This is a genomic window from Dactylosporangium aurantiacum (genome assembly GCF_000716715.1).
GTDB lineage: Bacteria > Actinomycetota > Actinomycetes > Mycobacteriales > Micromonosporaceae > Dactylosporangium > Dactylosporangium aurantiacum.
The window spans coordinates 1-57,671 of sequence record NZ_JNYJ01000042.1 but is presented as its reverse complement, the minus strand read 5'-3'; the positions used below and the strand labels follow the sequence as shown (position 1 = coordinate 57,671).

The following is a 57,671-nucleotide window of genomic DNA, read 5'->3' as shown; positions in this document are numbered from 1 at the left end:
AGGCGGGGACCTACCGGCTGCGCCGCGGCGACGAGCGGCGCGCGTTCACCCACACGTCGGGTCCGCAGTCGTGGAAGCAGGTGCTGCATCCGCCCCGCCAGGCGCTGTGGTCGGCCGACAGGACCGAGGACGGCTTCCGGGTCACCGACGAGGCACCGCAGCCGCGCCGGCTGGCGCTGTTCGGCGTGCGGCCGTGTGACCTGCGCGCGATCGGCGTCCTCGACCACGTGCTGGGCGACGGTGGTCGCTATGCGGCCCGGCGGGCCGACATCATGATCGTGGCGGTCAACTGCACCGAGCCCGGCGGCGCCTGCTTCTGCGTGTCGGCCGGCGGCGGTCCACGGGCCGGGGCCGGCCACGACATCGTGCTGACCGAACGCCCGGACGGCACGTACCTGGCCGCCGGCGCGACGGCCGGCGGCGAGGCGGTCCTCGCGCGGGTGCCGTCGACGCCGGCGGCCGACGCGGACGTGGCGTCCGAGGCGGCGGCGGTGGCGTCCGCGGCGGCGCGGATGGGGCGGACGCTGCCCGAGGCGGACCTGCGCACGCTGCTCGCCGGCCATCGCGAGGACCCGCAGTGGGACGACGTGGCACAGCGCTGCCTGGCCTGCGGCAACTGCACGATGGTGTGCCCGACGTGCTTCTGCACGTCGGTCACCGACACCACCGACCTGACCGGCGAGCACGCCGAGCGTTGGCAGTCCTGGGAGTCCTGCTTCGACCTGGACTTCAGCTACCTGCACGGCGGGCCGGTGCGCGACTCGCGCCGCGGCCGCTACCGGCAATGGCTCACCCACAAGTTCGGCACCTGGCACGACCAGTTCGGCGAGTCCGGGTGCGTCGGCTGCGGCCGGTGCATCGCCTGGTGCCCGGTCGGCATCGACGTCACCGCGGAGCTGCACGCCCTCGACGCCCACCCAGCCACGACCGGGGACTCCCCATGACCGCGATGTACGACCTCCTCGCCGCGCACGCGTTCCTGGCCGGCCTGCCGCCGCCCGACCTCGAACGCCTGTCCCGCTGGGCGTGCCGCGTGCCGTTCGGTGCCGGTGCGCGCGTCTTCGAGGAGAACGGCCCGGCCGACCGGTTCTGGCTCATCCAGGAGGGCTCGGTCAACCTCGACATCCGGGTGCCCGGGCGCGGCGACCTCATCGTCGAGACGCTCGGCCCGGGTGCCGTCCTCGGCTGGTCCTGGCGCTTCCCGCCGTACCGCTGGCGGTTCGGCGCGGTGGCCGTCGAGCCGGTGCTCAGCATCGCGGTCGACGGCCCGGCGACCCGCGCGTTGTGCGACGCCGACCCGGCGTTCGGCTACGAGCTGACCAAGCGCCTCATGGCCGTCGTGGTCGACCGGATGCAGGCCACCAGGATGCGCCTGCTCGACCTGTACTCGGTGCCGACATGACGACGATGACGCCGGCCCGCTACCGGGTCGTCGACCGGTCGTGGGACACCGCCGACACGGTCACCGTCGCGCTGGAGCCGGTCGACGAGCCGCTGCCGGTGTTCCGGCCCGGCCAGTTCGCCATGCTGTACGCGTTCGGCGTCGGGGAGGTGCCGATCTCCGTGTCCGGGCGGTACGGCGCGGGTGGTCTCCTGCACACCATCAGGGCGGTCGGCGCCACGACCCGGGCCCTGTGCCACGCCGAGCCGGGACACGTGCTCGGCGTCCGCGGACCGTTCGGCCACGGCTGGGACCTGCCGGCGCCCGCCGGCGCCGACCTGGTCGTCGTCGCCGGCGGCCTCGGTCTGGCACCGCTGCGGCCCGTCGTGCGGCACGCCGTCGCCTGCCGCGACCGCTACCGCGGCGTGGCGGTGCTCATCGGCGGGCGGACACCGCAGGACCTGCTGTATCCCGGCGAGTACGAGTCCTGGCGGAGCGCCGGGGTCGACGTGTTCGTCACCGTCGACCGCGCCGCCGCCGGCTGGACCGGGCACGTGGGCGTGGTGACCGCGTTGTTCGACCACCTCCGCGGCCGCCCCGCCGAGACGAGCGCCTACGTGTGCGGCCCCGAGATCATGATGCGGTTCGCCGCGCGTGGCCTCACCGACCGGGGCGTGCCGGCCGACCGCGTGTGGCTGTCCCTGGAGCGCAACATGCACTGCGGTCTCGGCCACTGCGGGCACTGCCAGCTCGGCCCGCTGCTGCTGTGCCGCGACGGCCCCGTCGCCCGTTTCGACGCCGCCGGGCCGCTGCTGATGACGAAGGAGTTGTGATGGGCAAGCCGAGGCTCGCGGTCTGGAAGTTCGCGTCGTGCGACGGCTGCCAGCTCACCCTGCTGGACTGCGAGGACGAGCTGCTGCCGCTCGCCGAGCACGTCGAGATCGCCCACTTCCTGGAGGCGTCCAGCGCCGTGCGGGAGGGCCCCTACGACGTCTCGCTCGTCGAGGGATCGGTCACCACCGAGACCGACATCGAGCGCATCCACCGCATCCGGGAGCAGTCCGGCATGCTGGTGACCATCGGCGCGTGCGCCAACGCCGGCGGCGTCCAGGCGCTGCGCAACTTCGCCGACGTCGAGGAGTTCCGGTCGGTGGTCTACGCCAGACCGGAGTACGTGGCGACCCTGGCACAGTCCACGCCCATCTCCGCGCACGTCCGCGTCGACCTGGAGCTGCCCGGCTGCCCGATCGACCGGCGCCAGCTCATCGGCGTGCTGAGCGCCGTGCTCGCCGGCCGGCGTCCCGGCCTGCCCGTGCACAGCGTCTGCCAGGAGTGCAAGCTGCGCGGCACGACCTGCGTGACCGTGGCGCAGGGGATCCCGTGTCTCGGCCCGGTCACCCGCGCCGGCTGCGGCGCGCTGTGCCCCGCGTACGGCCGCGGCTGCTACGGCTGCTTCGGACCGATGGCCGGGCCGAACACCGCCGCGATGACCGCGTCGCTGCGCGCCCTCGGCATGTCCCCGGCGGACGCGGCACGGGTGTTCCGCACCTTCCACGCCGCCAAGCCGGAGTTCCAGGCCGCCGCCGAGGAGGGGGAGCGCCGATGACCCACCGCAACGACCGGTCGTTGCGCGTCGGTGCGCTCGCCCGGGTCGAGGGCGAAGGCGCCATGTACGTCCGGGTCGACGGCACCACGGTGACGGACGTGCGGCTGCAGATCTACGAACCGCCCAGGTTCTTCGAGGCGTTCCTGCGCGGTCGCGGCCACACCGAGCCACCCGACATCACCGCCCGCATCTGCGGGATCTGCCCGGTGGCGTACCAGATGAGCGCCTGCCTGGCCATCGAGGACGCCTGCGGCGTGCGGGTCAGCGAACCGATCGCCGAGCTGCGCCGGCTGCTCTACTGCGGCGAATGGGTGGCCAGCCACGCCCTGCACGTGTACCTGCTGCACGCACCGGACTTCCTCGGCTACCCCGGCGTGGTGGAGATGGCCCGCGACCACCGCGACGCCGTCGAACGCGGGCTCGCTCTGAAGAAGGCCGGCAACGCCATCCTCGACCTGGTCGGCGGGCGGGCGATCCACCCGATCAACGTGCGCGTCGGCGGCTTCCACCACGCGCCGTCGGTCGAGGAGCTGCGCGCGCTGGCCCGCGACACGCTGCGGCCGGCGCTCGAGCACGCGCTGGCCACGGTCGAGTGGGTCGCCGGCTTCCCGTTCCCGGATTTCACCGTCGACCATGAGCTGCTCGCCCTGGTCGACCCGCGGCGGTACCCCATCGACCGCGGCCGGCCGGGGACCTCGACCGGGCGGTCGTTCCCGGTGCGCGCGTTCGAGCAGCACGTCGTCGAAGCGCAGGTGCCGCACTCGACCGCGCTGCACGCCCGGCTGGCCGGCGCGGGCAAGTACCTCACCGGCCCGCTCGCCCGGTACGCGCTCAACCACGCGGTGCTGTCGCCGCTCGCCCGCGAGGCGGCCGCCGCCGCGGGACTCGGACCGCGCTGTGACAATCCGTTCCGCAGCATCGTCGTGCGGGCGGTGGAGATCGTGTACGCGCTCGACGAGGCGTTGCGGCTCGTGGCGGCGTACCAGCCGCCGGCACCGGCCTCGGTGGCCGTCCCGGCGCGGCCGGCCACCGGGTACGGCGCGACGGAGGCGCCACGCGGCGTGCTGTTCCACCGCTACGACATCGACGGCGACGGGACCATCCGCAGCGCGCGGATCGTGCCACCGACCGCGCAGAACCAGCCGAGCATCGAGGACGACCTGCGCCGCTTCGTGCAGGACCGGTTGGAGCTCGACGACGAGCAGCTCACCGCCCAGTGCGAGCGGGCGATCCGCAACTACGACCCGTGCATCTCGTGCGCCACGCACTTCCTGGACCTCACCGTGGAGCGCACGTGATCCCACCGGTGGTGGTGATCGGCGTCGGCAACCCGTACCGGCGTGACGACGGCGTCGGCCCGGCCGTGGTCCAGCGGCTGCGGCGTGCCGGCCTTCCAGGCACGACCGTGGCCGAGAGCGACGGCGAGTCCTGCGCGCTGATCATGCTGTGGGAGCGGCGGCGCCTCGCCATCCTCGTCGAGGCCGTGCGGGTGCGACCGGCGCATCCGGGCCGGCTGCACCGGCTGGTCGTGCCGTGCCTGGTCCCCGAACGGGCCAGGACCGCCAGCTCACACACCACGGACATGGGCGAGGCGATGGCGTTGGCCCGCGAGCTGGACCGTCTGCCGGACCGGATGATCGTGTTCGGGGTCGAGGCGGCGGACACCGGCCTCGGCACCGGTCTGACACCGGCGGTGGCGGCGACCGTCGACCGCGTGGTCGCCGAGATCGCCGCCGAAGTGCGTGCCCACCTGGCACCGGACCGGCGGCGAGGCGCACCGGCGGACGATGCCGACCCGGAGCGGCGGTGATCGGCCGGGACGGGCACGGTGCCGGGGGAAGCGTGAACGCCACGGGCACCGGTGACACCTAGATCAGGAGGAAGGCGGCCGCGCCGGCGAGGCTGGTGGCGACGGCGACGCCGGCGAGTCGCAGTGGTGCCGGCACGGCGGGGGCGGTGACGAGGAGGTGGAGCGCCACGGCCGTGGCGGGCAGCGCGGCGCCGGCACAGAGCAGGGCCCAGCGCTTCGTGCCCGGCGGCGTGATGGGTGCGAGCTTGGCCAGGCCGGCGCCCGCGGTGAGGCAGGCAAGGCTGGTGCGGCCGTGGGCGAGCGCGGTGCGTTCGGCGTGGAGGCCGGGGTCGGTGGTGGTCATCCGGCCGTGCGGCTGACGAGCAGGACCGCCGTGATGACGGTCGCCGCGGCGACCATGGTGCCGAGGGCGGCGCCGGCGAGCGGGCGGCGGCTGCGCAGGGCGGCTTCGTTGCGGATCCAGCGGAGGTAGGCGGCCACCGGCAGGGCGGCGCCGAGGCCGATCAACGCGGCCGACGTGGGGCGGGAAACGGCCGCGGGAATGCCGCCGCCCAGGGTGTGGACGGCGACGCCGGCGACGATGAACGCCAGCGCGGTGCGCAGCCAGGCGAGCAGGGTGCGTTCGTTGGCGAGGGTGAACCGCACGTCCGGCTCGGTGCCTTGCCGGTACAGGCGGCGTGGCCAGCGCCGGTCGGGTGGGGTCACGGGTCTCAGCGTCGCACTGGTTACTAATTCCCGTCAACGGAGCCTCGAAAGAAAATCGGACACGAAAACTCTTCCCTTCGTGGCGTCCGCCTTGCTACGTTGCTCGCCACGCCGGCCAGATCGGCGGTCAGCGAAGGGAAGTACCAGGTCAATGAGTCCTTTACAGGGTCTTGTCTCGCGCCGCCTCGTGCTGGGCGGCGGCGTCGGAGCGGCGGCGTTGGTGGCCGCCGGTTGCGAGTCGGCGGTGGACCGCTCACCCGTGTCGGCGACCGGTGTCCCGAAGCGGGGCGGCACGCTGCAGCTCGCCGCCAGCGCCGACGCCCAGCCGGGCGCGGTGATGGCCAACCGGGCCGGGAACTGGATGTGGCGGCGGCTGGTCTTCGAACCCCTCGCGGAGTTCGACGCGCAGCGTCAGCCGCAGCCGGTGCTGGCGAAGTCCTGGACCTTCAACGCCGAACGCACCGGCGTCGTGCTGGAGCTCCGCGACGACGTGAAGTTCCACAGCGGCCGGCCGATGACCGCCGAGGACGTGGTGTTCTCGCTGGAGCAGGTCAAAGACGCGAAGAACGCCTCACAGCTGCGGGCGGTGGCGCTGAAGCTGACGAAGGTGGAGGCGACCGGCCCGCACCAGGTGACGATCACCCTGGCCCGGCCGACGGACAGCCTCTTCGACCTGTTCCACCTCACGATGGTCGTCGACAAGGAGACGTTCGCCAAGATCGGCGACGGCAGCCAGGTGGTCGGGACCGGCCCGTTCGTGTGGAAGCAGTGGAAGCCCGGCGCGTCGATCACCCTGGAACGCAACCCGGCCTATCGTGACGCCGACCGGCCCTACCTGGACAAGGTCGAGATCGCGGTGATCACGGACCCGACCGCGTTGCAGACCGCGCTGCGCGGTGGCCGCAGCCACCTGGTCAACGGCCTGTCCACGGCCGACATCAAGGCGCTGCGGGAGGACAGGAACTTCGCGCTGGAGAACGCCGGTGGCGTGTTCTACCCGCTCGGACTGAACGTGACCGCGGCGCCGTTCGACAAGAAGGAGGTCCGCCAGGCGGTCGGCTGGGCCCTGGACCGGGAACGGATCAAGGCGCAGGTGTTCGGCGGTGACGCCACCGTCACCGACCTGTGGTGGACGCCGGAGGAGACCGGGTACCCGAAGGACCTCGCGACCAGGTACAGCCTCGACGTCGCCAAGGCCAAGGCGCTCGTGGAGCAGGCCGGGGCGAAGGGCGCGAGGGTCCCGATCGCGTTCGCGAACCTGCCGACGATGAAGAACCTCTTCGAGATCGTGCGGTTCAACCTGGAGCAGATCGGACTGGCGCCGGAGGCGGTCGCGCTCGACACTGCCGAGTTCGACGCCCGGCAGGTCAAGGGCACGCTCGGGCCGGCGTTCCTGCTGCTGCACGGCATGGTCGGCTTCTCCGCGGCGACGATCGTGGACGCGATGCCGTCGCTGCGGGCCGGGAACCCGTCACAGTTCACCGCCGCGCAGTACGACCAGCTGCGTGCCACCCTGCAGGAGGCCGGCGACGGGGCGAAAGGCACCGCGCTGGCCGGGCTGTCGACGTACCTGCTCGACGAGTCGTTCAGCCACGTGACCATGGTCGCGCCGCAGTACCACGTGCGCAGCGCCACGCTGCAGGGCGTGCGGACCGTGGCGCTGGGCAGTGTCGTGGCCACCGACGCCTTCCTGGCGGCCTGAGACCATGCTGGTGTTCCTGGCGCGCCGGGCCCCGGCGGTCCTCGGTGTGCTGCTGGTCAGCTCGGTGCTGGCGTTCGCGCTGCCCCGGCTGGCGCCCGGCGACCCGGCCGTCGCGGTCGCCGGCGCGGACGCCTCACCGGAGCAGGTCGCCGAGGTCCGGGCGCTGCTCGGGCTGGACCGGCCGGCGGTGGAGCAGTACTTCCACTGGCTCGGCGGCGTGCTCACCGGCGATCTGGGCACCTCGTACCTGACCGGCCGTCCGGTCGCCGAGATGATCGGCGACCGGATCGGCAGCACCGTCGAGCTGGCGATCGTCGCCGGGATCATCATGGCGGTGCTCGGCATCGTCCTGGGTACCCTCGGCGGCGGCCCGCGCTCGCCGTGGGCGCGGGGGACCCTCGACGCGGTCAACAGCGTGCTGCTGGCCGCACCACCGTTCCTCACCGGCCTGCTGCTCGCGCTGCTGCTGGGCGTCACATTCAGGGTCCTGCCGGTCAGCGGCGAGGTGGCCCTGCTCGACGACCCGGACATCGCGCTGCAGTACCTCGCACTGCCGGCACTCGCGCTCGCGCTGCCGCAGGCGGCGGCGATCGCCCGGTTGCTGGAGACGGCGATGCGGCAGGCGCGCAGCGACGACTACGTCGACCTCGCGGTGGCCAAGGGCGCCCGCCCGGTCCGGGTCACGCTGCGGCACGTGCTGCGCAACAGCATCGGCACCGCCGTGGTCGCGATCGGCATCCGGCTCGGGGAGCTCCTCGCCGGTGCGATCGTCGTCGAGGCGATCTTCGCCCGCAACGGCCTGGGCACCCTCGTGGTGTCCAGCGTCCGCGACCGTGACTACCTCGTTGTGCAGGTGCTGGTGCTCGCCGCCGTCGGCGTCGCCGCGGTCATCCAGTTGCTGACCGAGGTCCTGCTCGCCACCCTCGACCCGCGTATCCGGTTGGGAGTGTCATGAGCCGCTACCTTCGGGCGTTGCGCCGCCCGCGGGGCATCACCGGCGGTGTCGTGCTCGCCGGGCTGGCCCTGCTGGCGCTGCTCGTGCCGGTGATGGCACCCGGCGGGTACGACGCCCAGGGCGCCGACGCGTTCGCCGCGCCCGAGCTGAGCAGGCCGTTCGGCACCGATGAGCTGGGCCGGGACATCTTCGTCCGCACCCTGTACGGGCTGCGGGTCGACCTGTCGCTGGTCTTCGTGGCCGTCCCGCTCAGCGCGGTGCTCGGCACGCTGCTGGGGCTGTCCGGCGCGGTCGCGCCCTGGTTGGGCGCACTCACGCAGCGCGCGCTCGATGTGATCCTGGGCTTCCCGAGCCTGGTCCTCGGCATCTGCGTCGCCCTGGTCCTGCGGCCCGGCTGGTGGGCGCTCGTCGTCGCGATCGTCGTCTACGGCCTGCCGGCGTTCGGCCGGCTCGCCCGGGCCTCGCTGCTGGCGCAGCAGCAGCGCGAGTACGTCCTGGCGGCCCGGGTGATGCGGGTGCCGGGCCGGACGATCATGCTGCGGCACATCCTGCCCAACGCCGTCGACCCGGTCATCGTGCAGACCGCGATCGGGATGGTCGCCGCGGTGTTTCTGGAGTCCTCACTGAGCATCGTCGGGTTGGGCATCCAACCGCCGGAGCCGTCGCTGGGCGCGCTGCTCAACGTCGGCATGCGGCACATGAGTGAGCAGCCGGTGTACGTGCTCGGCCCGGCGCTCGTCCTGCTCCTTCTCGCGCTCGGGCTGAGCCTGCTCGCCGACGCGCTCAACGCGGCGGTGAACCGGACATGACCGAAGCAGCTCTGCTCGATGTGCGCGGCCTGCACACCCGGTTCGACACCCCGGCCGGGGTCGTCGAGGCGGTGCGGGACGTGACCTTCACCGTGCCCGCCGGTGGCATCGTCGGCCTGGTCGGCGAGTCCGGCTCCGGCAAGTCGGTCACCGCCCGGTCGATCCTGCGGCTGCTGCGCCCACCCGGCCGGGTCACCGCCGGCGAGGTCCGCTTCGCCGGCCGGGACCTGCTCACGCTGTCCGAGCGGGCGATGCGGGCGGTGCGCGGCCGGGACATCGCGATGGTGTTCCAGGACCCGCAGTCGGCGCTGAACCCGGTGCAGCGGGTCGGCGAGCAGGTCGCCGAGGCGCTGCGGGTGCACGGCACCGGCCGGCGCGCCGCCATGGCCCGCGCGGCCGAGCTGTTCGACCTCGTCGGCATCCCGGACGCCCGCCGGCGGCTGCGCGACTACCCGCACGAGTTCTCCGGTGGCATGCGGCAACGGGTCGTGATCGCCACCGCCCTGGCCAACAACCCGCGGCTGCTCATCGCCGACGAGCCGACCACCGCGCTCGACGTGACGATCCAGGCGCAGATCCTGCGGCTGCTGGGCCGGTTGCGCGACGAGCTCGGCATCGCCGTCCTCATGATCACCCACGATCTGGGGGTCGTCGCGGAGCTGTGCACCGAGGCGGTCGTCATGTACGCGGGCCGGGTCGTCGAGCGCGGCAGCGTGGCGGACCTGTTCACCGACGCGGCGCACCCGTACACGGCCGCGCTGCTGCGGGCCGTGCCACGCCTCGACGGCGAGCGCGGCGGGCGCCTGCCGGCCATCGGCGGGACACCCCCGGACCCGGCCGACCTGCCGAGCGGCTGCTCGTTCCGGACCCGCTGCCCCGTGGCCGTGCCGCGGTGCGCCGACGAACGGCCTCCGCTGCTGGACGACGGGCACGGGCACGTCAGCGCGTGCTGGCGGACCGGCGAGTCCGGCCTGGCACCCGCTGGGCCGGCGCCGGTCGCCGGTGATCCGGCCGCCGGCCGCGCCGGTGCCGGCGCGCCGCTGCTGCAACTGCACGACCTGCGCGTCGATGTCACCGGCGGGCGGCGCCCGGCGCCGTGGCGGCCGCCGCGGCCGGTGTACGCGGTCGACGGCATCTCGCTGCGGGTGGCGGCGGGGGAGACGCTCGGGCTGGTCGGCGAGTCCGGCTGCGGCAAGTCGACCCTGTCCCGTGCGGTGGTCGGGCTGCACCGCCCGGCCGGCGGCCGGATCGTCGCCGACGGGCCGGTGCAGTACGTGTTCCAGGACCCGTACGCGTCACTGAACCCGCGGCGCACCATCCGGCAGTCCCTCGGCGAGGCGTTGCAGGCCGGTGGACTCGCCGGCACCGCCGCCGACACCCGGGCGGTCGAGCTGATCGAGACCGTCGGGCTCAGCGCGGCCCACCTGGACCGCTATCCGCACGCGTTCTCCGGCGGGCAACGCCAGCGCATCGGCATCGCCCGCGCCCTGGCCACCAACCCCCGGGTGCTCATCCTCGACGAACCCGTCTCCGCCCTCGACGTGTCGATCCAGGCGCAGATCGTCAACCTCCTGGCGGACCTGCGCGACCAGCTCGGCCTGGGGTACCTGTTCATCGCCCACGACCTGGCCGTGGTCCGGCACCTCAGCGACCGGGTCGCGGTCATGTACCTGGGCCGGATCGTCGAGACCGGGCCGGCCGACGCCGTCTACGGCACGCCGCGGCACCCGTACACCGCCGCGCTGCTGGCCTCGTCCCCGGAACCGGTGCTCGGCGCCGCCCGACGGCACCGCATCGTCGTCGGCGGCGACCTGCCCGGCCCGGCGAACCCGCCGTCCGGCTGCCGGTTCCGCACCCGCTGCCCGATCGGGCCCCTGCACCGGCCGGAACGTACGATCTGCAGCGAACGTGACCCCACGCTCGACGGCACCGACGGACACCAGGTGGCATGTCATTTCCCGGGCGAGCTGACGGTGGGCCGGGCATGAGAGCCATGTACGTGTTCGACCGCCGGCTGCGGCCCGGTCCGGCGCGTGCCGCACTGCTGCACCGTGCGGCCGGGGCCGGCATCGACACGCTGATCACGAAGGCGGCGGCCGTCGACGACGACCTGGCCGGCGACTGCGCCGCGGCGGGCCTGACCGTGCTCGGCAGCGTGGCCTGCTTCTCCGACCACGCCGAGCCGCCCGGCCACCGCCGCGACGACCTGCGGCCCGTCGACGCCGGCGGGCGCGTGTGGCAGCCGATGGAGTGGTACACCGGCCTCGTGCCGACCGACACCAACTACACCGCGGCGCTGATCGACCGCTGCGCCGCGCTCGCCGGACGGCCCGTCGACGGTCTGATCCTGGACTTCATCCGGTGGCCGCTGCACTGGGAACTCGAGCTGCGCACCGGTGCGGTGCCGCGCGCCGCGTCGTTCGACCCGGCCACGCTGGCCCGGTTCACCGCATGGTCCGGCATCGCGCTGCCCGGTGCGCCGCACGCCGCGGCCGCCCTGCTCCGCGGGCGGCTGCGGGAGCAGTGGACGGCGTTTCGCTGCGCGGTCGTCACCGACGTCATCCGCCGGGTCGCGCAGCGCGTCCGCCCGCACCGGTGGCTGGGCGCGTTCGTGGTGCCGGCCGCCGGTGACGCCGCCCGCCGTGACCTGCTCGGCCAAGCCGTCGCCGACTGGCGGCCGTGGCTGGACGCCGTGCTGCCGATGACCTACCACGCCATCCTCGGCCAGCCGCCGAGCATGGTGGCCGACCGCGGCGCGGACATCGCGGCGGCGTTCCGCGGACCGGCCATCCCGATGGTCCAGGTCACCTCCGACCCGCACGTGGCCCGCGGCTACGACTGGGGTCCGCCGGTCGCACCGGGGGACCTCACGGCAGCGCTGGACCACGCGGACACCGTCGGTGACGGCTGGTGCCTGTTTCCCGGCGACGGCATGGACGAGCCGCGGTGGCGGCTCGTCGAGCACCACCTCGCACACCACCACACTGGGGAGGCTTCACCATGAGCGGCGACGTGTTGGTCCGGCTGCGGACCATGATGTCGAACCTGCCACGCGCCGAGCAGGCGATCGCCCGCCGCGTGCTCGACGACCCGGGCGCGACCGCCGAGATGACCATCTCCGAGCTGGCGCAGCTCTGCGGCACCTCGGAGACGACCGTCACCCGGTTCTGCCGCTCGATCGGCCTGCGCGGCTACGCGCAGCTGCGGCTGCACCTGGCCGCCGAGGCCGAACGGCTGCGCGCCGACGACCGCGCCGACACCGCGCTCGGCGGCGACATCGGCCGCGACGACTCCCTCACCGAGCTGATCAAGAAGGTGGGGTTCGCCGACGCCCGCGCGGTGGAGGACACCGTGGCGCACCTGGACGTCTCGGTGCTCGACGCGCTCGTCACCGCGATCCTGAGCGCCACCCGGATCGACGTCTACGGTGTCGGGTCGACCGCCACGGTCGCCCAGGACGCCGCCTACAAGCTGCACCGCGCCGGCCGGCCGGCGGCCGCCTGGTCCGACGTGCATGCCGCGCTGATGAGCGCCTCCACCCTCACCACCGGCGACGTCGCCCTGGCGATCAGCCACTCCGGCCGTACCAGGGAGATCCTCGACGCCCTGGCCGAGGCGAAACGACGCGGCGCGACCACCGCGGTCATCACCAGCAACCCGCAGTCCCCGGCGGCCGAACTGGCCGGCCTCGTGCTCACCACCGCGGCGCGGGAGACCACGTTCCGCAGCGGCGGCACCGCCTCGCGCACCGCGCAGCTGACCGTCGTCGACTGCATCTACGTCGCACTGTCGCACCGCCGCTACGACGAGTCCCTCGAGGCGATGGAGCGCGCCCACGACGCCGTCCGCGGCCACGTCCTGCCCTTCGACCGGCAGGGCCGGTGAGCACCGTCGTGCGGGTCGGCTCACCCACCGAGGCCGCCAATCCCGCCACCACCGACATCGACCTGCTCGACACCCTCGGCATCCTGCGCCGGATCAACGCCGAGGACGCCAAGGTCCCGGCCGCCGTCGAGGCCGCCCTGCCCGAGCTGGCCCGCGCCGTCGATCTCGCCGTCGACCGGCTCCGCGCCGGCGGTCGCGTGCACTATGCCGGTGCCGGCTCCTCCGGCCGCTTCGGCGTGCTCGACGCCGCCGAGGTGCCACCCACCTACGGCTTCCCGACCGGCCGGTTCGTCGCGCACCTCGCCGGCGGCGCCGTCGCCATGACCGACGCCGTCGAGGAGGTCGAGGACGACGTGACCACGGGACGGGTCGACCTCGCCGACGTCACCGGCGCCGACCTCGTCGTCGGGCTCACCGCGAGCGGCCGCACCCCGTACGTGGCGGGCGCCTTCACCGCCGCCCGGCTGGCCGGCGCCGCCACCGTCCTGGTGACCGCGAACCCGGCCGCGGCGCTCGCCGTGCACAGCGACGTCTGCGTCTGCCTCGACACCGGCCCGGAAGTCGTCACCGGCTCGACCCGGATGAAGGCCGGCACCGCCCAGAAGGTCGTCCTGCACACCTTCTCCACCGCAGTCATGATCCGGCTCGGGCGCACCTACTCCAACCTCATGGTCGACGTCGTGGCGACCAACGCCAAGCTCCGCGGCCGCGTCCTGAACACCCTCGCGCAGGCCACCGGCGCCGCCGACGGGCACTGCCGCGCCGCCCTCACCGCCGCGGACGGCGACCTCAAGGTCGCCCTCACCGCGCTGCTGGCCGGCGTCGACACCGCCACCGCCCGGGCCGCGCTCACGACGGCGGACGGCGTCGTCCGGCACGCCCTGGCTCACCTCACCGGGCCGTGAACACCCCGACCGGCCCGGTGGTGCTCGGCGTGGACGTCGGCGGCTCCGGGCTCCGTGCCCGGATCAGCCGCCTCACCGGCGGATCACCCCGCGTCCTGGCCGCGGCGGCCCGACGGCAACCCATGACCGTCGACGGTGAGCACCTCGCGCGGGTGCTCACCGACGTCATCGGTGACGTGACCACCGGCGCGGGCGGGCCGGTGCCGCACGCCGCGGCGGTCGGCTGCACCGGTGCGGCGCTGCTCGGCCAGGACCTGCGCACGGCCGTGACGCGCGCCGTCGCCCGCGCCAGCGGCGCGGCCCAGGTCGTGCTCTGCTCCGACCTGCTCACCGGCTACCTCGGCGCGGTCGGGTTCACGCCCGGGGCGGTCCTGGCGGCCGGGACCGGCGCGGTCGCGCTCGGCACCGACCTGCACGGCCGGTGGCGACGCGTCGACGGCTGGGGGCACCTGCTCGGCGACGCCGGCGGCGGCTCCTGGATCGGCCGGGAAGGCATGCAGGCCGCCTACCGGGCCGTCGACGGCCGCCCCGGCGGCTCCGCGCCGCTGCTCGCCGCCCTGCGCGCCGCGCACGGCGAGCCCAGCGCGCTGGTCGCCGACCTCACCACCCGCGCCGACCGTGCCGGGGTGTTCGCCGCGTTCGCCCCCACCGTCATCGACGCCGCGGCCGACGACCCCGTCGCCGCCGACATCGTGCACCGCGCCGCCGGACACCTCGCCGGCACCCTCCTCGCCGCCCTGCCGCCCGGCACCACCCCCACCGGGGCGGTCACCGGCAACCTGCTACGCCCCGACAGCCCTCTCACCACCGCGTTCACCGACACCATCCGCACCCGCTGCCCGGCCATGACGCTCCACGAACCCGCCGGCACCCCCCTCGACGGCGCGATCACCCTGGCCGCCGCCGTCCTCAACGGGCCGCTGCCCGCCGGCCTGGCCGACGCCGCGGCCCTCACCACCCTGCGCCGACCCCATCCCAGTCAGGAGCGTGACCCATGCAAGCGCCACCCTCCATCCACCGCCGACGCCACGGACTGACGGCGGCATTCGCCGCCGCGGCGACGATCGCGGCCCTGCTGACCACCGCCGGCCCGGCCCACGCCGCCAACCCCGAACCCGCCGTCGTGCCCAGCCTGCGGCAGTGGACCGGCGGCACCGGCAACCTCACCCTCACCGCCGCCAGCCGCATCGTCGTCGCCACCGCCAGCGCCGCACAGTCAACCAGCGGCGTCACCTCGGAACTGCTGTCCACCCGCACGGTGACCCAGGTCGCCGGCCGGATCGGCACCGACCTCGCCGCCGTCACCGGACTCAACCCGGCCGTGGTCACCGCCGCCGCGCCCGCCGCCGGCGACATCTTCCTGCGCCTGGCCGCCGACCCCGGACTGGGCACCGAAGGCTACGCCCTGACCGTCGGCACCACCGTCGAGATCAGCGCGCCCACCTCCACCGGCCTGCTCAACGGCGGCCGGACCCTCGCCCAGCTCCTACGCCTGGACGCCGCCCACCGCAGCGTCCCGACCGGCACCGCCCGGGACTGGCCCACCCTCGCCTACCGCGCCGAGCACTTCGACGTCAGCCGCCGGTTCATGTCCGTCGCCGCGATCCAGGACGAGATCCGCCGCGCCGCCTGGAACAAGCTCAACGTCATCCAGCTGATGTTCAACCAGGCCAACGCGTTCCGGCTGTACAGCCCCACCTACGCCGCGATGGCCCCGACCGACCCGGCCCAGCGCTACAGCCAGACCGACATCGCTGCGATCGAAGCCGTCGCCGCCGAACACCACGTCACGATCGTGCCGGAGATCCAGAACCCGACGAAGGTCCAGCCGATCGCCACGTTCGGCGGCGTCGACCGCTCCCTGAGCGCCCAGTGCGGCGACAGCTCCACCCTCGACTTCACCGACCCGGCCGTCACCGCCTGGATGCAACAGCTCGTCGGGCACTTCCAGACCTGGTTCGCCAGCCCGTACGTCCACCTCGGCAACGACGAGGTCCCCACCGGCCTGGCCACCTGCCCGTACATCCAGAGCAAGTACACCACCGCCGCACCGACCATGGCCGACCTGCAGGAGCAGTACATCGCCGCGCTGGAGCAGACCGTCGAAGGCGCCGGCAAGAAGGCCATGATCTGGGTCAACAACACCGACATCCAACCCAGCACCGACGTGCTCATCATGAACTTCGGCGCCACCTCCGTCTCCGCCACCATGCGCTCGCTCGGCTACCAGGTCGTCGACTCCGCCTACAAGACCGGCGCCTACGACCGGTTCTACATCGCACCCGGCGACTACGAGACGAAGGTCGTCCCCCGCGGCGACATGTACGCCTGGACCCCGGTCACGCACGCCAACAACAAGGGCCAGGTGCTCGCGTACTGGGGCGACGACCACTTCTTCAGCGACACCGACTTCGTGCTGGACCTCTTCGACGGCCGCCGCGCGGAGCTCGCCGAACGGACCTGGGACACCGACCCCACCACGGCGACCTTCGCGCAGTTCACCGCCGCCCTCGCCGCGGTCGGCGACGCGCCCGGCGCGGCACCACGCCCGGCACCCGCCGCGTCCACCGACGGCCAGCCGGTCCACCGCTGGACGTTCGACAGCACCTACACCCCGACCGCCGCCACCCACTACCCGGGCGGCTGGAAGATGAGCACCGCCGACAGCGCCGGCACCCTGCACGCCAACGGCTGGCTCTACCCGCCCACGTTCCCCGTGGCCGGCCGCACCGGCAACGCGGTGAAGTTCACCGCCGGCACCAGCCAGACGTTCAACCTCGGCGGCCGCGCCGTCCAGGCGCCCTGGACGTTCTCCGTGTGGATCAACCGCACCGCCAACGCCACCAACACCGTGCTGCTGCGCGACATGGAGTACGCCATCAAGGTCGAGGAGTACGGCAGCACCAACCAGATCGGCATCACCAGGTACGGCACCGGCAACTACCCGTTCACCTACGCCCTGCCGCTCAACCAGTGGACGATGCTGACCCTGGTCGGTACCACCACCGGCACCAGCCTCTACGCCAACGGCGTCTTCCAGCAGACCCTGCCCCAGGTGATCCCGCTGCCGCTCGGCGGATTCGGCGGCAAACGACCCTTCACCGGGCTGCTCGACGACGCCGTCGCCTACCGGCAGGCCCTGTCCGCCGGCGACATCGCCACGCTGTACGCCACCGCGACCGGCGGCACCGACCTCGCCCTCGGCCGGCCGGTCGCCGCCTCCAGCACGTACCGCGCCGGCGTCGAACCCGGCAACGCCGTCGATGGCAACCCCACCACCCGCTGGTCCAGCGCTCGTAGCGACCCGCAGTGGATCCAGGTCGACCTGGGCAGCACCCGCACCGTCAACCGGGTCCGGATCAACTGGGAAGCCGCCTACGGCGCCGCGTACCAGATCCAGGTCTCCGACGACGCCGCCACCTGGACCACCATCCACAGCACCACCACCGGCGACGGTGGCGTCGACGACCTCACCGGGCTCGCCGGCTCCGGCCGTTACGTGCGCGTCTACGGCACCCAACGCGGCACCACGTACGGGTACTCCATCTGGGACCTCAACATCTACGGGACCTGACCACCATGACGACGGTGCCGCGCCGGCCGCCGACCACAGCGGCCGGCGCGGCACCGCCGTCAGCCACCGACTCCCGCCCGGCCCTCGCGACAGCGCACGCGGGCCCGCCACAGCTCGTCGGCGCCCCATACCAGCACCGGGAACGGCAGGAGCAGCGCCAACTGGCCGACCGGCGGCGGTGCGGTGCCGAAGATGCCCTGCAGCGGCGGCAACCAGACGACCGCGGCGGCGAACGCCAGCTCGAACGCGACGCCCCACAGCAGCAGACGGTTGCTCGACACGCCGACCTGGCGCAGCGACGCGGTCTGGGTGCGGGCGGCGAACGCCGTGCCGATCTGACACGCGACGATGCCGAGGAACGTCATGGTCGTGGCCTGCCGCCAGACGTGGTGCAGGGCGGTGCCGGGGCCGGTCGGGTCGCCGGGGTGCCAGCCGCCGGCGTGCAGGGTCAGCAGGAAGCCGGTCATGACGAGCACCGCGGAGACGCCGCCCAGCAGGCCCCAGGCGCGCACCAGCAGGCGGGCCTGGATGACGTTCTCCTCGCGCGGCCGGGGCGGCCGTCGCATCAGGCCCGGCTCGGCGGGCTCTCGCCCGAGGGCCAGGGCGGGCAGGGTCTCGGTGCCGAGGTCGACGGCGAGGATCTGCAGGACGGTGAGCGGCAGTGGCACGGCGCCGCCGGACAGCGCGAAGACCAGGAAGGGGACGACTTCGGGGGTGGCGTGGGCGAAGATGTACAGGATGAACTTGCGGACGTTGTCGTAGACGCGCCGGCCCGCCTGCACCGCGGCGACGATCGTGGCGAAGTTGTCGTCGGTCAGCACCATCGTCGCGGCCTCGCGGGCGACGTCGGTGCCGGAGCGCCCCATGGCGACGCCGATGTCGGCGCGGCGCAGGGCCGGGGCGTCGTTGACCCCGTCGCCGGTCATGGCGACGATGTGCCCGTCGGCGCGCAGCGCATCGGCGATGCGCAGCTTCGCCTCCGGGGAGGTGCGCGCGAAGACCAGCTCCCGGTGCCCGGCGAGCAGCCGGTCGAGCTCGGCCTCGCTCATGGCGTCCAGCTCGGCGCCGGTGACGACGGTGGCGCCGTGCGTGGCGATGCCGACCCGCCGGGCGATCTCGGCGGCGGTGAGGCCATGGTCGCCGGTGACCACGATCAACCGGATGCCGGCCGTGTGGCACCTGGCGACGGCGTCGGCGACCTCGGGCCGGGGCGGGTCGAACATCGCGGCGACGCCGAGCAGGGTCAGCCGCTGTTCGGCGTCCTCGCGCCGCTCCGGCAGCGGCCCGGCCGGTAGCCGGCGCTCGGCCACCGCCAGCAGCCGCAGGCCGTGGCCGGCGAGCTGGGTGACCGCCGCGGTGATCCGCTCGCGGTCGGCCGCGCGGATCGGGTGGTCACCGCCCGCGTCGGCGATCGCCGTGCACAGCGGCAGGATCGCCTCCGGGGCGCCCTTGGCGTGCAGCCACAGCGCTCCGCCGTCGTCGTCGACCGTCGACATGCGGCGCAACGCCGGGTCGAAGTGGAACTGGCGGCGCTGGCGGCGTTGCCGTTCCGCGCTGTCGGCGGGTACCCCGAGGATCGTGGCGGCCCGCACGAGAGCGACCTCGGTGGGGTCCCCGGACGCCTCGTCGGGCCGCCCGGACCGGATCGTGGCGTTGTTGCAGGCGGCCGCGGCGCGGGCGAGGCGCAGCTCGACCGGCCACGCCTGCGGTGGTGGCCGCCGTTCCAGGTCCAGCAGCCGCGACGGGGTCCAGATCCGGGTCACCCGCATCTGGTTCATGGTCAGGGTGCCGGTCTTGTCAGTACAGATGACTGTCGTCGAGCCGAGGGTCTCCACCGCACTGAGGCGTTTCACCACGGCGCCGCAGCGGGCCAGCTCCCGCACGCCCATGCCGAGGGCCAGGGTGATGGTGGGCAGGAGTCCTTCGGGGACGTTGGCGACCAGCAGGCCGATGGCGAAGGTGAAGGCCGCGGCGAGGCCGAGCCCGGCCGCGAAGGTGCCGAGCGGGAGAAACGCCAGGCCCGCCGCCACGGCGACCAGGGCGATCAGCCACGCCACCCGCTTCACCTGCGCCTCGAGCGGACTCACGTCCCGGCCGACGCGCTGGGACAGTGCGGCGATGCGCCCGAGCTCGGTGCGCATCCCGGTGGCGAAGACGAGCGCGCGGGCCTCACCGGCGGTGCAGGTGGTGCCGCTGAACACGAGGTCCCGTGCCTCGAGGACCGAGCCCCGGGTGTCGGTCTGATCGGCGCTGCGGTACGCCGGCATCGACTCACCGGTCAGCGTGGACAGGTCGACCTCGACGCCGCCGGACACCAGGCGGGCGTCCGCGCAGACCCGCTCGCCCTCCCGCACGACGAGCAGGTCGCCTGGCACGAGGTCGCGGGCGGCGACGCTGGTCAGGGCGCCGTCGCGGACGACGTCGGCGCGCTGGGGGAGGTAGGCGGCGAGCGCTTCGACGGCCCGTTCGGCCTGCTGCTCCTGGATGAACGCGAACACCGCGTTGACCAGCACCACGACCACGATGGCGACGGCGAGCGCGACCGTGCCGGCGACGACGGCCAGCCCGGCGGCGAGCCACAGGAGCAGCGCGAGCGGGTGGACGAGCTGGCGGACCAGCTCCTTCCACCACTGCCGGCCGCGGCGGCGGGTGAGCTCGTTGGTCCCGTAGGCGACGAGCCGGCGGCCCGCCTCCCGCGCGGCCAGGCCGTCCGGGCCGCAGCGCAGGTCGCGCATCAGGCGGTCGAGGGGTTCGCGTGGATCCCTGGCGACCGGCACGGCCGCGGGCTCGCCGGTCGTCGTCATCGTCGGCGCTCCACCGTCTCCCGTCGGTGCGGTCACGGTCGGCGGGCCCGGCGTTACTGCCGGACCTCGTGGGCGGTCGGTTGCCCGCCGAGGACCTGCCGGCGGCGCACGTACTCGTCCTCGTCGATCTCGCCGCGGGCGAACCGTTCGTCGAGGATCTGCTGCGGCAGCGGGCGGCCGTCGCCCGGGCCGGGACGTGCCGCGTCGCCCGGCGGGGTGCGCCGGTCGAAGTGGCGCACCAGCATCACGACACCGGCGATCACCAGCGCCCAGAACAGCAGGTTCACCACGGTCATGAACGCCATGGGCCACATGCCCATGCCGTTGCCCCAGTACATCATCACTGCCTCCGTTCCAGGTCACGAAGCGCTCCCGGGACACTGCAATCGTCCCGCGGCGCGCCGCCGGCCGGCACGGCACAACGTCACCCGGGCCAGGGCCGGAAGACTCCCGTACGGCACCGGGGCGTCAGGCCGGGCTCACGGGCTGCCGTACCCGCCGCCGCCGGGGGTCTCGACGACCAGCACGTCGTCCGGGTGGACGGCGACCGAGCCGCAGCCGGCGAGGTGGACCACGGTGCCGTCGGCGCGTTCCAACCGGTTGGCGCCGAGCGCGCCGGGCGAGCCGCCGGCGAGGCCGTACGGCGGCACCCGCCGGTGCCCGGACAGGGTCGAGACGGTCATCGGCTCGCGGAACCGGATGCGGCGGACGGTGCCGTCGCCGCCGTGCCAGCGGCCGCTGCCGCCGCTGCCGGGCCGGATGGCGAACCCTTCCAGGAGCACCGGGAAGCGCCATTCGAGGACCTCGGGGTCGGTCAGCCGGGAGTTGGTCATGTGGGTCTGCACCGCCGGCGCCCCGTCGAAGCCGTCACCTGCGCCGGAGCCGGAGGCGACGGTCTCGTAGTACTGATGCCGGTCGTTGCCGAAGCTGACGTTGTTCATCGTGCCGGACCCTTCGGCCTGGACGCCGAGCGCGGCGTAGAGCGCGCCGACGAGCGCCTGTGACGTCTCCACGTTGCCGGCGACCACGGCCGCGGGGTAGGTGGGGGCGAGCATCGAACCGGGCGGCACCACGATGCGCAGCGGGCGCAGGCAGCCGTCGTTGAGCGGGATGTCGTCGGTGACCAGCGTCCGGAAGACGTACAGCACCGCCGCGGTGACGACCGCCGACGGCGCGTTGAAGTTCGTCGCCAGCTGCGGTGACGTGCCGCTGAAGTCGACCGTCGCGCGGCGGCCGGCGCGGTCGACCGTGACCCGCACCGCGATCGTGGCCCCGGAGTCCATCTCGTAGCGGTACCCGCCGTCGTGCAGGGCGTCGATGACCCGCCGTACCGCCTCCTCGGCGTTGTCCTGGACGTGGCGCATGTACGCCTGCACCACGTCGAGGCCGAACTGGTCGATCATCCGGCGCACCTCGTCGACACCCCTGGCGTTCGCGGCGATCTGGGCGCGCAGGTCCGCGAGGTTGGTCGCCGGGTTGCGCGACGGGTACGGCGCCGCGGTCAGCAGGCCCAGCGTCTCCCGCTCGCGGAACCGGCCGTCGCGCACCAGCGGCCAGTTGTCGAACAGCACACCCTCCTCGTGGACGTCGCGGCTGCCGGCCGGCATCGAGCCGGGCGTGAGCCCGCCGATCTCCGCGTGGTGGCCCCGGGACGCCACGTAGAACAGCACCTCGTCCCGGCCGGTGGCGAAGACCGGGGTGACGACGGTGACGTCGGGCAGGTGGGTGCCGCCGTGGTACGGGTCGTTGATCGCGTACACGTCGCCGGGGCGCAGGTGGCAGCGGCGGACGACCTCCTTGACGCTGGCGCTCATCGAGCCGAGGTGGACGGGGATGTGCGGCGCGTTGGCGATGAGGTTGCCGTCCGGGTCGAACAGCGCGCACGAGAAGTCCAGCCGCTCCCGGATGTTCACCGACTGCGCGGTCGACTCCAGCCGGGCGCCCATCTGCTCGGCGATCGACATGAACAGGTTGTTGAAGATCTCCAGCAGCACCGGGTCGACGCGGGTGCCCGCCCCGGCCGCCGGCGTGACCGGCCGCTGCCGCTCCAGGACCAGGTGGCCCAGCGGTGTCACCGACGCCCGCCAGCCGTCGTCGACCACGGTGGTCGCGTCCGCCTCGGCCACGATGGCCGGGCCGGCGACGGCGTCACCGGGGCGGAGGCGTTGCCGTTCGAGCAGCGGCACCTCCCGCCACGCGCCGCCGGTGTACAGGCGTGCCGTGGTCGCCGGCCGGCCCGCGGCGTCGGGTACCCCGAGGCGGGAGAGGTCCGGTGGCTCGGTCAGCCCGACGGCCTCGACCGAGACCGCCTCGGCGATCAGCGGGCGGTCCATGAGGAACGCGTACATGCGCCGGTACGCCGTCCGGAACGACGCGACCATGGTGTCCAGGTCGGCGAGCTCGACCGGCAGCGCGGTGTCGGTGCCGTCGAAGCGCAGGTGCACCCGCCGGTGCACCCGGATCCGGTCGGCCGGCACGTCCTGGTGGAGCAGCTGCGTGCGGGTCGCGTCCTCCAGCGCGGCCGCGACGTCGTCGAGCCGGTGCGTCGTCGCGGGCTCCAGCCGCTCCTCCACCGACTGCTCCCGCATGGCGGTGGTGTCGGCGAGCCCGATGCCGAGCGCGGACAGCACCCCGGCCATCGGCGGGACGAGGACGGTGCGGATTCCCAGCGACTCGGCCACCGCGCACGCGTGCTGCCCGCCGGCGCCGCCGAAGGTGGTGAGCACGTAGCCGGTGACGTCGCGGCCCTGCTGCACGGAGATCCGCTTCACCGCGTTGGCCATGTTCGCGACCGCGATCTGCCGGTACCCCTCCGCGACCTGCTCCGGTGTGCGCCGGTCGCCGGTCTGCCCGGCGATGGTCGCGGTCAGCTCGGCGAACCGGCGCCGCACCACGCCGGCGTCCAGCGGCTGGTCCCCGTCCGGGCCGAAGAGCCGGGGGAACGTCGCCGGCTGGACCCTGCCGAGCATCACGTTGGCGTCGGTGACGGTGAGTGGCCCGCCGTTGCGGTAGCAGGCCGGTCCGGGGTCGGCGCCGGCGGAGTCCGGTCCGACGCGGTAGCGGGCGCCGTCGAAGTGCAGCACCGACCCGCCGCCCGCCGCGACGGTCTGAATGTCGATCATGGGAGCGCGCAGCCGGACGCCGGCGATCTGGGTGTGGAAGACCCGCTCGTACTCCCCGGCGTAGTGCGACACGTCGGTGGAGGTGCCGCCCATGTCGAAGCCGATCACCTTGTCGAAGCCGGCCAGCTGGGACATACGTGCCATGCCGACGATGCCGCCGGCCGGGCCGGACAGGATCGCGTCCTTGCCGCGGAAGTGACCGGCCTCCGCCAGCCCGCCGTTGGACTGCATGAACATCAGCCGGACGTCGCGCAGCTGCGCCGTCACCGCCTCGATGTAGCGGCGCAGGACCGGCGAGAGGTAGGCGTCGACGACGGTGGTGTCGCCCCGGGGCACCAGTTTCATCAACGGGCTCACCTCACTGGAGCACGAGACCTGGCCGAAGCCGAGCCGCTCCGCCAGCCGCCCGATCTGCCGCTCGTGCGCCGGGTACAGGTGGCTGTGCAGGCACAGCACCGCGACCGCGCGGATCCCGCTGTCGTGGGCGCGCCGCAGGTCGGTGGCGAGCCGGTCGAGATCCGGCGGTCGCAGGACCGTGCCGTCGGCCGCCATCCGCTCGTCCACCTCGATCACCCGCTCGTACAGCACCTGCGGCGGCACGATGTGCCGGTCGAAGATGCGCGGTCGGTTCTGGTAGCCGATCCGCAGCGCGTCGCCGAAGCCCTCGGTGACGACCAGCGCGGTGCGCTCGCCGCGCCGCTCCAGCAGCGCGTTCGTGGCGACGGTGGTGCCCATCCGCACCGCCTCGACCCGGTCGGCCGGGATCGGCGCGCCGTCGGCGGCACCGAGCAGCGCCCGGATGCCGGCGACCGCCGCGTCCGCGTAGCGCGCCGGATCGTCCGACAGCAGCTTGCGGGTCACCAGCCGGCCGTCGTCCGGCCGCCTGGCGACGATGTCGGTGAACGTGCCACCGCGGTCGACCCAGAACTGCCACCGTCCACCCGCCACCGCGGATCCACCTCCCTCGGCGCCGGTACCGCGACCGTGCCCGAAATCAGCGGTGCGGATCAGGTGATCGCGGATGGTGCCGGACTCCAGCCCGCTGCTGGACGGGTCGTCGCGGCGCGTCGCGCCTGGGCACGTCCTGGGCCGTCGCCGGTGCTGCACTACCCCCGGCGCCGGACGCGAACCACTCGAACGGGGCTGCCCCGGGCGGACGGCCGGACCTCGTCACAGTACGTGTCGATTCATGGACAATGCGGCATCCCGGCCGGCTGGACCGGCATTAACCTGCGGTAACAGTCCGGATGCCGGCCCGGCCCTCGGCCCTGCGGCGTCCGGCACGGCCACAGGAGGCGCCATGAGACTCCATCACCCACCCGCGGACGCGGGCTCCTGCACCGAACCGTCCAGCGCCGGCATGCTCCGCCGGCTGCGTCCGCCGGCGGCCACGGCAGCGGCGGTCATGATCGTCACGCTGGCCGCACCGGGCACCCCGGCCGCCGCGGCAGCACCGCCGCTGCGGTGTGGCGCGGTGCTGACCGCGGCCACCGCGCTGCGCGCCGACCTCACCTGCCCCGGCGACGCGCTCACCGTCGGTGCCGACGGCGTCACCCTCGACCTGCGGGGTCACACCATCCGCGGATCGGGCGCCGGGACCGGCATCTCGGTCATCGGGCACCGCTCCGTGCGGATCCGCAACGGCACCGTGACCGCGTTCACGACCGACGTGCTCGTGGACACCGCCCAGGACGTCACCCTGAGCGGACTGACGCTGACCCAGGGGGCCAGTGACGGCCTCAAGCTGCGCGACATCGCGAGGGTACGGTTCGAGACCGGGACGCTACGCTCGGCACGGCTCGTCACCGACGGCGGCACCGACATCGCCGTCGTCGACGCCCGCGTCGACGACAGTCCGTTGATCTTCATCGACAGTTTCAACCCCGCCGTCACGCACAGCGTCCTGACCGACTCGTACGTCAACTTCAGCGAGACCAGCGACGGCGCCGTGGCGGCCAGCGCCCTGACGCGCTCACCGGTGGTCATCGTGCTCTGCGCCCGCACCGCGGTACGGCACAACACGGTCGCGGCGGCCGACCCCGGCGTGCTCCTCGGCGCGACCGCGACCGGGACGCAGGTGACCGGCAACACCTTCACCGGCGGCACGATCGGTGTGCTGCTGGAGTCGCCGCTGGTGGACCTGCTCGATGGCACGACGCTGTCGTACAACGTGTTCCGCGACAACGCGGCGGCCGGCGTGCTGTTCGACACGCCGGGCGTCCAGGCCGGCGGTGGTGTCGTGATCGCGCACAACCAGTTCGTGCACAACGGCTTCGCCGCAGCCGGGCGGACCGACCATCTCGGCAACCCCGTGGCCGACGGGCTGCACGTCGCGGTGCCGGACGGAGGCGAGATCCGGCTCGCGCACAATGTCGCCCGGCGCAATGCCCGCTACGGCATCTTCGCCGTTCCCGGCACCGTGATCGACGGCGGCGGCAACGTCTCCGTCGCCGACCCGCTCGGCTGCCTCGGCGTCGCCTGCCGTTGAGCGGCATCCGGGAACATGCCTGCGGCGACACATGACGCCCGGCGCGCCGCGCGCGACGCGCCGGGCGGCACGCCCGACGCGCCACGCACCGGCTCGACGAGGCCCGGGACGCGTCGTGGAGACCCGGACCGCGTCGGCACCGGCCGCCGCGCTGACGTTGACGCGCCACCGCCAGCAGGGACGGTCAGCTCTCCCGGCGGCTGCGATGCGTGGCCTGCGAGCCGGCCTTCCGTGGCCGCTCCTCTGCCGTGTGCACCTCGATCTTGCGCGTCGCGGACTCCTCCAGCTTGGCGAGCGTGATCGTCAGCACCCCGTTGGTGTAGACGGCCTCGACCCGGTCGGCGTCGACGTTGCCGGGCAGGTCGACCTGGTACTCGAACTCGCCGGTCTCACGGAGCTGGCGGCGCATGACACCGCTGCGTGGCCGCTGCTGGAACGCACCGGTGATGCGCAGTTCCTCGCCGCGCATCTGGATGTCGACGTCCTGCGGGTTCACGTTCGGCAGGTCGAGGTCGACGATGTAGGCCTCGTCGGTCTCCTCGATGTCGACCGGCGCCAGCGCCGACCAGATACCCGCGCCGGGCCCGAGAGGCGATTCCCCCATCACGGTGCCCACCAGCTGGTTGAACCTGGCGGAGAGGTCGTCGATCTCCCGGCGCGGGTCCCAGCGGTGCATCGGCGCAGGCCGCCCACCGGCATAGCGTTGCCGGGACGAGAAGGGTGCGAGTGACATGGCGATCGATTCCTTTCTGCCGCACCTGCGGTGCGGGCCCGATCATCTCGACGAGCAACCCGGATCATCATGTGCGGGAGGTGAGCGAATCCGTCTCCCCTGGAGGAGATGACAACTGCCGGGTGCCGGTTTCAGTGGCGCGCGGGAGGCGCCGAGGCCCAGGCGATGGCGGCGTCCAGCTCGTCGTAGCCGAAGTGCCGTATCTCGGCCTGCACGAAGTGGTTGGCGAGATGCGGTGCGACGTCGGTCAGGACGCTGTCGGCGGCCACCGCCACCCGGCCGATCCTCCGGTGGTGGTCGCGGACGAACCGCATGTGCTGCAGCAGGCCGCCGAGGTTCTCCCAACCCGGGAAGGTATGAGCGTGCATGACCACGCCGTTGAGCCGGTCGTGGCTGGCCAGCCAACTGTCAGCGGTGGTGGCGAGAGCGCTGAAGTCCTGCGCCCGTAACGGCTCGGCGACCTCCACCACGATGACGCCGGCGTCGGGGATGAGATGGTGCGCGACGCCGGGACCCTCGGGGAGCGACCGCAGCCAGTCCAGGGCGGCCGGCCGCTCCCGGGTGCCGAAGACCCGCACCGGGCAGGGCGTCAGCCACGACAGCAGCCGTGTCGATTCCCGGACCCAACCCGCATCGGTCACGATCGCGCACCCCTCGAACGAGCGCAACGACCTGATCCCCACCTTCAGGTCCTCCCACCCGGCCGCGGGCGTGAAGCCCCGGAACTCGGGGCCGAGCTCGAACAGCAGGCGGATGCGCCGGCCGTCGCGCCGCGCGTCGTCGATCAGCGCCACCACGACGCGCTCGTACTCGTCCTTGCCGACCATCCCGGTCGCGGTGACGGCGTCGATCCCGGCCGGCACGTCCTGGACCCTCTCCAGCACCGTTCGATCCTTCCTGCCGCCCGTACACGGCCATGATGCGGTCCGAGGACCTCGAGCGCCCGGTCGTCACGTACCAGGGTGTGCGATGGGCTGCTCGTCCGGTTCCCCCGAGCGTGGTGACCACGCCGCCGCCGGTCGGGCCTCATGGCCGGGCGCGTTCCGGCACCACCTACCGCACCATGCGCAGCCCGGCGGCCTCGGCGCCGCGCAGGTTCACGTAGCCGGTGATGCGCCGGAAGATGCCGGCGTAGTCGGCGCCGGGTGTGGCGTTCCTCGTCGCCGCCGCGACGTCGACCAGGCGGGGCTGCGGGTAGTACCGCATGAAGAACGCGTGCACGGCGACGTCGGTGACCCGCCAGGTGCCGGGCGCGACCTCGGTGAAGGTGAACCGGGGGACGACCGAGTCCTGGGTGTTCTCCCGTGACCCGTCCGCGAACCGGACGAGCAGGTTGCCCAGGCCGTAGGCCACCCACTTGTCGCCGATCTTCTCGAACGGCTGCACGACGTGCACGTGCATGCCGATGATCAGGTCGATGTCGGGGTCGGCGAGCAGCTCCGCGGCGAGGCCGGTCTGGCCGCGGTCGGGCTCGTTCTGGTACTCCGTGCCCCAGTGCATCGACAGGATGACGATCTCCGCGCCGGCCTGCCTGGCCGCGTGCGCCTCGGCGCGGATCTTCTGGACGTCGATGAGGTTGGCGATCCACGGCTTGCCCGCCGGCCGGGGGATGCCGTTGAAGCTGAAGGTGTACGCCAGCTGAGCGATCTTCACGCCGCGCACCTTGAAGACGTTGGGCGTGGCGGCGTCCTGCGCCGAACGTGCCGAGCCGGTGTGCCGCAGCCCGACCCGGTCGAGGTTGTCCAGCGTGCGGCGCACGCCCTCCTCGCCGTAGTCCAGCGTGTGGTTGGAGGCGGTGGAGCAGGTGTCGAAGCCGCTGTCGGCCGCGGCGTCGGCGAGCTGCGGCGGCGCGCTGAAGATCGGCCACCCGGTGAACGGCCCCTCCGGCCGGGCGAGGGGCTGCTCGATGTGACAGACCGCCAGGTCCGCCTGCCGCGTGAGCGGGGTGAGCGGCGCGAGGATCTGCGTGAAGTCGTGACCGTCCTTGCCGGCGGCGCGTGCGTCGGCGGCGGCCTGCGCGGTCAGGGCCGGCTGCACGAACAGGTCCCCGGCGGCGACGACGCTGAGCGTGGTGGGGCGGGCGGGAGCGGCGACGAACGCGACGCTCGGCGGCACTGCGGGAGCCGCCCGGCCCGGGTCGGGCACCTGCCGGACAGGGGCGACGGCCACCCCGGCCGTCGCGGTGAGCAGGGCGAGGCAGAGCAGGACAGCAAGCGTTTTCCGCATGGCGCGACTGTGACCGAAACCGCCCGTTCGCCGACCCGTCTCGGCCCGGATCCACTCGGCCAACCACCCGCACGCGCCGCGGCGGTGGGCCGGCCGCCGGCGGGACCGCTATCCGGCCGGACGCTGGACGGGTGCCCGCAGGAACGTGACGATGCGGGCGGCGACCCGCGGCCAGTCCGGGGCGCACCACACGAAATGCCCGGCGGCGCCACTCTCGACGAGCGCGGCGTGCGGGAGGCCGGCGGTGAGCGCTCGGGCGTGCGCGAACGGGACACCGCCGTCGTCGCGCGAGGCGATCACCAGCGCCGGCTGGCGCACCGAGGCGGTCACGTCCGGTGCGGGCCGCAGGTCGTGGACGAAACCACGCCCGGACCGCATCGCGCCGAACAGCTCCAGCAGCATGGCCTCGTCGGCGGCGCGCACACCGGCCAGCGCCGCCGTCCCGCGCGCGGTCGACACCTGGCGCAGCAGCCGCCGCACCGTCCGCCGGCCGCCCAGGCGGAGCAACCACCGGACGGCCGCCCAGGTGACCGCCTCGACGCCGGGCCGGAACACCAGCCGCGCGCCCAGCCGGGTGCGCCGGTCGGGCCACGGCAACGGGCCGACGGCACTGATGAGCACGAGGCGTTCGACCAGGTCGGGGTGGCGGGCCGCCATGGTGACGGCGGTCGGCCCGCCCCCGGAGATCCCTACCACGGCGGCGACCCGGGCGATGCCGAGCTGCCCGCAGAGGGCCTTGACGGTGTCGGTGTACGCGGCGGGCGTGGGTCCGCTGCGCAGCGGGGTACGGCCGTACCCGGGCCGGGACGGGGCCAGGATGCTGTAACCGGCCCCGGCGAACGCGTCCTCACCCAACGCGAGCCCGGCCCGCATGTGCCCGCCGTGCAGGACGAGCAGCACGTCGGGGCCGCGGCGCTCGAACCGGAACTCGACCGGTGCGCCCGCCACCGTCGTCAGCTGGACCGGCCGCCGCAGCGTCGCCATCGCGGTGCTCCTGTCATGGGTCGTGCCGGTGCGCGGCTCAGTCGGGCGGCCAGCCCAGCAGGCGGGCGCCGAGCACGGCGGTGTGCAGGGTGAACCGCTGGGTGGGCTGGCTGGGGTGGTAGCCGGTCAGGTCGCGGATGCGGTCGAGGCGGTAGGCGACGGCGCGTACGGACAGGTGCAGGGCCCGGGCGGTGGCGGTGTGGTTGCCCTGCTGGTCGAACAGGACGGTCAGGGTCTCCAGATACGGCCGGGCGCCGCCGCGGGCGGTGGTGAGCGGGCCGAGGACCGTGTGCACCAGGTCGGTGATGGCGTCCCGGTCCCGCAGCAGCACGGGGAAGACCAGCAGGTCAGCGGCGTGCAGGACGGGAGCGGTGAAGCCGAGCTTCGTGGCGTGGTCGAGGCTGCCGCGGGCCTCGTCGAGGGACGCGGCCAGGCCCGCCACGCCCGGGTGCGGCCGGCCGACCGCGATCTGCCACGTGCCCGGACCCAGCTCGGTGAGCAGCACGTGGGCCAGTTCGGCGGCGACGCCGCGCAGCCCGCCGGCGCTGATGCAGACGAGATCGTCGCCGCGCAGGGTGGTGAGCGTGTTGCCGTCGCCGAACCGGGTGGCCAGGGCCGCGTCGGCGCGGCGCGCCACCGCCGCGGTGAGTGGGGTGCCGCGGGCGACGTGGACGACATGGGTGGCGGCGAGCCGGATGCCGTACCGGTGCGCCCGCTCGGCCAGCACGCCCGGGTCGACGCGGCCGGCGAGCAGGTCACCGACGAACGCCGTGCGCTCCTCGTCGTGCCGGGCCAGCACGGTCCGGGCCGCATGGGTGTAGCCGTCCAGTGCCGCCACGACCAGCGCCCGGGCCTCGGTGAGCAGGGCGGCCGCACGGGCGTGCACCGCCGGCGCGCCGGAGTCGGTGGCCGCCCAGGCCTCCGCCGCGCCCCGCAGCAGGCCGTCGACCACGTCGCGCACCAGCAGGCCGGCCTCGGCGGCGCGCGCACCGAGGACCGCCGCGGCCCGCGTCCGGGCGGGGCCCGCCGGCCCGGCGAGCAGGGCAGCGCAGTCCTCGGCGAGCCACCGGTCGTCGGTCATCGCCCCGGGCTCAGACGCCGACGTCGCGACGGTCGAACAGCACGACCCCGGCGACGGCGGTGACCGCGCCCACGGCGGCGAGGACACCGAGCTCGAGCGGATGCCAGCCGGTGTGCAGCGGGTCGGTGCCGATGAAGTAGTGGAACGGCGACAGCCAGCGAAGCCAGTGCCAGCCGTCGAGCATGCCGCCGAGGGCGTTGGCCATGTACGTCGCCACCGCCGCGACGCCCGTGACGACCAGGACCGTGCCTCGGCGGCCGGTCGCCGCGCCGGTCAGGAACGCCGTCCCGGCGAAGCACCAGGCGAGGGCGACCAGCCCGGCCGACGCGGCAGCGACGTTCGACAGGGGGATGTCCATGCCGATTCCCGGCACGATGAGCATCAGCAGCAACCACGGCACGCCCGCCACCGCGGTCACCGCGACGCCGGTCGCCGCGAGCCGCTGCACGGCGAACCGTGCCCGCGACACCGGGACGGTCAGCAGCAGCTCCATGCCACCGTCCTCCTCCGGCCGGGCGATCGTGCGGGCCATGAGCGTGACCGCGCACATGAGCACCAGCAGCGGCCCGATCAGGCTGAACACGGTCGCCTGCAGGTAGCCGGCGGGGGAGAGCATGTCGGCGATGCCGAGGAAGTCCAGCATGCCCTTCGGCAGCGCGTCCTGCTTCAGCTCGGCCGCACCCTGGAAGTCGCGGTAGAAGGACGTATACCCGGCGGTGAAGGCGGCGATGCCGGCGACCCAGCCGATCAGGGCCCGGCGGTCGTCCCGCCAGGTCTTACGCATCAGCGCGGGCAGCATCTGCGGTCCCTTCCGAGTGATAGTAGAACGACAGGAACGTCTCCTCCAGGTCCGGCTCGGCGGACAGCAGGTCGATCACCTCATGCCGGGCCGCCGCCTTCACCAGCGGATCCAGCCGCCCCTCGACGGTGCATCGCAGGACCGGCCCCGACACGTCCACGTCGCGGACGCCGGGCAGCACGGCGAACTCCGCCGCGTCGACCGGGTCGGCGAAGTGCACCTCGACGGTCCGCACCGCACGCCGGCCGAGCGACTCCACCCGTTGCACCGCGGCGAGCCGCCCGTCCCGGACGATCGCGACCCGGTCGGCGACCTCCTGCACCTCGGCCAGGACGTGCGAGGACATGAACACCGTCTGGCCCGCGTCGCGCGCTTCCCGGACCATGGCGAGGAACTCCTGCTGCATCAGCGGATCCAGGCCGCTCGTCGGCTCGTCGAGCACCAGCAGGTCCGGGCGGTGCATGAACGCCTGCACCAGGCCGACCTTCTGCTTGTTGCCCTTGCTCATGGCCCGCACCGGGCGGGCCAGGTCCAGCTCCAGCCGGCCGGCCAGGTCGGTCACGTGCGACCAGTCGACGCCGCCGCGGGCCGCGGCGAAGAACCGCAGCAGCTCGTCGGCCCGGCCCGTCCCCGGAAACGCCAGCTCGCCGGGCAGGTAGCCGATGCGGCGGTGCAGCCGCGCCTTGTCCCGGCGCGGGTCGAGCCCGAGCACGACGGCCGTGCCCCGGGTCGGGCGCAGGAAGTCGAGCAGCAGCCGGATCGTGGTGGTCTTCCCGGCGCCGTTCGGGCCGAGGAACCCCATCACCTCCCCGGCGGCCACCTCGAGCCCGAGGTCCTCGATACCGCGTCGGGCGCCGTAGAACTTCGTCAGCGCCTCGGTCCGCACGGCGATCTCGCCTGTCATGCCCACATCCTGCGGCTTGGCGGGCGTGCCGGGCCAGCCCCGGATCCGGACACGATCCCGGCCGCCCGGTTGCCGACATCCGGCAGCGCCGGCGAGCGAATCCGGTCACTCCGTGACCGGTTCGCTGTGGAAGGGTGGTCCGCGTGCGAGCCGACCGGTTGATGGCCCTTCTCCTGCTGCTGCAACAGCGCGGGCAGGTGACCGCGCCGGAGGTCGCCCGGGAGCTGGAGGTCTCCGAGCGCACCGCCCGCCGCGACCTCGACGCCCTGGCCATGGCCGGCGTTCCGGTGTACTCCACGCAGGGCCGGGGCGGCGGCTGGCGCCTCGTCGGCGGCGCCCGCACCGACCTGACCGGGTTGACCGCGGGTGAGGCCCGCGCACTGTTCCTGGTCGCCGGCCCGGCCTCGGCGGCGACACCGGCCGTGAAGGCGGCGCTGCGCAAGCTCGTCCAGGCCCTGCCGGAGCCCTTCCGGGTGCAGGCCGAGGCGGCCGCGTCGGCGCTCGTCACGGACCCGCGACGGTGGGGGGCGAGCCGGGTGGAGCCCCGGACCCCCCGCTTCCTCGACGACCTGCAGGACGCGGTGATCCACGGCGTCCAGGTGCGGCTCGGCTACGTCGACCGCGACGGCGCCGGGACCGAGCGGAGCGTCCACCCGCTGGGCGTCGTCGCCAAAGGACCGTCGTGGTACCTCGTCGCCGACACCGACGCCGGCCGGCGGACGTTCCGGATCGACCGGGTGTCCTGCGTCGACCCGACCGGGGAACCCGTGCACCGGCCCGAGGACTTCGATCTCGCCGCCTGCTGGCGGGAGATCGCCGACGAGGTCGACCGCAGGCGGACGCCCCTCGAAGCCCGGGCGGTCTGCGCGCCGCACGGGATCGGCGTGCTCCGGATGGCGTTCGGCGACCGGCTCGAGGTGGGCGGCGCCACGACCGGCGGCCGCGTCGAGGTCGTGATCCGCGGCGCCGACGAGCAGCTGCTCGCCGGTGAGCTCGCCGGGCTGGTCGACTGGCTCGAGGTGACCGGCCCGCCGGGGGTGCGCGACCAGCTGGCCGCGATCGGCGCCACGCTCGTCGGGCGGTACGGCCGCTGACCGGCGTGCCGTGCCGGCTCACCCAGGGCTGATCAGGAGATGCGGGCGCCGGCGTGGATGGCCACGGCGTCGTGGGCGGCGATGTCCGCGCGGAACCAGCCGCCGCTGTCGACGGTGACGACGGGGCCGGTGCAGCCGCTGCCGCTCTTCTCGCCGTGGATCACGTCGCAGTAGCGGCCGGCCGGCATGTTCGTGCGGTAGGAGCGCCCGGTGACCGCGAAGTCCTCGTCGTTGATGGAGATGTAGCCGGCGCTGCCCCGGCCGAACGCGATGTGTTGCCAGCCGTTGTCGTACCAGTTGACGACGCCGGTGCCGGCGACCGCGTTGCGGAACCCGACCATGTTGGCGATGACCGGCCAGCGGTGCTCGCACCGCCAGCCGCCGCTGTAGCAGGTGCTGTTGTTGGTGCGCCCGGCCGAGTCCGACGGCGGGCCCTGGTTGCGGTCGGTGAACTCGTAGCTCGACATGACGGTGGGCGACCCGTACGGCCACGCCAGCATGAACGCGTTGGCCAGGGCGTAGATGCCGTTGTCCCGGTAGGTCAGCGTGCCGGGCACGTCGCGCTGCGTGTCGTGGTTGTCGACGAACACGTTGGCGACGTTGCTCGGGATGTAGCCCCAGCCCTCGCCGAAGTTGTTGAGGTACGCGAGCCGCTCGTCGCGGAAGACCCGGGCGAGATCCTTGCCGTACCGGAACTCGTGCACGTCGCCGTTGCCGGTGTACTCCAGGGGCCCGATCGGCTCGCCGGCACCGTAGATGACCTCCTGCACGATGTACACCGGCCGGGACAGCCGGGACCGCAGGGCGGCGATGTCGGCGGCGGGCATGTGCTTGCTGGCGTCCATGCGGAAGCCGTCGACACCCAGCGACAGCAGGTCGTTGAGGTAGCCGGCGAGGCGGTCCCGCACGTAGGCCGCGCCGGTGTCGAGGTCGGCCAGGTTCGCCAGCTCGCAGTTCTGCACCTCGTAGCGGTCGTTGTAGTTGACGATGTCGTCGTTGCCGTTGCGTCCGCAGTGGTGGAAGTCCTGCACCTGGTACGTGCCGGGGTAGTCGTAGTGCGTCCAGGCCGAACCGGCCCAGCCGGGCCCGCTCTTGTCGGTGTTGGCCATATGGTTCACGACCGCGTCGACGATCACCTTGACGCCCGCCGCGTGGCAGGCGATGACCATCGACTGGAACTGCGCCCGGGTGCCCTTGCGCGACTCGATACGGTAGCTGACCGGCTGGTACGCGACCCACCACTCCTGGCCGCGCACGTGCTCCTGCGGCGGGGAGACCTGCACGTAGCCGTACCCGCGCGGCCCGAGCGAGGCACCGCACTCCGCCCCGACCGACGGCCAGTTCCACTCGAACAGGTTGGCGATGACGGTCTTCGGCCCGGCGGTGCCCGCCGCGACCGGCGCGGTGGTCACGGCGGTGGTCACGGCGGCGGTCAGCGTCGCGAGCACGACGGTGGTCAGGACGGCAGCCAGCGGCCGGTTGCGCGGCATGAGTCCTCCAAAGGCAAGGGCGGCAGGACTCAAGTATCGACACACGTCCCTGTGACGCACAACACCTGCCGGCGCCCCGGCAGGTGGCGGCGCCCGTGGAAGTTCCACGCCCGCGGAGCGTCGGCGGAAAAGATGGTCGCACTTCGATATTTACATAAGACGTCATACGAAATACCTTTGTCCCCGACCATCGGCATCCTTCGCCGGGCGACAACTGGACGGCTCGACCGCCACGAGCGCGACCACCACCGCCCGCGTCCGGCGCAAGCACACCTGATCATGATGGGAGTCACGCGCGTGCAGTCTCTCCAACGCCGGGCTGGATCCGGCGCACCCCGACGGCCGGTGCCCCGCTGGCTGGGGGCGACCCTCGCCGTGGTGGCGCTGGTCGCCACCGGCGTCGGTGTCATCGCCGGGACACAGCCGGCCTCCGCCGCGGCGACCGCCGGTTGCGGCAAGAGCCCCACGTTGACCAGCGGGACCCGCACGATCCAGAGCGGCGGCCAGAGCCGCAGCTTCATCCTGAGGGTCCCCGACGGCTACGACCGCAACGTCCCGCACCGGCTGGCCTTCGGGCTGCACTGGCTGGGCGGCACCGCCGAGCAGGTCGCCGGGGGCGGCAGCGACGGCTACGCCTGGGCGTACTACGGCATGCTGTCGCAGGACACCGGCAACACCACGATCTTCGTCGCGCCGCAGGGCATCAGCAACGGCTGGGCCAACACGAACGGCCGGGACGTCACCTTCATCGACGACATCGTGAGGCTCGTCGAGGACGACCTGTGCGTCGACACCACCCAGCTGTTCTCGGTCGGCTTCAGCTACGGCGGCGCCATGAGCTACGCGCTGGCCTGCGCCCGGCCGGCCGTCTTCCGAGCCGTCACGGCCATCGCCGCCCCCGGTGCGATCAGCGGGTGCAGCGGCGGGACACAGCCCGTCGCGTACATGGGCATCCACGGCGTCAACGACGGCATCCAGAACGGGCGCGCGCTGCGGGACACGTTCGTGCGCAACAACGGCTGCACCCCGCAGAACGCTCCCGAGCCGGCACCCGGCAGCCGCACCCACATCCTCACCACGTACGCCGGCTGCCGCGCCGGGTACCCGGTGGTCTGGGCCGCGTTCGACGGCGGCCACCAGCAGGGCCCCGTCGACAACTGCGCCGGCTGCGAGAGCGGCGCGCGGAGCTGGGTCAAGCCCGAGGTGTGGAGGTTCTTCACCCAGTTCGGCGGCGCCCAGCCGTCCAGCCCGGCGCCGTCGAACCCGTCCCCGTCGAGCAGCGGCCCGCCGCCCGGCCGGTCCAACGTGATGATCGCCGGTGCGGCCTCGGGGCGCTGCGTCGACGTGCCCGGCTCCACCACCGCGAACGGCACGCAGGTGCAGCTGTGGGACTGCCACGGCGGCACGAACCAGCGGTTCACCTACACGTCCGCCAGGCAGTTGCAGGTGTACGGCACCAAGTGCCTGGACGCCACCGGCCAGGGCACCAGCAACGGCACGACCGTGGTGATCTGGGACTGCAACGGCCAGGCCAACCAGCAGTGGAACGTCAACGCCAACGGCACCGTCACCGGCGTGCAGTCCGGGCTGTGCCTCGACGCGAGCGGCTCCGGCACCGCCAACGGCACCAAGATCCACCTGTGGTCCTGCCACGGCGGCGCCAACCAGCAGTGGAGCCTGCGCAGTTGAGCATCCTGCCGCCCAGGCGTTTCCCGGCCGGCCCGCCACCGGCGCAGTACCCGCCGAAAGGACCGCACGTGACAGGTTTCCCCCTCCGCAGGCGCATGGTCGCCGTCCTGGCCGGCGCGGTCGCCGCGCTCGCCGCGATCCCCGCGGTGCTGATCGCCAACGCCCCGCCGGCGTCCGCGGCGACCGGCCAGTTCCAGGGTCTCAACTGGGCGCGCCCCGGTGACAACTACACGGGGTCGCCGCTGGTCCTGGCCGGGCTCAGCGGCACCGACAGCTACAGCACCGTGCGGGCCAAGGCCGACGCGATCTACGCCGGCTTCCAGGGCAACCTCGGCGCCAACACGGTCCGCCTGCCGATCAACACCTACACCGTCGGCACCGCGTGGTGGGACTCGTACACCGGCGCCATCGACGCGGCGACCGCCCGCAACATGAAGGTGATCCTGTCGTACTGGGACGACGGCAGGGCGTCCAGCGGCGGCCGACTCACCGACACGGGCGCCTTCAACACCATGTGGAACACCGTCGTGGCCAAGTACGCCGCCAACCCGCTCGTGCACTTCGAACCGATGAACGAGCCGCACGGGTACAGCGCCGCCGACTGGAAGAACGTGGCCGCCGCGTGGATGAGCGCCCGGCCGTCGGTCCCGCGCAACCGGATCTTCATCAGCGGCTCCGGGCTGAACCAGGACATCAAGACCATGTGCGCCGACAGCCGCTTCGACGGCACCTACCTGTCCCTGCACCACTACACGTTCTTCTCCGGCGCCAAGACCTACGACGGGTGGGTGAGCTTCCTCAGGGACGCGATCGGCACCTGCGCGAGCCGGACCGTGATCGACGAGTTCGGTGCGCCGATGGACACCGGCCTCAACTACAACGACGCCAACAGCACCGACAACTTCGTGCGCTACTTCCGTGCCACCACCCAGGTGCTGCGGGAGCTGCAGGTCGGCTCGGTGTACTGGCCGGGTCTCGGCGGCAAGATCACCGCCGGTCAGAGCGACGACTGGTACGCCATGCAGAAGCTGCACGGCACCGGGACCAGCCTGACGCTGAGCACGCCCAACGCGAGCGGCGCCGAGCGGCTGCGCTACGCCTGGGGGCTCGTCGGCACCACCCCGACCGACGGCGGCAGCAGCTCACCCGCCACGGGCAACCGGCTGCGCAACACCGGCTCCGGCCGCTGCCTCGACGTCCCCGGCGGCAGGACCACCAACGGCACCCAGGTCACCATCTACGACTGCAACAACGGCACGAACCAGCAGTGGGTCGGCACCGCCGCCCGCGAGCTGCGGGTGTACGGCAACAAGTGCCTCGACGCCACCGGCCGGGGCACCGCCAACGGCACCGCGGTCGTCATCTACGACTGCAACGGCGGCACCAACCAGCAGTGGACCCTGAACAGCAACGGCACCATCACCGGCGTGGCGTCCGGCCGCTGCCTCGACGTGGCGCAGAACGGCACCGCCAACGGCTCCCGCATCCAGCTGTGGGACTGCACCGGCGGAGCGAACCAGGCGTGGGTGCGCGCCTGACGCTCCCCGCACCACCACGGTGGCCGGGCCCTCGGGCCCGGCCACCCGCGCTTCAGAGGTCGGCGATACTGCCGTCGACGGCGAACGCCTCGACCGCGTTGAGCAGCTTGTCGAGGAAGTCGTCGAGACTCTCGGCGACCGGGGTGATGCCGACGTGCGACGTGTCGTAGGAGGTACCCACCGCGTCGAAGGAGTACGTGCCCGCCTCGTACCGGCATTCGCGCAGTCGATGGACGGTGCCGGCCTGGTCCAGCGTGACGGCGTACAACGCTCCGCCGCCGTCGCTGCCGAAGACGACGACGTCCTCGTCGAACGGTGCACCGATGCGATCCGGGAGGCCGTCATCGCGATGCCGGACGCCGAGCATGTATTCCGGATCGAACATGAGGTAGCCGTTGGCGATGTCCGGCAACGAGACCGCGCCCACCAACCCGCACACCGCGAGGAGGTCGCCGGGTATCCACGGCATGCGCGCCCGGAGCTGGGCGAGCTGCGCCGCCGAGGCCGGCGGGCCCACTTCCTGCGCCCCGGGCTCGAACGGGAAGGTCGACACGACGTCGCGCAACGCCCGCGCGGTGGCCGCTTCGATCGACGCTCTCCAGGCGACCACCCGCTGCTCGTCCACGATGCTGTCCTTCGGTGGTCGGCGTCGCCGCTTCGACGTGTGCGGTGACTGCCGGACCTCGGCGATTGTGCCAGACGATCATCGAGCGACAGCGCCGCGGCACGCAGTGTTCGGCAGAATGTCGGCCGGGGAACGTCCCGCGGGCGAGGGCGGCGGCCCGAACGGGACCACACGGTGCGGGTCGACGTGCGTTGCCTCGCTCCCGCCACCACCTACTGGTTCCGCTTCACCGCCGGCGGTGCCTGGTCACCGACCGGCCGGACGCTGACCGCCCCGGCCGCCGACGACGCCGTCGCCCTGCTGCGCTTCGGGGTGGTGTCGTGCTCGAGCTGGGAGGCGGGCTACTTCGCCCCGTACCGCCTGCTCGCCGAGCGCGGCGACCTGCAGGCCGTCGTGCACCTCGGCGACTATCTCTACGAGTACGCCAGCGGCGGCTTCAACGCCGGCGGTGTCATCGTCCGGCAGGCGGCGCCGACGCACGAGACGCTGCCGCTGGCCGACTACCGCATCCGGCACGCGCAGTACAAGACGGACCCCGACGCGCGGGCGCTGCACGCCGCCGTGCCCTGGATCATCACCTGGGACGACCACGAGGTGGCCAACGACATGTGGGCCGGCGGCGCGGAGAACCACGACCCCGCCACCGAGGGCCCGTTCGCGGCCCGGGTCGCCGCCGCCCGCCAGGCGTACGCCGAGTGGATGCCGGTCCGCCTGGCCGCCGACGGTGCGATCTACCGGCGGCTACGGTTCGGCCGGCTCGCCGACCTGTCCATGCTGGACCTGCGCTCGTACCGCTCGCGCCAGGTGTCCGGCAGCGCGGTCGACGACCCGTCGCGCACGATCACCGGCGACGACCAGATGACCTGGCTCAAGACCGGCCTCGCGGCGTCGTCGGCGGCCTGGAGGCTCGTCGGCAACCCGGACATGATCGCCAGGGTCGACGTCGGTACCCTGCCCGCCTGGCTCCTCGGCCCGCTCGGCAAGCTGCTCGAGGTGCGGCCCGAGTCGTGCCGGATGGACTGGTTCCACGTCCGGGACCGGACCAGCCGCGGCACGACGGCGCGCCGGGTCGCCGGCTACGCGGTGACTTCGGGCGTCGCCCGCCTGCACGCCGTGTGACACCGGCGACGGCTGCGGGGCGGCTGCCAGCGGGGCCGCCCCGCTCCCTGACCGCCGGCGGGCGCGGCCGGCGCTGCGCGGACCGCGCGTGGTCGGCGCCGTCGGGGGCGCTCAGCCCTCAGCGGTCGTGCCTGCTCAGTCCTCAGCGGTCGCCGGGGCGATGCCGTCGAAGACGACGGGCAGGTTGCGGGGGCCGCGTAGGACGGGATTCGGGCGGTACGGCGGCGGGTCGGTCCGCAGGCGCGGGTTGCGCAGCCGCCGGGCCAGCTCGGTGAGGGCGATCTGGGTTTCGAGCCGGGCCAGGGGTGCGCCGAAGCAGTGGTGGACGCCGCCGCCGAAGCCGAGGTGCTCGCTCTGCCGGGCGTTGAAGTCCGGGCGTCGCGGGTCGTGCCGGTCCGGGTCGAAGCGGTCGGGGTCGGGGACGTGGTCCGGGTCGCGGCTGCCGGCGGCGAGCACGAGCCGGATGGTGGCGCCGGCCGGGATGGTGGTGCCGTCGAGGTCGACGTCGTCCAGGGCGCGGCGGACGAGGATGTGCACGGGTGGTTCGAAGCGCAGCAGCTCCTCGACGGTGAGGATGACGAAGTCCGGGTCGTGGCGGACCCGTTCCAGCGCGGCCGGGTGCCGCAGCAGGGTGAGCATGCCGTTGGTGATGAGGTTGACGGTGGTCTCGTGCCCGGCGATGAGCAGCAGGGAGGCGTTGGCCAGCAGCTCGTCGGGGGACATCGCGTCGCGGACGTCCGGGTCGGTGATGATCGCGGAGAGCAGGTCGTCGCCGGGCGTGTGCCGGTGGGTGTCGAGCAGGCCGGTGAAGTACCGGGCCAGGTCGGCGAAGGCGATGTCGGCGCGGCGGCGGGCGTCGTCGGTGGCCTGCGGGCCGATGCCCTCCACGATCGCGTCGGCCCAGGTGTGGAAGCGGGGCTCGTCGTCGAGGGGGACGCCGAGCAGCCGGCAGATCGCGGTCACCGGCAGCGGGTAGGCGAAGTCGTCGACGAGGTCCACCCCGGTGCGCCCGGTGAACCCGTCGATCAGGCCGGTGACGACGGCGAGCAGGTCCGGGGCCATCCGGGCGATGCGGGCCGGGGTGGCGGGCGGTCCGTAGTGCCGGTTCATGAGGGCGCGGAGCCGGTCGTGCTCGGGAGGGTCGGTGGAGATGAACCCGCGCAGGGTCAGCGCGTCGCGGGAGCTGACCCGCGGGTCGTGCAGCAGCGCCACGATGTCGCGGTAGTGGCTGACGACGTAGCTGCCGTCGGGCTCGCGGGTGACGGGGGTGGTGCGCAGCTGCCGGTACAGCGGGTACGGGTCGGCCCGGTTGGCGGGGTCGAGGACCTGCTCGAAGACGCTAGGCATCGGTGTGCTCCTCGGCACGGTGGTCGGGCACGAGCACGGCGCGCCGCTCGCTGGGCTGGTGGCCGGTGAGCACGACCGTGGCGGTCGCGGACGGCTCCGACCGCACCTCGGCCGCCACGGGGCGGGTCGGCGTGGGCGGGTCGACGGTGCGCATCCGCGGCGGGAACGGCGCGGCCCGCTCGATGAGCCGGCCGTAGAACTCCAGCCACATGCCCTGGTCGAAGGTGACCGCGGCGGTGATCCGGCCGTGGCGGCCGTACACGGCGACGAACCGGCGCTGCTCGACCGAGCCCTGCGCGATGACGACCTCGTCGGCGAAGGTGGGCACGCCGATCGACTTGATCTCGACGCCGAACTGGGTGGACCAGAACACCGGCAGGCTGACGTGCGGCCACTGGTCCGGCCCGGCGCTGATCATGTTGTGGGCGGCGATCTCGGCCTGGTCGACGGCGTTGCCCCAGTGCTCCAGCGCCATGAACTGGTAGTCGTACACCGGGTGCGGGAACCGGGCCACGTCACCGGCGACGAAGATGTCGTCGGTGACCAGGCCGTTGGTGTCGAAGGCGCGGCAGCCGGCGTCGCACGCCACGCCCCAGTGCCCGGCCGCGAGACCGGAGCCCGCCAGCCACTCCACGTTGCGCCGTGCCCCGAGCGCGGCGACGGCCACGTCCACGTCCACGGTGGTGCCGTCGGTCAGCCGGGCCCGCCGGAGCCGGCCCTCGCCGTCGCCTTCGAGGGCCTCGACGCTCACCCCGCAGCGCAGGTCGACGCCGGCGTCGCGGTGCAGGTCGGCGGCGACCCGGCCGATCGCCGCGCCCAACGCCCCGGCCAGCGGCGCCGGGCCACGGTCCACGACGGTGACCGGCAGGCCCAGCTCGCGGCAGTCGGAGGCGACCTCGCTGCCGATGAACCCGGCCCCGATGACCAGCACCCGACCGGGACGGTCGGCGAGCCGCCGGCGCAGCCGGACGCCGTCGTCGCGGCTGCGCACCGTGTACAGGCCGTCGAGGGTGGCCTCCTCGGCGACCGGCCACGGGGCCGCCCGTACCCCGGTGGCGATGAGCAGCCGGTCGAAGCCCACGCGCTCACCGTCGGCCAGCACCACCTGCTTGCCGTGCCGGTCGAGCCCGACGGCCGGCTGCCCCAGCCGCCACTGCGCATCGAGTGCCGTGCTGCGCGGCAGGGCGGTGTGCTGCGCCGGCACCCAGCCGGTCAGCACCTGCTTCGACAGGGCGATCCGGTCGTAGGGCTCGTGGGGCTCGTCACCGATCAGGATCAGCGACCCGGCGTACCCGGTGCGGCGCAGTGCGTCGGCCGCCCGCAGCCCGGCCAGCGACGCGCCGACGATGACGATCCGCTCGACGCCGGCGACCCCGGCCGCCGGCGGTGCGGCCGGCGGCGCGCCGGTGTCGAGCACGATCGCCCGCACCGGGCAGGCCGCGGCCGCCTTGAGCACCTCGCGCCGGCGTTCCTCACTCGGATTCGGCTCGTACAGCAGCGCCTCGTCACCGGGCATCCGGAACACGTCGGGCGCGGCGAACACGCACTGCCCGTAGCCCTGGCACCGGGTCAGATCCACCACCAGCCTCATGGGGGCCAACGTAGGGCGGCGCCGCGCCGGGCCGCCCCACCTGCGGCGGAGGAGGCCCGGGTCGGATCTCTCATCGAACGCACATCCGGTCGTGTCATGGTGAGGGTGTGCAGGGGGCCGCTCGGGTGCTGGTGGTCGACGACCAGCCGAACATCGTCGACATGCTGGCCACGGTGCTGCGCTTTCACGGCTTCCTGGTCGCCACCGCGGGCAGCGCCGCCGAGGCGGTGCGGCGCGCGTCGGCGGACCGGCCGGACGTCGTGGTGCTCGATGTCATGTTGCCGGACGGCGACGGGTTCGACGTCTGCCGGGCGCTGCGCGCCGACGGGCACGAGGTCGGCATCGTGTTCCTCACGGCACGGGACGCGCCCGGCGACAAGATCACCGGTCTGACGTACGGCGGTGACGACTACATCACCAAGCCGTTCTCCGTGGACGAGCTCGTCGCCCGGGTCCGGGCGGTGCTGCGCCGCATCCGCCCGGCCGCCGGCGCGCCACCGGCGGGGGTGCTGCGCCACGCGGACGTCGAGTTGGACGAGGAGACGCTGCAGGTACGGCGGGCCGGCCGCCTCGTCGAGCTGTCCCCGACGGAGTTCAAGCTGCTGCGGTACCTCATGCAGCACCCGAACCGGGTGCTGTCGCGGGCGCAGATCCTCGACGCGGTCTGGAGCTACGACTTCGGCGGGACCTCCAACGTGGTGGACACCTACGTCGGCTACCTGCGGCGCAAGCTCGACCGGCACGGCCCGCCACTGATCACCACCCGGCGCGGGTTCGGCTACGCGCTCACGGAGCCCGGGACGTGAACCGCTGGTCGCTGCGCGGCTCGCTGCTGGTGGGCATGCTGGCCGTCACCGCGGCGGTCCTGCTGGTCGCCGGGGCCAGCGCCGTGCTCGCACTGCGCGGGTACCTGCTGGCCCGCACCGACGACCAGCTCGACGTCGCCGCCCGGTTCGCGCAGCAGCGCATCGGCCAGCTCGACGCCCCATCGGCGCGCGGCGGCCTGCAGGCGGTGATCGCCCCGTCGGACTACCTGGTGGAGGTGCGCCGCGCCGACGGTTCGCTGACCCGGCTCGGCGGCCTGCAGTCCGTCCCCGCCCGCCCGCTGCTGGACGAGGCCCCCGCCGCGCCGGCGGACGGGCGGCTGACCGCGGCCACGAACGTCGGCGCCGGCCGGTACCGCGCCGTCGTCGGCCGGACCGTGGACGGCGCCACAGTGCTGGTGGCGCTGCCGATGGACCCGGTGCGCCAGACCGTCCGCCAGCTCGTCCTGACGGAGCTCGGCGTGGCCGCGGCCATGCTGCTGCTGCTCGCGGCCGGTGGCCGGCTGCTCGTCGCCCGCAGCCTCCGCCCGCTCGACCGGATCACGGCGACCGCCACCGCGATCGCCGGCGGCGAGCTCGACCGGCGGGTGCCGCCGGGGCCGCCGGCGCGCACCGAGGTGGGGCGGCTGACCCACGCGGTCAACGGGATGCTGGCCCGGATCGAGGCCGCGCTGGCGGTGCGGGCCGCGTCCGAGGACCGGATGCGCCGCTTCGTCGCCGACGCCTCGCACGAGCTGCGCACCCCGCTCACGTCGATCCGCGGCTACCTGCAGCTGCTGCGGCAGGGCATCATCGGCGACGCCGAACGCCCGGCGGTGCTGCGCCGCGTCGACGACGAGGCCCGCCGGATGGGCACGCTCGTCGACGACCTGCTGTACCTGGCGCGTCTGGACGCCGAACCGGCGCTGCGGCACGGCCCGTTCGACCTGACGCCGGTGCTGCGTGACTCGGTGTCGGACCTGCTCGTGGTGCAGCCCGGCCGGCCCGTCCGCCTCGACGTGCCGCCGGCGTGCCGGGTGCTCGGCGACGAGGACGCGGTCCGGCAGCTGATGGCGAACCTGCTGGCCAACGCGCGCCGCCACACCCCGGCCGACGTCCCGGTCACGGTCCGGCTGCGGACGGTGGACGGCCGCGCGGAGGTCGAGGTCCGCGACCGCGGCCCGGGCATGCCGCCCGGCCTGGCCGACCGGGCGTTCGACCGGTTCAGCCGGGGCGACGACGCCCGCGGCGCCGGCGGCAGCGGCCTCGGCCTGGCGATCGTCGCGGAGATCGTGGCGGCGCACGGCGGCACCGTCGGCCTCACCTCCGCGCCCGGCGACGGCACGGCGGTGCGGTTCACGATCCCCTTGGCCGACGCATGACGGACTCTCATCGTCGTCGCATCGTCGCCAGCGGTACGGCTGATGCAGTGGACGGGTGCCCAAACCACCACTGCGCCTGCCCGCCGCCCGCCACCTGATACCCCGCCGTCGCCGGACGCGCGTCGTGATCGTCGCCGCGCTGCTGTGCGTCGCGGCGCTGGCCGTCACCGACCGGGTGGCCGCCGCCGTCGCCGCGGACCGGATCGCCGACCGCCTGCAGTGCCTGCCCGGCGTCGGCCGCCGCCCCCAGGTCACCGTCCGGGACCTGCCGTTCCTGCCGCAGGTGCTCACCGGGCGGTACCGCCGCATCGACGTGACCGTCAGCGATCTGCGCCGGGGCCAGTTCCACCTGGCGACCGTGCGGGCATCGCTGCGCGACACCGGACTGTCCGGCGACGGCGTGTCGGTCGGCGCCGCGACCATGCAGGCCGTCGCCGGCTTCGACGCGTTGCCCACCCGGCTCGGTGAGCGTGACGTCACCTACGGCGCGGCCGGCGGCCTGCTGGCGATCGGCACGACCGCGACCGTCGGCGGGCAGCGGCTGCCGGTGACCCTGCTGGCCCGCCCGACGATCAGCGACGGCACGCTGCTGATCGAGCCGCAGGAGGTCGAGATCTTCGGCATCCGCCGCCCCGCCAAGGGCCTGCTCGACCGGCTCGGCGCCGGCGACGCCAGCCGGAAGCTGCCCGACCTGCCGGCGGGCCTGCGGTACCGCGACGTGCGCGTGGAACCCGACGGGCTCACCATCACCGTGACCGGCACCGACCTGTCGATCCACCGCCCCGCGGCGGCGCCGCGCGCCGTGCCGACCGGCGCCCCGTGTGGAGACCGGTCATGACCGCGATCGAGCACGGCGTCCTGTACCGGCTCCTCGGCCGCCTCGGCCGGGCCTGCGCCACCAGACCCCGGTCGGTCCTCGCCGCCTGGCTGGTGCTGATCGCCGGCCTGGCCGCCGCGGTGGCGCTCAACGGCCGCCCGACCGACAACGACGTCACCCTGCCCGGCAGCGACGCCCAGGTCGCCCGCGACCTGCTGGAGCGCGCCGACCCCGGCACCCGCGACGCCAACGCCCAGCTGGTCCTGCACGCCGGCAGCGGCCGCCTCGACGACCCCGCCCGCGCCGACGTCCTCGCCGGCGTCGCCGCCCGGATCGGCGGGATCGCCCACGTCGTGCAGGTCCTGCCGCCCTCGGCGGAGCGGGGCTCGCTGAGCGCCGACGGACGCACCGGGTACCTGACGTTGACCTTCGACGTGCCGCCGCGGAGCCTGGACCGGCCGGTCGCCGACGCCGTGCTCGCCGCGGCCGCGCCGGCTCGTGACGCCGGCATCGACACGGTGCCCGGCGGCGCCCTCGCCGCCGCGGCGGACCGCACCGGCTCCCGCACCAGCGAGCTGCTCGGTCTCGCGGCGGCGGTCATCGTGCTGCTGTTCGCGTTCGGCGGTCTCGTCGCGGCGGCGCTGCCGATCGTCACCGCCCTGCTCACCCTCGCCGGGGCGCTGAGCGTGATCGGCCTCGCCGGCCACCTCACCGGCATACCGGCGGTGGCGGCGACCCTGGCCACCATGGTCGGCCTCGGCGTCGGCATCGACTACGCGCTGTTCCTGATCACCCGCCACCGCCAGCAGCTGGCCGACGGCGTGCCGGTCGCCGACGCCGTCGCGCACAGCGTCGCCTCGTCAGGCAGCGCGGTGCTGTTCGCCGGCGGCACGGTCGTCATCGCCCTCGGCGGCCTGGCCGTCGCCGAGGTGCCGCTGCTGGCCACGCTGGCCTGGACCACCGGCATCGCGGTGGGGTTCGCCGTCGCCGGTGCGGTGACCCTGCTCCCGGCCATGCTGGCCGTGCTGGGCGGCCGGATCGACGCCCTGCGGGTGGCGCGCCGGCGCGGCGGCGCGGGCCGCAGCGGCTGGGGGCGGCTCGCCGGCGCGGTCAGCCGCCGGCCGTGGCGCTGCGCGCTGCTCACCACCGCGCTGCTGGGCGCGCTGGCGTACCCCGCGCTCGACCTGAGCCTCGGGCAGATCGACGCCGGCAGCAACCCGCCCGGCAGTGCCGCGCGGCAGAGCTTCGACCTGCTCGCCGGCGGATTCGGCCCCGGCGTGAACGGTCCGCTGACCGTCGTGCTGCCGCTGGACCCGCCGGCCACCGGCGCGGCCGATCCGCGGCTGGCGGCACTGACCGACGCGGTGCGGGCCGTCCCGGGCGTGGCCGCCGCGGGCCCGGCGGCGCTGAGCGGCGGGGCGACCGCGACGGTCCGGGTCACGCCACGGACCGCCCCCGGCGACCCGCGCACCGCGCAGCTCGTCACCGCGCTGCGCGCGGTCCGGGTGGACGGCACGGCCCCGCACGTCGGCGGCGCCACCGCGACCCGTGCCGACCTCGCCGACCGGCTCAGCGCGCGGATGCCCGCCGTCATAGCGGTGGTGGTCGCACTGTCGGCGCTGCTGCTCCTGCTGGCCTTCCGGGCCCCGGTGGTGGCGCTGAAGGCGGCGGTGATGAACCTGGTGTCGATCGGCGCCGCCTACGGCGCGCTCACCGCGGTGTTCTCCTGGGGCTGGGGTGTCACCCTGCTCGGCCTCGACGGCCCGGTGCCCGTCGAGAGCTACGTCCCGACGATGCTCTTCGCGCTGCTGTTCGGCCTCTCGATGGACTACGAGGTGTTCCTGCTCACCGCCGTGCAGGAGGTGTGGCAGCGTACGACCGACAACACCGCCTCGGTGCGTGAGGGACTCGCCGCGACCGGCCGGGTCATCACCTCGGCCGCATGCATCATGGTCGTCGTCTTCGCCAGCTTCACCCTGCACACCGACCCGGTCATCAAGATGTTCGGCCTCGGCATGGCCGTCGCGATCACCGTCGACGCCACCGTCGTGCGCGGGTTGCTGGTCCCGGCGACGATGGCCCTGCTCGGGCCGGCCAACTGGTGGCGGCCCACCCGCCGGCGCACGGTCGTCACCGGTTCGTAAGATGCGGACCGGCCCGGCGCTCCTAGAGTGAGGCATGCCCATGAACCGTGCCGCCGCCGCGCTGGTCTGTGCCCTGCTGGTGCTCAGTGGGTGCGGTGCCCCGGCCGGGTCGACCGGGCCGGCCGGGACCGCCCCCACAGGGATGCCGGCCGCCTCGTCAGCCGCGCCCGTGCCGGCCCGGTCCGGTGTACCGCAGACGCTGAACTTCACCGCCACCACGCTGGACGGCGCGGCGTTCGACGGTGCGACGCTGGCGGGCCGGCCGGTGGTGTTGTGGTTCTGGGCACCGTGGTGCCCGACCTGCGCACGGCAGGCCCGCGGCGTCAAGGCCGCCACGCAACAGCTCGCCGGCCGGGTCGCCGTGGTCGGCGTCGGTGGGCTGGACGAGCCCGCCGCGATGCGGCGGTTCGTGGGGGAGTGGAAGCTCGAGACGGTGCCGCAGCTGGCCGACGAGCCCGGGGTGCTGTGGAAGCGGTTCGGGGTGACCGCGCAGAGCACGTTCGTGTTCCTCGACGCCTCCGGTGCGGTCGTGTTCAAGGGGGTCCTGGACGGCGACGACGTCGCCGGGCGCGCGGGCGGGCTCGGCTGACGTGTCGGACCTGGGTCTGGCGCTCGCGGCCGGGCTGCTGGCGGCGGTCAACCCGTGCGGGTTCGCGCTGCTGCCGGTGTACCTCACCGTGCTGGTCCTCGGCGACGACGCGCCGTCCAGGCCGGTGGCGGTGCGCCGCGCGGTGGCCGCCACGGCCGCGATGACCGCGGGTTTCGTCGCGGTGTTCGGGGTGTTCGGGCTGCTGCTCACGCCGGCGTTGAGCGCCGCGCACGCGGTGCTGCCGTGGTTCACCGCCGGGTTCGGGCTGCTGGTCGCGGTCGCCGGCGGCTGGTTGCTGGCGGGCCGGTCCCTGCCGGGGCTGACCGCGCTGCGGGTGCGTGGACCGGTGGTGCGGCGCACTCCGCTGTCCATGCTGCTGTTCGGGATGGCGTACGCGGCGTCGTCGCTGTCCTGCACCATCGCCCCCTTCCTGGCCATCGTGGCGTCGTCGCTGCGCGCCGGCACGCCCGGCGCAGGGGTGGCGCTGTTCGTCGCGTACGCCGCCGGGATGGGGCTGCTCGTCGGCGCCGCCGCGCTCGCGGTCGCGGTGAGCCGGCCACGGATGGTGACCGGGATGCGCCGGTTCGGCCCGGCGCTGTCCCGGCTCGTCGGCGTGGTGGTGCTGCTCGCCGGTGCCTACGTCGCCTACTACGGCATCGCCGAGCTCCGCGGCGACGTCGAGGACCCGGTGCTCGACGCCGCGCAGACCGTCCAGCGGTCGCTGGCCGGGGCGGTGGACCGGCTCGGCGCCGCCGGGTTCGTCGTGGTGTCCGGCGCGCTGCTCGCCGGTGCGCTGCTCACGATGCCCGCACGCAACGCCCTGCGCCGGCGCCGCCGGCCGCGGCGGCACCCGGTCAGCGGATCTTCGGGCAGTACCGCTGCGCGGCCGCGACGGCCGTCTCCAGGCGGCTGACGGCGTCGCCGGAGGAAGGCTTGGTGTACCACGCGTCGACCGCGTCCAGGTACTGCTCCAGGGCCGCCCGCTGGCCGGCGTCCGGCGACTTCGCGACCTCGGCGCGGGCCGCCTTGCTCAGCCGCGGGACCATCTCCTCGAGCTTGGCCTTCAGCTAGGCGGCCTTGGCCGTGTCGCCCTGGTTGGTGGCGGTGACGTACTGACCCCAGGTGCTCGTCAGGATCAGCCGCTCCGGCGCGTAGACGTCGTCGACCGCCTGGCACACCGACGCGACGGTGACGGTGGGCGCGGTGCTCGCGGCGGGTGCGCTGCTCGCGGTGCTCGCGCCGGGCGCCGCGCTCGCGGTGCCGGCGCGGCTCGCCCCGGGCGCGGTGGCGCTGGGCGTGCCCTCGCAGCCGGCGGCGAGCGTCACGGCGGCGGCCAGGGCGATGGTCAGGGCGATGGTCAGGGCGGTCAGTCTTCGGCGCGTGGTCAATTCGGGCTCCCCGTGGTTGTGGATCTCGACACGGGGAGGATGCCACACCCGCCGCGAGCAGACCCTCCGTGCCGCCGCGGCCGGGCCCGCCTGCGAGTGGTGACGGGCCGGCGGGCACGATGGTCGCCGTGACCGCGAACGCCGCCCCGAACCGTCCGCCGGGTGCCGTGCTGGAGGCCGTGCTGGAGCGGCTGACCTACGTCAACGAGGACACCGGCTACACCGTGGCCCGGGTCGCGACCAGCCGCAGCGGCGACGAGCTGCTCACCGTGGTCGGCGCGTTGCTCGGCGCGCAGCCCGGGGAGAGCCTGCGGCTGGTCGGCCGCTGGTCCAGCCATCCGAAGTACGGCCGGCAGTTCGAGGTCGAGTCCTACACCACCGTGCTGCCGGCCACCGTCCAGGGCATCCGGCGGTACCTGGGCTCCGGCCTGGTCAAAGGCATCGGCCCGGTGTTCGCCGAACGGATCGTCGAGCACTTCGGCCTGGACACCCTGCGCGTGATCGAGGAGGAACCCGGCCGGCTGGTCGAGGTCCCCGGCCTCGGCCCCAAGCGCACCGCGAAGATCACCGCGGCGTGGGAGGAGCAGAAGGCCATCAAGGAGGTGATGGTGTTCCTGCAGGGGGTGGGGGTGTCCACGTCCCTCGCGGTGCGGATCTACAAGCAGTACGCGGAGGAGTCCATCGCGGTCGTCCGGAACGAACCGTACCGGCTCGCCGCGGACGTGTGGGGCATCGGGTTCAAGACCGCCGACACCATCGCCCGGGCCGTCGGCATCCCGCACGACAGCCCGGAACGGGTCAAGGCCGGCCTGCAGTACACCCTGTCCGAGGCCACCGACGACGGGCACTGCTTCCTGCCGCAGCCGCAGCTCGTCGCCGACGCGGTGAAGATCCTCGACGTGCCCGGTGACCTGGTCGGCACCTGCCTGGAGACGCTCGCCGCCGAGGAGGGCGTGGTCCGCGAGACGCTGCCCGGCCGGGACGGGCCGGTGACCGCGGTGTACCTGGTGCCGTTCCACCGGGCCGAGACCGCCCTCGCCGCCGCCCTGACCCGGCTGCTGCACCATCGCGCCGACCGGATGCCGCACTTCGCCGGCGTCGACTGGAGCAAGGCCCTCGCCTGGCTGCACGCCCGGACCGGCACGACCCTGGCCGCCGAGCAGGAACAGGCGGTGCGCCTGGCCCTGACGTCGAAGGTCGCGGTGCTCACCGGCGGACCCGGCTGCGGCAAGAGCTTCACCGTGCGCTCCATCGTCGCGCTCGCCGCGGCGAAGCAGGCGAAGGTCACCCTGGTGGCGCCGACCGGACGGGCCGCGAAGCGCCTCGCCGAGCTGACCGGGCACCCCGCCGCCACCGTGCACCGGCTGCTGCAGCTGCGCCCCGGCGGCGAGCCGACCTTCGACCGGGACAACCCCCTGGACGTCGACCTCCTCGTCGTCGACGAGGCCTCCATGCTGGACCTGATCCTGGCCAACAAGCTCGTCAAGGCCGTCCCGCCGGGCGCGCACGTGCTCCTGGTCGGCGACGTCGACCAGCTCCCGTCGGTCGGTGCCGGTGAGGTCCTGCGCGATCTGCTCGCCGCCGACGCGGTCCCGCGGGTGCGGCTGACCCAGGTGTTCCGCCAGGCCGCCCAGTCCGGCGTCGTGGTCAACGCCCACCGCATCAACGCCGGGAAACCACCGGTCACCACCGGCCTCGCCGACTTCTTCCTGTTCCCGTGCGAGGACACCGACGCGACCGCCGCGCTCACCGTCGACGTCGCCTGCACCCGGATGCCGGCCAGGTTCGGCCTCGACCCGCACCGCGACATCCAGGTCCTGGCCCCGATGCACCGCGGCCCGGCCGGCGCCGGCGCCCTCAACGGCCTGCTGCAGCAGCGGCTCACCCCCGGCCGGGACGGCCTGCCGGAACGCCGCGCCGGCGGGCGGGTGTTCCGCATCGGCGACAAGGTCACCCAGATCCGCAACAACTACGACAAGGGGCAGGCGGGCGTGTTCAACGGCACCCTCGGTGTCATCACCGCGCTGTCCACCGACGAGCAGACCCTCACCGTGCGCACCGACGAGGACGAGAGCATCGACTACGACTTCGACGAGCTGGACGAGCTGGCGCACGCGTACGCGATGACGATCCACCGGTCCCAGGGCTCGGAGTACCCGGCGGTGGTGCTCCCGCTGACCACCAGCGCGTGGATGATGCTGCAACGCAACCTGCTCTACACGGCCGTCACCCGCGCCAAGAAGATCGTGGTCCTGGTCGGCTCCCGCCGTGCCCTCGCCGCCGCCGTGCGCACCGTCGGCGCCGGCCGCCGCCACACCGCCCTCACCCACCGCCTCGCGTAGCGCGGTGCCGCCGGGCCGGCCCAGGCCGGCCCGGTCGGTGCCCGGTCAGCCGACCGTGCAGCTGACAGTGACGTCGTCGACGCGCATGCCGACCACCCCGAACTCCTGCCCGACGAGCACGAAGCGGATGAAGACGTCGCGCGGTCCCGGGGTCCAGTAGCCGGTCGAGTAGCGCCGCCACGTGCCCACCTGGTTCAGGTCGGTCAGCTGGAACGTCCTGGAGATCTGGTACGTCCAGTCGCTGACCCGGATCACCTCGAGCTGCATCGTCACCGGGGTCTTGCGGGCGTAGTCGACGTTGATCCAGGCGCCCAGGTCGCACTGGGCGGAGCCGGCCGGGATGCGCACCTGGCGGCCGTAGGACAGCCAGTTGGCGCCGTACCCGGAGTTGTTGAGGATCGAGGCGTACCTGGTGCCGCGGTACGCCTCGGCCGCGTCGTCGATGACGTCCACGGGGTTGCAGGTGCGGTAGCGCGGGCAGTCCTCCGGGCCACCGCCGTCCTGGTTCCACAGCGACTCCGTGGTCTCGAAGCCGTCGTTGAGGTTCCAGTAGGTGGCCGCCTCCGCGCGGGCGCCCGTGCCGAGGACGACGGCACAGACGGCCACGGCCGCCACCAGCGCCTGCTGCAAACGGCGTGCCATGGAGGCGGACCGTAGGGATCCGGTGACGCACCGGGCAACCAGCGCCGGACACGCGGACGGCGCGACCAGCGCCCCGCGCGTGAAACCTCCACACCAGACGCCGGCATCCTGCCGGTGGCGTGCTGGCCTCGCCGCGACCTGCGCAGGTCGGCGGTGGTCGTCTTCAGCTCGGCGGGCGGCCCGCATCACTCAATGGCGGTCCTCACGGCGCCAGTGGTGACCGCACGACGAACGAGCTGTCGGCCACGAACGCCGCGGTGTCGTCGGACAGCGCCACCCACAGCTCCTCGCCGCGATGGCGGATGAAATGCCGGGGATAGTTGGACGATTCCAGGGACACGGACGCCGCCGTCGAGCCCTGGCGTGGGCAGAAGGTCACGTCGCCGCGGAACAGCGCAGAGCCGTCGTCGGCGAACAGCCGCAGCCGCCACGACGAGTGCCGCAGGTACTGGCCGTCGCCGGCCCGGAAGGAGAAGCACGCCGGGTCGGCCAGGCCCGGCACCACCTGGAACGTCGCCCGCTGCCGGGCCGCCACGTCGGTCGTCGCGGGGGAGCCGGCGAGCATGCCGACGGTGTCGACGAAGGTGACGAACTGGCCGGCCTGGTTCGCCGCCTCCAGTGACACCCGGCCCGGCCGGAGGGCGCCGGCGGCGCTCGCCGGCGGGGTCGTGCCGGCGGTGCCGGACCGGGTGGCCGCGGTGGACGCCGGGGTGGGCGCCGGAGGGCGGGCCGTGCGCGGCGTGGCGGGCGGCGCCGGCGCGGCCGCCGCCGGGGGCGGCTGCCGCGGCTGCGGCCGGGCAGCGACGGTGACCGTCCCGCCGGCGATGAGGGCTCCCGCGGCGAGCGCCGCCGCGACCGGGTGGGCGGCGACGGAGCCGGCGAGCCGGCCGAGCAGGCCGGCCTGGACACCCGCACCGACGCCGCCGGAGGTGGCCGCCCCGACCGCGGCGGTGATCCCGGTGCCGGACGCCAGCTTGCCCAGGATCGTCGCGGTCAGGCTCATCGGTACCGCCAACAGGGCGAACCCCGCCAGGAGCCGCTCGGTCGGCAGGAAGTCGGCGCCGGCCGCGGCGCACGCCGGGCACGACCGCACGTGCCGGCCCAGTCGTTTGCGCCACAGCGGGCTTGGCCGGCCGTCCCATGCCGCGACGATGCGGTCGAGGGCCGGGCAGCGCTCCGGGCGCTCCAGCGCGGCGACGATGGAGCGCGCCGCTTCGAGCCGGGTCCGCATCCGCTGGATGCGCACCCGGGTGTGCGCGCCGCGGGTGCCGGTGCCGGCCCCGACCTCCGCCCGGGTCAGCTCGCCGGCGACCTCGAGCCACCACAGCGCCAGCAGCGCCTGGTCGTCCGGGTCGAGCCAGCTGCCGGCGCGGGTCACCTGCCGGCGCTGCTGTGACAACGCGACCCGCAGGTCGGTGAGCCGCTCGAACTCGGCCGCCGCGTCCGGCAGCCCGGCCGCCGCGTCCAGCTCCGCCGTCCTCGTGGCCAGCCGGCGGCCCCGGCGCTGGTACGTGCCGACCTGGCGCACCGCGATGGCCGTCAGCCAGGACCGGTAGCTGTCCGGTTCGCGCAGCGCCGGCAGCTGGCGCATGGCACGCAGCATGGTGTCCTGCACGGCGTCGTCGACGTCCGGGTGGCCGCCCAGGGCCCGCCCGATGATGCTGTACACCAACGGGAGCGACGATGCGAGCAGCTCGTCCAGTGCCCGCCGGTCCCCGGTCTGGGCCTGGATGACCAGCGTCGTCTCGGCCGGTCGGGTCGCTTGCATGTTCATGTCTCTGCCCGTGCTGCTGTCGGCCGTGGCCGCGGGGCGCCGGCGGGTACGTCATTCGCAGTCGTTGACTGTGGCCGACCGGAACGGTTTCCGTCAAGACCGAATGATGCATTCGGGTGAGCGCTCACACGGTCGCGTCCATTTGTCGGTGTACGGCCGCGCGGCCCGTGCCGCCCTGCTGGTGGAGCGTGTGGCGGAAAACGTGTTACGGCGGGAAAGCCACGGAAGTCTTTGTCGCGGAGCCCAGAAAATACGTCTCGGAAATCTTGCGCGGCAATCGAAGATTTGTGATCCTCGGTGCTCGGGGAGCGCCGCCACCGCTTCCCGTGAGCATCCCGACCGCGCCGCCGGTCGCGACCTTTCCCGCGCGACCTCGGCGGACTCCCGTGCGTGCCCGGGCACGGCACGGCCTTCCTCATCGCCTCGTGCCGCCGTTGCTTCGGGCGGGCCGACCAGGTGGCCGGGAGCGCTCTAGTCCGTACAGGACATCTGATGTCTACTGAGATCTTGTGGCGCTCGCCGGTCAAATATCCGGCTTCGCCCAGTTGACTGGATCAATTTCCCGGGCTTAACGTCAGATGTCTGGCACCCGCCATGCCATGTCTACCTCCCACCTCCGTCCCTCTGAAGGGATCTCCATGTCTCGATCCCCGATCACCCGGCGGTCGTTCCTGACCGTCCTCGGTGCGTCCGGCGCGGCGATCGCCGCCGGCGGTGCCGAGCTGCTGCCCGCCCTGCCCGCCGCGGCGGCGATTCCCGGACCGACGAGCTACTCCGCCACGTGGGCGTCGGTCGACCAGCATCCGCCGGCCGCGGAATGGTTCCAGGACGCCAAGTTCGGCATCTACTACCACTGGGGCGTGTTCAGCGTGCCCGCGTACGCCAACGAGTGGTACCCGCGCAACATGTACAACAACGGCTCGAACGAGAACAACCACCACAAGAGCGTGTTCGGTGATCCGTCGGTGTGGCCGTACCACAACTTCATCAACGGAGCGCGGGACAAGGCCGGCAACTTCGTGCAGTTCGCGCCGAAGCTGCGTTCGGCGGGCGGCAACTTCGACCCGAACGAGTGGGCGCAGCTGTTCGTCGACGCCGGTGCCAGGTTCGCCGGGCCGGTGGCCGAGCACCACGACGGCTTCTCGATGTGGAACAGCAGCGTCAACGAGTGGAACTCTGTCGCCAGGGGCCCGCGGCTGGACCTGCTGCGCCTGCACGCCGACGCCATCCGCGCCAAGGGCCTCAAGCTGCTGGTGGCGATGCACCACGCGTACAACTTCACCGGCTTCTACCAGTGGGCGCCGGCGCAGTCCGACGCCAGCCTGAAGAAGCTGTACGGGCAGCTGGGCTCCGCGGCCGAGCAGCAGCTGTGGTACGACAAGCTCCGCGAGATCATCGACGGCTACCAGCCGGACATCATCTGGCAGGACTTCAACCTGTCGCAGCTGCCGGAGTCGCAGCGGCTCAACTTCCTGTCCTACTACTACAACCGCGCCGTCGCCTGGGACAAGGAGGTGGTCGCGACGTACAAGGACGGCTTCAACACCCGGGGCGAGGTCTTCGACTACGAGCGCGGCGGCCCGGCCGGCATCCAGACGCCGTACTGGCTGACCGACGACAGCATCTCCAGCTCCAGCTGGTGCTACACCGTGGGCATCGGCTACTACTCGACCAACGCGCTGCTGCACGCGCTGATCGACCGGGTCAGCAAGAACGGCAACATGGTGCTCAACATCGCGCCGATGGCCGACGGCACCATCCCGTCCGGGCAGCGCACCGTCCTGCTCGGCATCGGCGACTACCTGAAGCGCTTCGGCGAGTCCATCTACGCCACCCGCGCCTGGTCCTCGTTCGGTGAGGGGCCGACCCAGATGGGCGGCGGCACGTTCCAGACCCCGCGCACCGGCACGGCGCAGGACATCAGGTTCACCCGCAGCAAGGACAACCGGGTCCTGTACGCGACGATCCTCGGCTGGCCGGGAAGCACGGTCAACATCACCACGCTGGCCGCGGGCCGGATCAACCTCAGCACGCTGAGCGCCGTGCAGCTGCTCGGCTCCACCGCCGGCAGCTACATCAACCTGCCCACCCGCACCCAGGACGGCGCCGGCCTGCGGATCACCATGCCGTCCAGCAGCGCGCCCTACTCCGCCCCCGCGTATGTGGTGAAGCTGACCTTCTCCGGCGCGATCCCCGCGCTCGGCGGCGGCAGCGGGGTGCCGACCGGTTGGGCGAGGATCACCAACGTCAGCACCGGCCTGGTCCTCGACAGCGGCGGCAACGTCGCGTCCGGCTCACCGCTCAAGCAGTGGAACTATGACGGCAGCACCAACCTGCAGTGGCAGCTGGTGTCCCTCGGCAGCGGCTGGTACCGCCTGGTCAACCGCACCAACGGCATGGTCGCGGACAGCTGGGGCGACACCACCAACGGCGCCACCGCCATGCAGGCGGCCTGGAACGGCGGCAACAACCAGCAATGGCGCCTCAACGACATGGGCAACGGCCGCTACCAGATCATCAACCGCGGCACCGGCACCGCCCTGGACAGCGGCGGCGACGCGACCGTCGGCGCCCGCGTCAAGCTCTGGGCCCCCGACTCCAGCACCAACCTGCAGTGGACCATCACCGCCGTGTGAGCGTGCGCGGATCCGTGCCGTGACGCAGCGGCGCACAGGGCCAGGAATGCCGTCGCCGGCGTTCCTGGCCCTGTGGGTGTGGGGGACCGCTCAGTACTTGCGGTTCGGCAGCGCGGCCTTCGCCTGCTCCGGGGTGAAGGTGGTCTCCTCGGTCAGGACGCGCTGCGGGATCGTCTCACCGGCAACGA

The 57,671-nt window shown here is 73.7% G+C and carries 47 protein-coding genes and 1 pseudogene (1 of these 48 running past the window's edge); 28 read left to right on the top strand and 20 right to left on the bottom strand.

What is annotated here, in order from left to right:
- The 6 genes in view from OP18_RS37585 to OP18_RS37560 are tightly spaced (each overlapping or abutting the next) and all read left to right on the top strand, a layout consistent with a single transcriptional unit that may run on beyond the window.
- Positions 1-944: the 3' portion of a 4Fe-4S dicluster domain-containing protein gene (locus OP18_RS37585; protein ID WP_033363930.1), read on the top strand. 184 nt of this gene lie to the left of the window's left edge; only the last 944 of its 1,128 coding nucleotides appear in the window; its start codon lies beyond the left edge, outside the window; its stop codon occupies positions 942-944.
- A complete protein-coding gene (locus tag OP18_RS37580) occupies positions 941-1,402 on the top strand; it encodes a cyclic nucleotide-binding domain-containing protein (RefSeq protein ID WP_033363929.1) in 462 nt (153 codons plus the stop codon). Before OP18_RS37585 ends, OP18_RS37580 begins: the two co-directional genes overlap by 4 nt.
- On the top strand, positions 1,399-2,214 hold the full coding sequence (locus tag OP18_RS37575; RefSeq protein ID WP_033363928.1) for an FAD/NAD(P)-binding protein: 816 nt from the start codon (positions 1,399-1,401) through the stop codon (positions 2,212-2,214). Before OP18_RS37580 ends, OP18_RS37575 begins: the two co-directional genes overlap by 4 nt.
- Positions 2,214-2,987, top strand: a complete 774-nt coding sequence (locus OP18_RS37570; protein ID WP_033363927.1) for an NADH-quinone oxidoreductase subunit B family protein — start codon at positions 2,214-2,216, stop codon at positions 2,985-2,987. The genes OP18_RS37575 and OP18_RS37570 overlap by 1 nt, the downstream gene beginning before the upstream one ends.
- Positions 2,984-4,285 carry a Ni/Fe hydrogenase subunit alpha gene (locus OP18_RS37565; protein ID WP_033363926.1) on the top strand — a complete coding sequence of 434 codons (1,302 nt, stop codon included), beginning with the start codon at positions 2,984-2,986 and terminating at the stop codon, positions 4,283-4,285. Before OP18_RS37570 ends, OP18_RS37565 begins: the two co-directional genes overlap by 4 nt.
- Positions 4,282-4,797: a hydrogenase maturation protease gene (locus OP18_RS37560; protein WP_052387918.1), complete on the top strand. Its 516-nt coding sequence runs from the start codon at positions 4,282-4,284 to the stop codon at positions 4,795-4,797. The genes OP18_RS37565 and OP18_RS37560 overlap by 4 nt, the downstream gene beginning before the upstream one ends.
- 58 nt (positions 4,798-4,855) lie before the next feature.
- On the opposite strand, the gene OP18_RS37555 is transcribed toward OP18_RS37560, so the two are convergent.
- Together OP18_RS37555 and OP18_RS37550 are read right to left on the bottom strand one after the other, a co-directional pair.
- Positions 4,856-5,140, bottom strand: a complete 285-nt coding sequence (locus OP18_RS37555) for a DUF202 domain-containing protein (RefSeq protein WP_033363925.1) — start codon at positions 5,138-5,140, stop codon at positions 4,856-4,858.
- On the bottom strand, positions 5,137-5,502 hold the full coding sequence (locus tag OP18_RS37550) for a YidH family protein (protein WP_052387917.1): 366 nt from the start codon (positions 5,500-5,502) through the stop codon (positions 5,137-5,139). Before OP18_RS37550 ends, OP18_RS37555 begins: the two co-directional genes overlap by 4 nt.
- Positions 5,503-5,746: 244 nt before the next feature.
- On the opposite strand from OP18_RS37550, the gene OP18_RS37545 reads away from it, so the two are divergent.
- Genes OP18_RS37545 through OP18_RS37505 form a run of 9 tightly spaced genes read left to right on the top strand, consistent with a single transcriptional unit; the run spans position 5,747 to position 17,332 of the window.
- Entirely contained in the window at positions 5,747-7,204 is a 1,458-nt protein-coding gene (locus OP18_RS37545) for an ABC transporter substrate-binding protein (protein ID WP_156090071.1), read from the top strand.
- A gap of 4 nt (positions 7,205-7,208) precedes the next feature.
- A complete protein-coding gene (locus tag OP18_RS37540) occupies positions 7,209-8,159 on the top strand; it encodes an ABC transporter permease (RefSeq protein ID WP_033363922.1) in 951 nt (316 codons plus the stop codon).
- Complete coding sequence (locus tag OP18_RS37535) at positions 8,156-8,968, top strand: ABC transporter permease (protein ID WP_052387915.1); 813 nt, start codon at positions 8,156-8,158, stop codon at positions 8,966-8,968. The genes OP18_RS37540 and OP18_RS37535 overlap by 4 nt, the downstream gene beginning before the upstream one ends.
- Positions 8,965-10,956, top strand: a complete 1,992-nt coding sequence (locus OP18_RS61185; protein WP_033363921.1) for a dipeptide ABC transporter ATP-binding protein — start codon at positions 8,965-8,967, stop codon at positions 10,954-10,956. The genes OP18_RS37535 and OP18_RS61185 overlap by 4 nt, the downstream gene beginning before the upstream one ends.
- Positions 10,953-11,972, top strand: a complete 1,020-nt coding sequence (locus OP18_RS37525) for a glycoside hydrolase family protein (protein WP_156090070.1) — start codon at positions 10,953-10,955, stop codon at positions 11,970-11,972. Before OP18_RS61185 ends, OP18_RS37525 begins: the two co-directional genes overlap by 4 nt.
- Positions 11,969-12,853: a MurR/RpiR family transcriptional regulator gene (locus OP18_RS37520; RefSeq protein ID WP_033363919.1), complete on the top strand. Its 885-nt coding sequence runs from the start codon at positions 11,969-11,971 to the stop codon at positions 12,851-12,853. Before OP18_RS37525 ends, OP18_RS37520 begins: the two co-directional genes overlap by 4 nt.
- Positions 12,850-13,758, top strand: coding sequence for an N-acetylmuramic acid 6-phosphate etherase (locus OP18_RS37515; RefSeq protein WP_033363918.1), 909 nt, complete (start codon positions 12,850-12,852; stop codon positions 13,756-13,758). The genes OP18_RS37520 and OP18_RS37515 overlap by 4 nt, the downstream gene beginning before the upstream one ends.
- Positions 13,755-14,795 carry an N-acetylglucosamine kinase gene (locus OP18_RS37510; RefSeq protein WP_052387914.1) on the top strand — a complete coding sequence of 347 codons (1,041 nt, stop codon included), beginning with the start codon at positions 13,755-13,757 and terminating at the stop codon, positions 14,793-14,795. The genes OP18_RS37515 and OP18_RS37510 overlap by 4 nt, the downstream gene beginning before the upstream one ends.
- A complete protein-coding gene (locus tag OP18_RS37505) occupies positions 14,753-17,332 on the top strand; it encodes a family 20 glycosylhydrolase (protein WP_033363917.1) in 2,580 nt (859 codons plus the stop codon). The genes OP18_RS37510 and OP18_RS37505 overlap by 43 nt, the downstream gene beginning before the upstream one ends.
- Positions 17,333-17,391: 59 nt before the next feature.
- Here OP18_RS37505 and OP18_RS37500 read toward each other — a convergent pair whose 3' ends face one another.
- The 3 genes from OP18_RS37500 to OP18_RS37490 form a co-directional block, all read right to left on the bottom strand.
- Positions 17,392-20,136 (bottom strand): cation-translocating P-type ATPase, encoded by a 2,745-nt coding sequence (locus OP18_RS37500; protein WP_033363916.1) that lies wholly within the window; start codon positions 20,134-20,136, stop codon positions 17,392-17,394.
- 53 nt (positions 20,137-20,189) lie between these two features.
- Positions 20,190-20,477, bottom strand: a complete 288-nt coding sequence (locus OP18_RS37495) for an SHOCT domain-containing protein (RefSeq protein WP_081971443.1) — start codon at positions 20,475-20,477, stop codon at positions 20,190-20,192.
- Between the two features lie 138 nt (positions 20,478-20,615).
- Entirely contained in the window at positions 20,616-24,206 is a 3,591-nt protein-coding gene (locus OP18_RS37490; protein WP_033363915.1) for a hydantoinase B/oxoprolinase family protein, read from the bottom strand.
- Between the two features lie 352 nt (positions 24,207-24,558).
- Between OP18_RS37490 and OP18_RS37485 the strand changes: the two genes are divergently transcribed.
- Complete coding sequence (locus tag OP18_RS37485; protein WP_162189881.1) at positions 24,559-25,746, top strand: right-handed parallel beta-helix repeat-containing protein; 1,188 nt, start codon at positions 24,559-24,561, stop codon at positions 25,744-25,746.
- Between the two features lie 184 nt (positions 25,747-25,930).
- On the opposite strand, the gene OP18_RS37480 is transcribed toward OP18_RS37485, so the two are convergent.
- The 7 genes from OP18_RS37480 to OP18_RS37450 form a co-directional block, all read right to left on the bottom strand.
- Positions 25,931-26,479, bottom strand: a complete 549-nt coding sequence (locus tag OP18_RS37480; RefSeq protein ID WP_081971442.1) for an Hsp20/alpha crystallin family protein — start codon at positions 26,477-26,479, stop codon at positions 25,931-25,933.
- A gap of 131 nt (positions 26,480-26,610) precedes the next feature.
- Positions 26,611-27,363: a SpoIIAA family protein gene (locus OP18_RS37475; protein ID WP_033363913.1), complete on the bottom strand. Its 753-nt coding sequence runs from the start codon at positions 27,361-27,363 to the stop codon at positions 26,611-26,613.
- 169 nt (positions 27,364-27,532) lie between these two features.
- On the bottom strand, positions 27,533-28,705 hold the full coding sequence (locus OP18_RS37470; RefSeq protein ID WP_081971441.1) for a CapA family protein: 1,173 nt from the start codon (positions 28,703-28,705) through the stop codon (positions 27,533-27,535).
- Between the two features lie 108 nt (positions 28,706-28,813).
- Positions 28,814-29,689: an alpha/beta fold hydrolase gene (locus OP18_RS37465; protein ID WP_052387912.1), complete on the bottom strand. Its 876-nt coding sequence runs from the start codon at positions 29,687-29,689 to the stop codon at positions 28,814-28,816.
- Positions 29,690-29,726: 37 nt separating this feature from the next.
- Entirely contained in the window at positions 29,727-30,770 is a 1,044-nt protein-coding gene (locus tag OP18_RS37460) for a PucR family transcriptional regulator (protein ID WP_033363912.1), read from the bottom strand.
- A gap of 10 nt (positions 30,771-30,780) precedes the next feature.
- Positions 30,781-31,569 carry an ABC transporter permease subunit gene (locus tag OP18_RS37455; RefSeq protein ID WP_033363911.1) on the bottom strand — a complete coding sequence of 263 codons (789 nt, stop codon included), beginning with the start codon at positions 31,567-31,569 and terminating at the stop codon, positions 30,781-30,783.
- Positions 31,547-32,473, bottom strand: a complete 927-nt coding sequence (locus OP18_RS37450) for an ABC transporter ATP-binding protein (RefSeq protein WP_033363910.1) — start codon at positions 32,471-32,473, stop codon at positions 31,547-31,549. Before OP18_RS37450 ends, OP18_RS37455 begins: the two co-directional genes overlap by 23 nt.
- A gap of 143 nt (positions 32,474-32,616) precedes the next feature.
- Here OP18_RS37450 and OP18_RS37445 point away from each other — a divergent pair, with 143 nt between their 5' ends.
- On the top strand, positions 32,617-33,567 hold the full coding sequence (locus OP18_RS37445) for a helix-turn-helix transcriptional regulator (protein ID WP_033363945.1): 951 nt from the start codon (positions 32,617-32,619) through the stop codon (positions 33,565-33,567).
- A 32-nt stretch (positions 33,568-33,599) separates the two neighbouring features.
- Here the strand turns inward: OP18_RS37445 and OP18_RS37440 are convergent, their stop codons facing one another.
- Entirely contained in the window at positions 33,600-35,057 is a 1,458-nt protein-coding gene (locus tag OP18_RS37440; protein WP_052387911.1) for an alpha-amylase, read from the bottom strand.
- A 345-nt stretch (positions 35,058-35,402) separates the two neighbouring features.
- Between OP18_RS37440 and OP18_RS37435 the strand changes: the two genes are divergently transcribed.
- The gene (locus OP18_RS37435; RefSeq protein ID WP_052387910.1) at positions 35,403-36,746 is read left to right on the top strand and encodes a ricin-type beta-trefoil lectin domain protein; all 1,344 of its coding nucleotides are present in this window, start codon (positions 35,403-35,405) and stop codon (positions 36,744-36,746) included.
- A 68-nt stretch (positions 36,747-36,814) separates the two neighbouring features.
- Positions 36,815-38,284, top strand: a complete 1,470-nt coding sequence (locus tag OP18_RS37430) for an RICIN domain-containing protein (RefSeq protein ID WP_033363909.1) — start codon at positions 36,815-36,817, stop codon at positions 38,282-38,284.
- 52 nt (positions 38,285-38,336) lie between these two features.
- On the opposite strand, the gene OP18_RS37425 is transcribed toward OP18_RS37430, so the two are convergent.
- The gene (locus OP18_RS37425; protein WP_033363908.1) at positions 38,337-38,909 is read right to left on the bottom strand and encodes an SMI1/KNR4 family protein; all 573 of its coding nucleotides are present in this window, start codon (positions 38,907-38,909) and stop codon (positions 38,337-38,339) included.
- 156 nt (positions 38,910-39,065) lie between these two features.
- On the opposite strand from OP18_RS37425, the pseudogene OP18_RS37420 reads away from it, so the two are divergent.
- Positions 39,066-40,028: pseudogene (locus tag OP18_RS37420) on the top strand (alkaline phosphatase D family protein); the annotation flags it as partial.
- Between the two features lie 135 nt (positions 40,029-40,163).
- On the opposite strand, the gene OP18_RS37415 reads toward OP18_RS37420, so the two are convergent.
- Both OP18_RS37415 and OP18_RS37410 read right to left on the bottom strand, forming a co-directional pair.
- Positions 40,164-41,375 (bottom strand): cytochrome P450, encoded by a 1,212-nt coding sequence (locus OP18_RS37415; RefSeq protein ID WP_033363907.1) that lies wholly within the window; start codon positions 41,373-41,375, stop codon positions 40,164-40,166.
- On the bottom strand, positions 41,368-42,966 hold the full coding sequence (locus OP18_RS37410) for an FAD-dependent oxidoreductase (RefSeq protein WP_033363906.1): 1,599 nt from the start codon (positions 42,964-42,966) through the stop codon (positions 41,368-41,370). Before OP18_RS37410 ends, OP18_RS37415 begins: the two co-directional genes overlap by 8 nt.
- 107 nt (positions 42,967-43,073) lie before the next feature.
- Here OP18_RS37410 and OP18_RS37405 point away from each other — a divergent pair, with 107 nt between their 5' ends.
- Genes OP18_RS37405 through OP18_RS37380 form a run of 6 tightly spaced genes read left to right on the top strand, consistent with a single transcriptional unit; the run spans position 43,074 to position 49,614 of the window.
- Positions 43,074-43,772, top strand: a complete 699-nt coding sequence (locus tag OP18_RS37405; protein WP_033363905.1) for a response regulator transcription factor — start codon at positions 43,074-43,076, stop codon at positions 43,770-43,772.
- A complete protein-coding gene (locus OP18_RS37400; RefSeq protein WP_211273793.1) occupies positions 43,769-45,151 on the top strand; it encodes a sensor histidine kinase in 1,383 nt (460 codons plus the stop codon). The genes OP18_RS37405 and OP18_RS37400 overlap by 4 nt, the downstream gene beginning before the upstream one ends.
- Positions 45,152-45,206: 55 nt before the next feature.
- Complete coding sequence (locus tag OP18_RS37395) at positions 45,207-45,989, top strand: LmeA family phospholipid-binding protein (RefSeq protein ID WP_081971438.1); 783 nt, start codon at positions 45,207-45,209, stop codon at positions 45,987-45,989.
- On the top strand, positions 45,986-48,112 hold the full coding sequence (locus OP18_RS37390) for an MMPL family transporter (RefSeq protein WP_052387908.1): 2,127 nt from the start codon (positions 45,986-45,988) through the stop codon (positions 48,110-48,112). The genes OP18_RS37395 and OP18_RS37390 overlap by 4 nt, the downstream gene beginning before the upstream one ends.
- Before the next feature lie 34 nt (positions 48,113-48,146).
- On the top strand, positions 48,147-48,701 hold the full coding sequence (locus tag OP18_RS37385; RefSeq protein ID WP_033363903.1) for a redoxin family protein: 555 nt from the start codon (positions 48,147-48,149) through the stop codon (positions 48,699-48,701).
- Between the two features lies 1 nt (position 48,702).
- Positions 48,703-49,614, top strand: coding sequence for a cytochrome c biogenesis CcdA family protein (locus tag OP18_RS37380; RefSeq protein ID WP_052387907.1), 912 nt, complete (start codon positions 48,703-48,705; stop codon positions 49,612-49,614).
- On the opposite strand, the gene OP18_RS37375 is transcribed toward OP18_RS37380, so the two are convergent.
- Positions 49,556-49,747 carry a hypothetical protein gene (locus OP18_RS37375; protein ID WP_033363902.1) on the bottom strand — a complete coding sequence of 64 codons (192 nt, stop codon included), beginning with the start codon at positions 49,745-49,747 and terminating at the stop codon, positions 49,556-49,558. The two genes, OP18_RS37380 and OP18_RS37375, sit on opposite strands and share 59 nt — an antisense overlap.
- A 21-nt stretch (positions 49,748-49,768) precedes the next feature.
- A complete protein-coding gene (locus OP18_RS37370; protein WP_033363901.1) occupies positions 49,769-50,089 on the bottom strand; it encodes a hypothetical protein in 321 nt (106 codons plus the stop codon).
- Positions 50,090-50,208: 119 nt separating this feature from the next.
- On the opposite strand from OP18_RS37370, the gene recD2 reads away from it, so the two are divergent.
- Positions 50,209-52,431 carry an SF1B family DNA helicase RecD2 gene (recD2, locus tag OP18_RS37365; RefSeq protein WP_033363900.1) on the top strand — a complete coding sequence of 741 codons (2,223 nt, stop codon included), beginning with the start codon at positions 50,209-50,211 and terminating at the stop codon, positions 52,429-52,431.
- Positions 52,432-52,476: 45 nt separating this feature from the next.
- Here the strand turns inward: recD2 and OP18_RS37360 are convergent, their stop codons facing one another.
- Complete coding sequence (locus OP18_RS37360) at positions 52,477-53,073, bottom strand: hypothetical protein (RefSeq protein WP_156090068.1); 597 nt, start codon at positions 53,071-53,073, stop codon at positions 52,477-52,479.
- Positions 53,074-53,275: 202 nt separating this feature from the next.
- Positions 53,276-54,841, bottom strand: coding sequence for a sigma-70 family RNA polymerase sigma factor (locus OP18_RS37355; RefSeq protein ID WP_033363938.1), 1,566 nt, complete (start codon positions 54,839-54,841; stop codon positions 53,276-53,278).
- Positions 54,842-55,485: 644 nt separating this feature from the next.
- On the opposite strand from OP18_RS37355, the gene OP18_RS37350 reads away from it, so the two are divergent.
- A complete protein-coding gene (locus OP18_RS37350; RefSeq protein WP_033363898.1) occupies positions 55,486-57,483 on the top strand; it encodes an alpha-L-fucosidase in 1,998 nt (665 codons plus the stop codon).
- The last annotated feature ends 188 nt before the right edge of the window (positions 57,484-57,671 follow it).

What these genes read in the sequence shown, in the direction of transcription:
- OP18_RS37580 (WP_033363929.1), top strand. Translation starts at nt 941, where the DNA reads ATGACCGCGATGTACGACCTCCTCGCCGCGCACGCGTTCCTGGCCGGC.
- OP18_RS37450 (WP_033363910.1), bottom strand. Translation starts at nt 32,473, where the DNA reads ATGACAGGCGAGATCGCCGTGCGGACCGAGGCGCTGACGAAGTTCTAC.
- OP18_RS37520 (WP_033363919.1), top strand. Translation starts at nt 11,969, where the DNA reads ATGAGCGGCGACGTGTTGGTCCGGCTGCGGACCATGATGTCGAACCTG.
- OP18_RS37410 (WP_033363906.1), bottom strand. Translation starts at nt 42,966, where the DNA reads ATGAGGCTGGTGGTGGATCTGACCCGGTGCCAGGGCTACGGGCAGTGC.
- OP18_RS37465 (WP_052387912.1), bottom strand. Translation starts at nt 29,689, where the DNA reads ATGGCGACGCTGCGGCGGCCGGTCCAGCTGACGACGGTGGCGGGCGCA.
- OP18_RS37355 (WP_033363938.1), bottom strand. Translation starts at nt 54,841, where the DNA reads ATGCAAGCGACCCGACCGGCCGAGACGACGCTGGTCATCCAGGCCCAG.
- OP18_RS37440 (WP_052387911.1), bottom strand. Translation starts at nt 35,057, where the DNA reads ATGCCGCGCAACCGGCCGCTGGCTGCCGTCCTGACCACCGTCGTGCTC.
- OP18_RS37350 (WP_033363898.1), top strand. Translation starts at nt 55,486, where the DNA reads ATGTCTCGATCCCCGATCACCCGGCGGTCGTTCCTGACCGTCCTCGGT.
- OP18_RS37570 (WP_033363927.1), top strand. Translation starts at nt 2,214, where the DNA reads ATGGGCAAGCCGAGGCTCGCGGTCTGGAAGTTCGCGTCGTGCGACGGC.
- OP18_RS37535 (WP_052387915.1), top strand. Translation starts at nt 8,156, where the DNA reads ATGAGCCGCTACCTTCGGGCGTTGCGCCGCCCGCGGGGCATCACCGGC.
- OP18_RS37480 (WP_081971442.1), bottom strand. Translation starts at nt 26,479, where the DNA reads ATGTCACTCGCACCCTTCTCGTCCCGGCAACGCTATGCCGGTGGGCGG.
- OP18_RS37485 (WP_162189881.1), top strand. Translation starts at nt 24,559, where the DNA reads ATGAGACTCCATCACCCACCCGCGGACGCGGGCTCCTGCACCGAACCG.
- OP18_RS37575 (WP_033363928.1), top strand. Translation starts at nt 1,399, where the DNA reads ATGACGACGATGACGCCGGCCCGCTACCGGGTCGTCGACCGGTCGTGG.
- OP18_RS37470 (WP_081971441.1), bottom strand. Translation starts at nt 28,705, where the DNA reads ATGCGGAAAACGCTTGCTGTCCTGCTCTGCCTCGCCCTGCTCACCGCG.
- OP18_RS37565 (WP_033363926.1), top strand. Translation starts at nt 2,984, where the DNA reads ATGACCCACCGCAACGACCGGTCGTTGCGCGTCGGTGCGCTCGCCCGG.
- OP18_RS37555 (WP_033363925.1), bottom strand. Translation starts at nt 5,140, where the DNA reads ATGACCACCACCGACCCCGGCCTCCACGCCGAACGCACCGCGCTCGCC.
- OP18_RS37455 (WP_033363911.1), bottom strand. Translation starts at nt 31,569, where the DNA reads ATGCTGCCCGCGCTGATGCGTAAGACCTGGCGGGACGACCGCCGGGCC.
- OP18_RS37505 (WP_033363917.1), top strand. Translation starts at nt 14,753, where the DNA reads ATGCAAGCGCCACCCTCCATCCACCGCCGACGCCACGGACTGACGGCG.
- OP18_RS37500 (WP_033363916.1), bottom strand. Translation starts at nt 20,136, where the DNA reads ATGACGACGACCGGCGAGCCCGCGGCCGTGCCGGTCGCCAGGGATCCA.
- OP18_RS37525 (WP_156090070.1), top strand. Translation starts at nt 10,953, where the DNA reads ATGAGAGCCATGTACGTGTTCGACCGCCGGCTGCGGCCCGGTCCGGCG.
- OP18_RS37360 (WP_156090068.1), bottom strand. Translation starts at nt 53,073, where the DNA reads ATGGCACGCCGTTTGCAGCAGGCGCTGGTGGCGGCCGTGGCCGTCTGT.
- OP18_RS37540 (WP_033363922.1), top strand. Translation starts at nt 7,209, where the DNA reads ATGCTGGTGTTCCTGGCGCGCCGGGCCCCGGCGGTCCTCGGTGTGCTG.
- OP18_RS37385 (WP_033363903.1), top strand. Translation starts at nt 48,147, where the DNA reads ATGCCCATGAACCGTGCCGCCGCCGCGCTGGTCTGTGCCCTGCTGGTG.
- OP18_RS37415 (WP_033363907.1), bottom strand. Translation starts at nt 41,375, where the DNA reads ATGCCTAGCGTCTTCGAGCAGGTCCTCGACCCCGCCAACCGGGCCGAC.
- recD2 (WP_033363900.1), top strand. Translation starts at nt 50,209, where the DNA reads ATGGTCGCCGTGACCGCGAACGCCGCCCCGAACCGTCCGCCGGGTGCC.
- OP18_RS61185 (WP_033363921.1), top strand. Translation starts at nt 8,965, where the DNA reads ATGACCGAAGCAGCTCTGCTCGATGTGCGCGGCCTGCACACCCGGTTC.
- OP18_RS37495 (WP_081971443.1), bottom strand. Translation starts at nt 20,477, where the DNA reads ATGATGTACTGGGGCAACGGCATGGGCATGTGGCCCATGGCGTTCATG.
- OP18_RS37375 (WP_033363902.1), bottom strand. Translation starts at nt 49,747, where the DNA reads ATGGTCCCGCGGCTGAGCAAGGCGGCCCGCGCCGAGGTCGCGAAGTCG.
- OP18_RS37460 (WP_033363912.1), bottom strand. Translation starts at nt 30,770, where the DNA reads ATGACCGACGACCGGTGGCTCGCCGAGGACTGCGCTGCCCTGCTCGCC.
- OP18_RS37390 (WP_052387908.1), top strand. Translation starts at nt 45,986, where the DNA reads ATGACCGCGATCGAGCACGGCGTCCTGTACCGGCTCCTCGGCCGCCTC.